Below are 57,267 nucleotides of genomic sequence, written 5' to 3'. Positions count from 1 at the left end.
CCGAGGAGGAAAAGGCGGGCAATCCGAATTTCACCCACTTCCATGCCGAGGCCAATGAACTGGCTATCCTCGAAGAGGTATTCGAGGAATATGGCCGCCGCGGAACCGGAAAGACCCGCACCTACATCCATGACGAGGACGAGGAGAAGCAGTACGGCACGCCGCCGGGACATTTCACCGAATGGCGCGAATTTCCGCCGAGCGACCTGCTCTTCTACGAGGGCCTGCATGGCTGCGTCGTCACCGACAAGATCAACCTGGCCAGGCACGCGGACCTCAAGATCGGCGTGGTGCCGGTCATAAATCTCGAATGGATCCAGAAGATCCATCGCGACCGCGCAACGCGCGGCTATTCCACCGAGGCGGTGATGGACGTGATCCTGCGCCGCATGCCGGACTATGTCCGCTACATCGTCCCGCAGTTTTCGCAGACCGCCATCAACTTCCAGCGTGTGCCGATCGTCGACACGTCCAATCCATTCATCGCGCGCTGGATTCCGACGCCCGACGAATCGATGCTGGTTATCCGCTTCGCCAATCCCCGCGGCATCGATTTCCCCTACCTGCTTTCGATGATCCACGACTCGTTCATGTCGCGGCCGAATTCCATAGTGGTGCCCGGCAACAAGCTCGATCTTGCCATGCAGCTGATCCTGACGCCGCTCATCCTGCAATTGATCGAACGCAAGAACCGTGTGTCGTGAGGAGGACGCCATGAACAGCCAAGCCGCAGCCCTGAAGCCCGTCACCGCCGTCTCGGAGCGCGACATGGCCAACGCCATTCGCGCACTGGCGATGGACAGCGTCCAAAAGGCCAATTCCGGTCACCCGGGCATGCCGATGGGCATGGCCGATGTCGCGACGGTGCTGTTCAGCCGCTTCATCAATATCGATCCGTCGATGCCGGACTGGCCCGATCGCGACCGCTTCGTGCTTTCGGCCGGGCACGGCTCGATGCTGCAATATGCGCTGCATTACCTGCTCGGCTACGAGGACATGCCGATCGAGGAGTTGCAGCGGTTTCGCCAGCTAGGCAGCCGCACCGCCGGACATCCGGAATATGGCCATGCGCTTGGCATCGAGACGACGACCGGTCCGCTTGGGCAAGGCATTTCGACCGCGGTCGGGATGGCACTGGCGGAGCGCATGCTTGCTGCCCGCCACGGCGCCGATCTCGTAGACCATTTCACCTACGCGATCGCCGGCGACGGCTGCCTGCAGGAAGGTATCAGCCACGAGGCGATCGATCTTGCCGGTCACCTGAAGCTCTCCCGGCTGATCGTCTTTTGGGACGACAATGCGATCTCGATCGACGGACCGACGTCGCTGTCGACTTCGATGGACCAGCCGGCACGGTTCAAAGCCGCTGGATGGCATGTCCAGTCGGTGAACGGCCACGACACCGAAACCGTTGCGGCGGCAATCGAAGCGGCGCAGCAATCGGACCAGCCGTCCCTGATCGCCTGCCGCACGGTGATCGGCAAGGGAGCGCCTAATCTGGGCGGTTCGGAAAAGACGCACGGCGCGCCGCTGGGCGATGCGGAGATCGCCGCGACGCGCGAGAACATCGGCTGGGCCTACGCGCCGTTCGAGGTGCCGGACGACATCCTGTTCGCCTGGCGCGAGATTGCCGACCGCGGGCAAGCGGCACGCCGCGCCTGGGAGCAGCGGCTTGCCGCCTCGCCGCGTCGGCAGGCCTTCGAGAGCGCGGTCGCCGGCGCCCTGCCCGACGCGGTCTTCGAAGCACTCGGCGCTTTCCGCAAGGAGCATGTCGGGAAGGCGACCAAGGTTGCAACGCGAAAAGCCTCGGAAATGGCACTCGCTGCGATCAATGGCGCAACCGAGGTGACCGTCGGCGGCTCCGCTGATCTGACGCATTCGAACCTGACGATCACCAAGGGCATGGATCGCATAGCGCCTGATGACTATGCCGGCCGCTACATCCATTATGGAATCCGCGAGCACGGCATGGCCGCAGCCATGAACGGGATCGCGCTGCATGGCGGCTTCGTGCCTTATGGCGGCACGTTCCTGTGCTTCGCCGACTATGCGCGCGGCGCGATGCGGCTCTCGGCGCTCATGGGCCAGCGCGTCATCTATGTGATGACGCATGATTCCATTGGTCTCGGCGAGGACGGCCCGACCCACCAGCCGGTCGAGCACCTGGCGATGCTGCGGGCGACGCCAAACCTCAACGTCTTCCGTCCCGCCGACATCATCGAAACGGCGGAGTGCTGGGAACTGGCGCTGAGAAGCGAGGACCGGCCGAGCGTGCTGGTGCTCTCGCGCCAGAACCTGCCGATGCTGCGCCAAGCGCACGGCGACGAGAACCGGTCGAGCCGGGGCGCCTACATCCTGCGCGAGCCAGCCGGGCACCGCGCGGTGACGCTGATCGCCACCGGCTCGGAGGTCGAAATCGCGGTTGCCGCCGCCGAACGGCTGGAGACCGAGCACGGCATCGCCGCCGCGGTCGTCTCGATGCCGTGCTGGGAGCTTTTCGAGGAACAGGACGCCGGCACCCGTAAGGCTGTCCTCGGCTCGGCGCCACGCATTGCCATCGAAGCCGCAGCACGGCTCGGCTGGGACCGCTGGATCGGCGACAGCGGCACTTTCATCGGCATGGCCGGTTTCGGCGCCAGCGCCCCTGCCCCGGATCTCTATCGGCATTTCGACATCACGCCCGAAGCCGTCGCGGCAGCGGCGCTGAAGCTCATCATCTAGGAGGACGACCATGGCCCGCATCACCCTTCGCCAGCTTCTCGACCATGCCGCCGAGCACGGCTACGGGGTGCCGGCATTCAACATCAACAACATGGAACAGGGCCTCGCCATCATGGAGGCCGCCAGGGCCTGCGATGCGCCGGTCATCATCCAGGCTTCGCGCGGCGCCCGTTCCTATGCCAACGACATCATGCTGGCCAAGATGATGGAGGCGTTGACCGAAATCCATCCGGCCATTCCGCTATGCATCCATCAGGATCACGGCAACAACGAAGCCACCTGCCTGTCGGCGATCCGCCACGGCTTCACCTCGGTGATGATGGACGGGTCGCTGATGGCGGATGCCAAGACGCCGGCGAGCTACGATTACAACGTCGCCATCACCGAACGTGTCGCACGCCTGGCGCATTGGGTCGGCGCTTCGGTCGAAGGCGAGCTCGGCGTGCTCGGCTCGCTGGAAACCGGCCAGGGCGAGGCAGAGGACGGGCACGGCGCCGAAGGTGCGCTTTCCCATGATCAGCTTTTGACCGATCCCGATCAAGCGGTCGACTTCGTGACCGCTACCCGGGTCGACGCGCTGGCGATCGCCTGCGGTACCTCGCACGGCGCCTATAAATTCAGCCGCAAGCCCGACGGCGGCATCCTGGCCATGCAGGTGATCGAGGCAATCCACGAAAAGCTCCCCGACACACATCTGGTCATGCATGGGTCTTCCTCGGTGCCGCAGGAACTGCAGGACATCATCAACAACTATGGCGGCGAGATGCCCCAGACCTTTGGCGTCCCGGTCGAGGAGATCGAGCGCGGCATCCGCTACGGCGTGCGCAAGGTCAACATCGACACCGATTGCCGAATGGCCATGGCCGGGCAGTTCCGCCGCGTCGCGACGCAGGACCCGCGCGAATTCGATCCGCGTAAATTCCTGAAACCCGCCATGGACGCGCTGCGCGACCTTTGCCGCGATCGCTTCGAACGCTTCGGCACCGCAGGCCACGCGTCGAAGATCAGGGTGATCGCCATGGATGAGATGGCGAAACGTTACGCCGCGGGAAAGCTCGACCCCCAAATCGCAACCGCGAAAGCCGCCTGAGCGGCAAACAGGAGACCTGCCATGAACAAGATCGACATGCCCTCAGCAGGCACGCTCAAGGAAGGCAACGAACGCTACAGGTCGGGCGTCATCCCCTACAAGAAGATGGGCTACTGGGAGCCGGACTACCGGCCCAAGGAGACCGACCTGATCGCGATGTTTCGGATCACGCCGCAGCCCGGCGTCGACCACGAGGAGGCGGCCGCCGCCATCGCCGGTGAATCCTCTACCGCGACATGGACCGTGGTGTGGACCGACAGGCTGACCGCCTGCGAGCTCTACCGCGCTAAGGCATTCAAATCCGAGCCGGTGCCGAACACAGGTCCAGGCACCAGGGTCGAGCAACAGTACTTCGCCTATATCGCCTACGACCTCGACCTGTTCGAGCCCGGCTCCATCGCCAACCTGACTGCATCGATCATCGGCAACGTGTTCGGCTTCAAGGCCGTCAAGGCCTTGCGGCTCGAGGACATGCGCATCCCGGTGGCTTACCTCAAAACCTTCCAGGGTCCGGCGACCGGGATCGTGGTGGAACGCGAGCGGCTCGACAAGTTCGGCCGGCCGCTGCTCGGCGCCACGACCAAGCCGAAGCTTGGCCTGTCAGGCCGCAACTACGGCCGCGTCGTCTACGAGGCGCTGAAGGGTGGCCTCGACTTCGTCAAGGACGACGAGAACATCAACTCGCAGCCCTTCATGCACTGGCGCGACCGCTTTCTCTATTGCATGGAGGCTGTGAACAAGGCGTCGGCCGCCACCGGCGAAGTCAAGGGCCATTATCTCAACGTCACCGCCGGCACGATGGAGGACATGTACGAGCGCGCCGAATTTGCAAAACAGCTTGGCTCCTGCATCGTCATGATCGACCTCGTCATTGGCTACACGGCGATCCAGTCGATGGCCAAGTGGGCACGCCGCAATGACATGATCCTGCACCTGCACCGGGCCGGCAATTCGACCTATTCGCGCCAGAAGAACCACGGCATGAATTTTCGGGTCATCTGCAAATGGATGCGGATGGCCGGCGTCGATCACATCCATGCCGGCACGGTGGTCGGCAAGCTGGAAGGCGACCCGCTGATGATCAAGGGGTTTTATGACACGCTGCGCGAGGAGCGCACGCCGCAGAACCTCGAAACCGGGCTGTTCTTCGATCAGGACTGGGCTTCGCTCAACAAGGTGATGCCCGTCGCCTCCGGCGGCATCCATGCCGGCCAGATGCACCAGTTGATCCATTATCTCGGCGAGGACGTCGTCCTGCAGTTCGGCGGCGGCACGATCGGCCATCCGGACGGCATCCAGGCCGGCGCGACGGCCAATCGGGTCGCGTTGGAGGCGATGATCCTCGCCCGCAACGAGGGCCGCGACTATCTGCGCGAAGGGACCAAAATCCTCGAACAGGCGGCCAGATGGTGCACGCCGCTCAAGGCGGCCCTGGAGACGTGGAAAGACGTCACCTTCAACTACGAATCGACCGACACGGCCGACTTTGTGCCAACCGCAACGCCGAGCTTCTAGACGAAAGGAACCGTCGCTATGATGACCAATCCCGGAAACAAGGTCACGCAGGGACAGTTTTCGTTCCTGCCCGAGCTGACCGACGAGCAGATTTCGGCGCAGATCAAATACGCGCTGAAAAACCACTGGGCGGTCAGCGTCGAATACACCGACGATCCGCATCCGCGAAACACCTATTGGGAAATGTACGGCAACCCGATGTTCGACCTGAGGGACCCGGCGGGCATCCTGCTTGAAGTCAACAATTGCCGGAAAGCCATGCCCAACATGTATGTCCGGGTCACCGCCTTCGATTCGAGCAAGGGCTGGGAAGCGCCGCGCATGTCATTCATCGTCAACCGGCCACCCAATGAACCCGGGTTCCGGCTGCTGCGCCAGGAGCGCGATGGCCGCAGTCAGGGCTATTCGATCGTGCCTTATGCGACCGACAGGCCCGAAGGCGAGCGGAGCTAGGCGAAACCATGCTGGACGCGATAGCAAAGCGCACTGCCGCGCAGGGCGAATCGGTTGATCTGCAGGCCGAGTTCGAGGCGTCCAACATCGACGAGGTGATGGACAAGCTCGACCGCGAACTGGTTGGACTGAAGCCGGTCAAGAATCGCATCCGCGAGATCGCCGCGCTGCTCCTGGTCGACCGGCTTCGCCGCAAGTTCGGCCTGACCTCGGGCGCGCCGACGCTGCACATGAACTTTACGGGAAATCCCGGTACGGGAAAGACCACCGTGGCGCTCAGAATGGCAGAGATACTGCATCGTCTCGGCTATGTCCGCGAAGGGCACATGGTCGCGGTGACACGCGACGATCTCGTCGGCCAGTATGTGGGCCACACCGCGCCTAAAACCCGGGAAGTGATCAAGCGCGCCATGGGCGGGGTGCTTTTCATCGACGAGGCCTACTATCTCTACAAGCCCGAGAACGAACGCGACTACGGCCAGGAATCGATCGAAATCCTGCTGCAGTGCATGGAAAACAACCGTGACGATCTGGTTGTGATTCTTGCCGGCTACAAGGACAAGATGGACCGCTTCTTCGACAGCAATCCCGGCATGCGCTCGCGCATCGCCCATCACCTCGATTTTCCCGACTACGGCGTCAGCGAACTCAAATCGATCGCCGAGATCATGCTGGCGGAACAGAATTACCGTCTCAGCGAAGCGGCGGCCAAGGCGCTCGAAGAGTATCTCCCGATCCGTATGCGGCTGCCGCATTTCTCCAACGCCCGCTCGGTCCGCAATGGCCTCGACCGGGCGCGGCTTCGCCAGGCCAGTCGGCTTTTCGCATCGCGCGACCGGGCGTTGACGAAAATCGATCTTATCACCATCGAGGAATCCGACATTCGCGGCAGCCGCGTGTTCGCCGAAGGTAAGCTCGAAGGCGACCCGGAGACGAAGGCGCGCTGACAAGATGACGCCGGTTGGTGTGCAGTGACCGGAAACGGACGACAGAATGGGAGCCGACGACCATGGATACCAAGACAATCATCGCGCCCTCGGTGCTTTCCGCGGACTTCTCACGGCTCGGCGACGAGGTCGAAGCGGTCGTGCGGGCTGGTGCCGATTGGATCCATCTTGATGTGATGGATGGCCACTTCGTGCCCAACATCACCTTCGGTCCGCCAGTGGTCAAGGCGATCCGTAATCGAACGGACAAGGTCTTCGACTGCCACCTGATGATCGCGCCGGCCGACGCCTATCTCGGCGCCTTCGCCGATGCCGGCTGCGACATCATCACGGTGCATGCCGAGGCCGGGCCGCATCTCGACCGTTCGCTGCAGGCAATCAGGAATCTCGGCAAGAAGGCGGGCGTGTCGCTGAACCCGTCGACACCGGAAAGCGTCATCGAATATGTGCTCGACCGGCTCGACCTGGTGCTTCTGATGACGGTCAATCCGGGCTTCGGCGGCCAGGCGTTCATTTCGGCGGTCGTCGACAAGGTCAGGCGGGTCAAGGCGTTGATCGGCAAGCGCCCGATTGACATCGAGATCGACGGCGGTGTCACGCCCGAGACCGCCCCACTGGTCACCGCGGCCGGCGCCAATGTGCTGGTCGCCGGATCGGCCATCTTCAAGGGTGGAACCGAGGCTGCCTATCGTGCCAATATCGCCGCCATCAGGCAGGCGGCCGACGGGGCGGTCCGGAAAGCTGCATAAACCGTCTCATCGGAGGGCAAATATGGCGGCAATTCCACCTGTCTGCGATTTCGGCTGGCGAGCCATCGATGCCGTTTTGCCAGGCGTCGACGGGACATCGCATTCGATCTTAAGCCAAGCCGGCCCGAACGGGTTGGTGGTGGCCTTCATCTGCAATCACTGCCCCTATGTGAAGGCGGTGATTTCACGCATGGTGCGCGACGCCAACGATCTCAAGGCCGAAGGCATCGGCTTTGTCGCGATCAACTCAAACGATGCCGGGGCTTATCCAGATGATTCCTTCGACAATATGAAGCTCTTCGCCAGGACAAACGGCTTCACTTTCCCCTATCTCCACGACGAGCGCCAGAGGGTGGCGCGTGTCTATGGAGCCGTTTGCACCCCGGATTTTTTCGGGTTGAACAGCGAGTTGACGCTGCAATATCGCGGCCGGCTTGACGCGTCGCGACGCGACTCCGAACCGTCCGGGCTGAGGCGCGACCTGTTCGAGGCGATGAAGCAGGTTGCCCGAACCGGCGACGGACCGCTTGACCAGATCGCTTCGATCGGTTGCTCCATCAAGTGGAAGGATGCTGCATGAACGTCGGCGCAGGCAGGCCGTTTGGGTCGCCGAAAGCGATCCTGTTCGATCTCGACGGCACACTGGTCGATTCGGCGCCTGATATAACGGCCGCCGTCAACGAATTGCTGGCCGGCCGCGATCTGCCGCCGCTGCGCCTGGATCAGGTCAAGGCCATGATCGGCGGCGGCATCAGGAAACTGGTCGAACGAGCCTTCGCGGCTTCCGGCACGCCGCTCCTCGGCAGCGCGCTCGACGAGGCCAACCGCGTCATGGCGCCGATCTATCGCAGGCATCTGACCGGCCGCACGAGGCTGATGCCAGACGTCAAGGAGGTTCTCACGCACTTGCATTTGAGCGGAATAGCCATGGGCGTGGTCACCAACAAGCCGCAGTTGGCAGCTCGCGAAATCCTGCTGCATTTTGGGTTGACGGAATATCTCGGCGCGATCGTCGGCGGAGATGCGGTGACATACTTGAAACCGGCGCCGGACGCGCTGTTGCTAGCGCTCGACCAGCTTCAGGTCGAAGCTCGTGACACGCTGATGGTCGGAGACAGCGGCGCCGACGTGACCGCCGCCCGCGCCGCCGGCATGCCAGTCATTCTGCTGCGTGGTGGATACAGCCAAATTCCCGTTGAAGAGCTTGGCGCCGACCTCGTTTGCGACGGCCTGTTCGATCTGCCATCCGCGATGCAGAGACTGCAAGACGCTGCGTGATTAGCAGTGCTAATCACAAGGCGGACGCCGGCCGCAGTGAACGGCAGCGGGAGCGAAGCTGCGCTACTTGGAGAATTGCTTCAGATAGGCGATGACGTTGGCAATGTCCTCGTCCTTTTTGAGGCCGGGAAACGCCATCTTCGTTCCTTTGACCATCGCCTTGGGATCGTGAAGATAGGTCGTCAGCGTGGCCTCATCCCATTTGACGCCGGATTTACCCGCCTCGACCATGGCTTTCGAATAGCTGAACCCCGGATGCGTGCCGGCGGTCCGGCCGATGACGCCGTTCAACGACGGACCGACCTTGTTCTGATCCTTGTCCGCGACGTGGCAGACCTTGCATTTGGCGAATACCTTCTCACCCGCGGCGGCATCCTGTGCCTGGGACTGATTGGTAATGAACGTCGCGACGGACACGACGGCGAAAAATGCGATTGCACGCATGGCGTTTCCTCATTGATCGTCAAGGTGCCCTGGACAATTTACGCGTATCAATGCCTTGATCGCCGGCATACGCTTTACGCGGGAGAGCGAACTATTCGTCCTTCCTCCCCGGACTGGCAGCACCTGCACGCCTCGAAAAGCTAGACTGCCGATGAAGGAAGTCAATCGTACAAAGGTCCTGTTTCGTTTCCAGACTGCGCGAAGGCGAAGTGCGCAGCGACACGCGGGTTCACATCATTGACGCCTATTGGCCGAACGCGTAGCCTCACTCCAACCGGTTTGCTGTTTGGGCACCTTTCGCAAATTGACCGGCCCTCGGCCGCCGCGGTACGGTCGCTTCGACGCGCCTTCCGTTGCAATCTACCTGTGCCCGCCGGGCGAGACAGCCTAGGGTTCGCTCGCCGTGTCCGTTCTGCGACTAGAAGGCAAACAGGTCGCGCGGGCGGTCGACTTCGCGGGGCCGATGAATTTTCTGCTCCCGCGCGATTTCAACAAGGACGAGGTCGAACATAGGGAGGTCGGATGAAGATCGCGACTGAGCAGGAGTGGCAGGCTGCCCGTAAGGAGCTTCTGGCGGCCGAGCAGGAGCTGGCGGCGCACGAAAAGCGCGTCACCGAGCAACGGCGGGAGTTGCCTTGGGTGCCGGTCGAGAAGCACTACACCTTCGCCACCGACGAAGGGCCGAAGTCCTTGCCGCAGCTGTTCGATGGCCGGTCGCAGCTCCTTATGTACCACCTGATGTACGGAGAGGACTGGAAGGCGGCGTGCCCGGGGTGCGCCTCGGTCGGCGATGGGCTGAGCGGCATGATCACGCACGTGAAAGACCGCGACGTGACGCTCATCGCGATGTCGCTGGCGCCGTTGGAGAAGCTGATGGCAACCAAGGCACAGCGCGGGTGGACGATGCCCTGCGTGTCGGGCTACGGCGACGACTTCCTGTTCGATTACGGCTTCGCATTCCGCCGGGAGGAGATGTCCGGAATCACTCGCGACGAGTTCGACATGGGACAGCTGCTCCGCGAGGCCCCGCAATGGCTGCAGGATTACCGGGACGAAGTGGGTGCGCCGGACCTCCAGTCGGCCGTGTCGGTGAGCGCAGGGTGGAGCGTCTTCGCGATAGAGGACGGAGCGGTCTACAACACCTACCGCCGCTATCCGCCGCTGGTGGGACCGCTGTACGCGCCGTTGCTCGAGTTCGTGCCAAAGCGGTGATATCCGCAACTTGCGTGCATTTGATCTGTTCTAGCTCGCGCCATGAAGCACCGCATCCTCGTCCGTGCGGTCGGCGCGGCGGCGCTGGCCCTCCGACTGAGAGAATTCCGACGCCTCATTCCGGCCCACAATCTCCAAAAACTTCATCATTCGCACACCCTGACGGGCTTCCAACTGGCGCATTCCAAACCTCGAAAGGCTCGGCATTTACCGGACAGATCGTGCGCTATCCAACCCGGACTTATGATCTGCTACCGACAATTGCGTTGCACGTGATTTGCCAGTGCATCGTCAAAGGCCTATCCCCAACGATGGCCTGGGCACCACCTCTCTGACATTGGTGGAGGGCTTCGAAATGCAAAACCACGTTTACCGAAGCCGGCAACTCGCTTGCCGCGCGCAGCCATCTTCGCCGCGATCACCCTGGCTGTCGGCACGCTCGTTGGCTCTCCGGAGCCGCCCACGCCCAGTAGACAGTCGCTTCTTCGATGGAAACGGCGGGACAGTGAGGCGCACGGCCACGCGTGCCCATTCCGCCTGACTAAAAGCAACGTACGTCAGCTTCAGCCTGCGCGCGTTTCAGTTCAGTGCGCGCCGCCTTGGCTGGCGCGCTTTCGCGAAACAACCCTGCCGCCTCCCCTGTCGTCAACGACATGCTTTTGAAGGTCTCCGCCCTCTCATAGTGATCGTAAGGAACGATCGAGGCGATAACATCGATCGAGCAGGAACAGCTTTCAAGCGCCTGACGTGTCTGGCCATTTGTTTGCATGCAGCCGAGCACGTAGTCGGCAATCGTTGCCGTCGGATAGTCTCCCGCGGCGTTGACCGAGTTCGCAAAGGCCAGCGCCGCCGCAAAGGCCATCGGCAAGGTGAGAGATCCAACAGACCTTATCATGAGGAACCTCCAGTTGGCCTGGACACCATGCATCCAGACGGGATCATCGCTCCAATTGGCGACGTGCCGCAAAGCCAGTCAAGCTCCCATGGCCTGGGTATAGGACCAAAGGAGGAATGCCCTATCGGCCGACAAGAACCAGCTTCATGACCCGCCGCGCATCTCCCTTCGCGCGTTCATTTCATGCTTCGCCTACTATCGGCAGCCCGAGAGATGCACGCATACCTACCGTTAGGTGCTTCCTAGAAAATGCCTAAATAAAATCAAATGTGTATCGCCTCAAGAATACATAACAATATGCCTTCTATATATGTCTGGGTTGTTGGCCATCCTCTTAATAGTTTATCGTATGACGCTTATTTTAATTTTCTCTATGTGTTGCATCGCACCATAATCGATATTGCAGTGCAACGATCATTGTAGGTTTTTGCTTGCCTGGCCTTTTGCGATGACATAGCTTTTTCCTGTTTCCGGCTTCAAGAGCGCCACCGTCATCAGGGAGCGGCGGCAGTCTTTCGAAGACCAAGGGGGGCGGGCGGTAACGGTGCCCTCTGCTTCTGGGTAGGTCGTGACAGCTGCCGGAAAATAACTTCCCAACATGAATTGCTTGGGCAAGCCCTTGTGTGGCTTGACGGTCGATTCTTCACTGTGAACCCGGGAGGATTTTGGATGCGTGTACTTGCGAAAACTACCTACATTCTGACGACCGCGGCCTTTTTATCGCTCGGCGCCGCCTATACGGCTTCGGCCAATGAAGACCTTGCAAAGCTCGCATCGGATGCGAAGAACTGGGCGATGCAGACGGGTGACTACGCCAACACCCGCTATTCCAAACTCAACCAGATCACTGCCGACAATGTGAAGAACCTGCAGGTCAAATGGAGCTTTTCCACCGGCGTGCTGCGCGGTCACGAAGGCGGGCCGCTGATCATCGGCGACGTGATGTATGTCCACACGCCTTTCCCAAACAACGTCTTTGCTCTCGACCTCAAGAACGACGGCAAGATTCTGTGGAAATACGAGCCCAAGCAGGACACGAACGTCATTCCGATCATGTGCTGCGACACGGTAAATCGCGGTGTTGCCTATGGTGACGGCAAGATCATTCTCAACCAGGCCGACACCACCGTCGTCGCGCTCGATGCCAAGACCGGCAAGGTCGTGTGGTCCGTCAAAAACGGCGACCAGACCGACGGCGGAAAGGGCGAATCCGGCACGTCAGCACCCGTAGTCATTAAGGACAAGGTGCTCGTGGGCGTCTCCGGTGCTGAATTCGGTGTTCGCGGCTGGTTGGCCGCCTACAATCTGAAAGACGGCAAGCTCGCCTGGAAAGCCTATTCGGAAGGTCCTGATGCAGACACCCTTCTCGATCCCGAGAAGACGACCCATCTGGGCAAGCCTGTCGGAAAGGATTCCGGCACCAACACCTGGGAGGGCGAACAGTGGAAGACAGGCGGCGGCACGACATGGGGATGGTATTCATATGATCCCAAGCTGAACCTCGTCTACTACGGCACCGGCAATCCCTCGACGTGGAACCCGGTCCAGCGGCCCGGCGACAATCGCTGGTCCATGACAATCATGGCTCGCGACGCGGATACCGGTGTTGCCAAATGGCTCTACCAGATGACCCCGCATGACGAGTGGGACTATGACGGCATCAACGAGATGATTCTGGTCGATGGCATGGAGGTCAATGGCGCCAAGCACGACGTGCTGGTGCATTTCGATCGCAACGGCTTTGCCTACACCATGGATCGCGCCACCGGCGAGCTTCTCGTCGCCAAGAAATACGATCCGGCAGTGAACTGGGCGACGGAAGTCAACATGGATCCCAAGAGCGACCAGTATGGCCGCCCGCAGGTCGTCGCCAAGTATTCGACCCAGCAGAACGGCGAAGACACCAACTCGACCGGTATCTGCCCGGCCGCGCTTGGAACCAAGGACCAGCAGCCGGCCGCCTACTCGCCGAAGACCGGGTTGTTCTACGTGCCGACCAACCATGTCTGCATGGACTACGAACCTTACAAAGTCAGCTACACCGCCGGTCAGCCTTATGTTGGCGCAACCGTGTCGATGTATGCGGCCCCTGGCGGTGACGGCAACATGGGCAACTTCATTGCCTGGGATGCAGCCAAGGGTGAGATCGTCTGGTCGAAGCCCGAGCAGTTCTCGGTATGGTCGGGGGCATTGGCGACCGATGGAGACGTCGTCTTCTACGGTACCCTCGAAGGCTACATCAAGGCGGTCGATAAGGACGGCAAGGAACTGTACAAGTTCAAGACCCCGTCCGGCATCATCGGCAACATCACGACCTACGAGCATGACGGCAAGCAGTACATCGCCGTTCTGTCCGGCGTCGGTGGATGGGCCGGTATCGGTCTGGCAGGTGGGCTGCTTTCGCCCGATAACGCCGCTGCCTGGCATGGCGCCGTTGATCAGGGCCGTGCGCAGGGCGACCAGACCGCAGTGGTTGGAACCGCTGGTCTGGGTGCCGTCGGCGGTTACGCGGCGCTTGCCGACTATACGACGCTGGGCGGGCAGCTCACCGTCTTCGGCCTCCCGGACTGAAGAACGTTACGACCAGCATGGAAAACGAGAGCCCGGGTCACCCGAAGCCGGAAACCGGGCTCTCGATTGCGCCGCTCGCGCAACTCCGAACAATGCCGCTGCACGACGGCGGCCAGGGTTTCTGGCAAACGAAGGAAGTGTCTGAATGATTGTTCGCATTGCAGTTTCCGCTCTCGCCCTGGTCCTGCTGCCTCTGGCCAGCTCAAGTCTGGCACGGGCCGAAGACAGCATGGAAAAAGCCAAGGCGGTGAAGCAAGAAGGAGGCAAATATTTGGATGCGGACGGAAATCCTACCTACAAGATCGAAAACGGAACCGTCGATTGGTACACCTTCAGTGGGTACCGCCGGTATCACTCGGATTGCCATGTCTGTCACGGACAGGACGCCACGGGTTCGAGCTATGCGCCTGCCCTGGCTAATAGCCTGAAGAATATGGATTACGCCACGTTCCTGTCGATCGTCGCCGAGGGCCGCAAGAATGTCGGCGGAGGCAAGGAAAACGTCATGCCTGCCTTTGGCGACAACAAGAACGTCTATTGCTACCTGGACGATCTCTACGTCTATCTGCGCGCGCGCGCCGATGGCGCGGCACCCCGCGGCAGGCCGCCCAAGCACGAAAACAAGGCCCAGGCAGCCAAGGATGCCGAAGCATCCTGCATGGGTGGATGATATGAGCGGCTACACTGCATCGAAGCTGCGCGTCCTTCTGCCGATCCTCGGCGCGCTCGCCTTGCTGTCGTCGAACGTTCTGGCGCAAAATGCCGGGCTTGGCGCTGCGGGCGAACTGGTCGATCCCGACATTCTGCGCGTCTGTGCCGATCCCTCGAACATGCCCTTTACCGACAAGGACGGCCAAGGTTTCGAAAACAAGCTGGCTGAACTTGTTGCCAAGAAGACGGGGCGGAAATCAGTCGCTTACACGTGGTTTCCCACTGTCACCGGCTTTGTGCGCAACACGCTGGGGGCCAACCGATGCGACATCATCATGGGCTACGCCCAAGGTGATGAGCTGGTGCAGAACACCAATGCCTACTATCGCTCCGCCTATGTGCTCGTCCACCCGAAAGGCAACGGCATGGAAGGCGTCGAGACGATCGAAGATCCGAAACTTTCCGGCAAGAAAATCGGCGTCGTCGAAAGCACGCCGCCAACCGCCAACATGGCCGCCAACAAGCTTCTGCGGACCGCCAAGATCTACCCGCTGGCGGTGGATACGCGCGTCACTCCTTCCATGGGGGAGGTCATGATCAAGGACATGCTCGCCGGCAAGATCGACGCGGCGGTCCTGTGGGGTCCGATGGCGGGCTACTATGCCCGGGAACTCGGAGCCGACGTCACGATCGTTCCGCTGCTGAAGGAAAAAACCGGCTCGCGCATGTCTTACCGCATCACCATGGGCGTACGTCCGTCCGACCAGGAATGGAAGCGGACGCTCAACCGGGTGATCAGGGAAAACCAGGCGGAGATCACCAAGATCTTGCTAGCTTACAACGTGCCGCTGATCGACGAGCACGACAATCCGATCACGCAATAGTTGGGATGGACCCAGCGGAGGCCGGAATGTGGCAGGCGATGAAAGAAAAGGAAGCGGTTTTGCTGCTCATGGTGGGTCTCCTGGGCGTTGCGGAGCCGGCATGGGCCGGCGGGGTTGACGAGCCCGCCGGCTACCGGCTGGACGAACACCGGGCACTCGTGCCGGACACGCTGCAGGCTGCGACAGTGGCGAGCACGGAGGAGGCGCAAGCCTGTGGCGAGGGAAAAAGGCAGTCTTCTTCGACGTGATGAACACGCCGAAGCCGACCAATCTGCCGGCAGGAACGATATGGAGAGACAAGGTCAGAAAGGACATTCCAGGCAGCATATGGCTGGCCAATATAGGATACGGCGCTATTTCGGAGGAGACCGCCAACTACCTTCGCCACGGCTTGGCAGCCGCGGCCGGCACCGACAAATCGCGCGCGATTCTGTTCTATTGCATGACGAATTGTTGGATGTCGTGGAATGCCGTGAAACGGGCAGTCGAGTGGGGCTACAGTTCGGTGATCTGGTACCCGCTCGGCGCGGATGGCTGGGAAGGTGCAAGTCTTCCGCTAGAGGAGAAGAAGCCCTACGCAATGAACAATTGAAGGAAGACCACAGCTACTTTCGATCTTTTTTTCGACTTTCAAGACCTACTGATTCATTTGTCCATTTTGAAACGTGATGGACGACCCATTGCTTCGGTGCCCTGCAATGGTTGACTACGACAGCATCGGCCCCTTCGGGCTGGTAGAAGAGGAGAAATGTTATGAAGAAGAGCTGGACAAAACCGACCATGTGTCAGGTTGCTGCGGGCTTTGAAATTTCGCGGTATCTGCCTGCTGAAATTACTCCCAAGAAGTAGGCCGCAGAGGTGCGTGTCCCTGGCAACAGGGGCACGCATCCCCTGCCGCAAGGGATTTTCGTGAAAGAATTTGAGGCAGGCGAAGCGGGCGGGACGTTTTTTGCGGCTGCAGATTGCCTGCGGGTCAGAGAAGCCGCGGGGCGGGCGTTTTCATGCGCTTGAGAATCATCGGATCGGCGGCCGGCGGTGGCTTTCCGCAATGGAACTGCAATTATCGTCTGAGCCGTGCGGCTCGCATCGGGGTAGCTGGCGTGCACTCACGAACCCAATCGAGTATCGCCGCGTCGGCGGATGGACTCGGCTGGGTTCTGTTCAACGCGTCGCCCGACATTCGCCAGCAGATCGCGGCAACGCCAGAATTGCAACCCGCGCACGATGCGCCGCTGCGCTCGACACCTATTCGCGCGGTGGTGCTGACCAATGCCGATGTCGACCATGTCGCCGGCCTGCTCAGCCTGCGTGAGCGGCAGCCTTTCGCGATCTATGCAACGACCCAGGTTCTGGCGACGCTGGAGGCGAATTCTATTTTCAATGTCCTCGATCCTGCGCTCGTGCCGCGACGCATCTTGCCGCCGGCGCAGGAACTGGCGATCGGCGATGCCGACGGCAATGATACCGGCGTGGCTGTCGAGAGTTTTCCCGTGCCGGGGAAGGTAGCGCTCTATCTTGAGGAAAGAGACCAGCCGGATCGCAATTTCAGCTCCGAGACCGGCGACACGATCGGCGTCCGTATCGCCGGTGCCGGCAGTCGCGGCTCCGTCTTCTACATCCCCGGCTGTGCACGCATCGATACGACTCTGCGCACGCGTCTAGCCGATGCCGCATGCCTTCTGTTCGACGGCACGGTCTTCACCGACGACGAGATGATTGCTGCCGGCGTCGGCCAAAAGACTGGTGCGCGCATGGGGCATCTGGCAATGTCGGGAGACGCGGGGTCGATCGCAGGCTTGGCCGATGTGAGGATCGGCCGCCGTGTCTTCGTCCATATCAACAACACCAATCCTGTTCTGGACGAGAATTCTGCCGAGCATGCAGCAGTCAAAGCGGCTGGCTGGGAAGTGGGTCGCGACGGGATGGAGATGGAACTTTGAGTGATTTCCACGGCGCAGCCAGCAACGGCCTGTCCTCCAGAGAGCTCGAAGGCGTGCTGCGGCAGGTCGGTGCCGAGCGCTATCACAACCGCCATCCTTTCCATCACAGGATGACCAGCGGTGCGCTGTCGAGGACCGAGATGCAGGCCTGGGCGCTGAACCGCTATTGCTATCAGGCTGTCATTCCGCGCAAGGACGCCATGATCCTCGCGCATGCCGAGGATCCGGCGTTTCGCGCCGCCTGGCGCAAACGCATCGAGGATCATGACGGCGAGGACGGCTGGAGCGGCGGTATCGCGCGCTGGCTGCACCTGGCGACCTCGCTCGGTCTCGACGCCGACGCGGTGAAGAGCGAGAGGCTGGCCCTGCCGGCGACGCGTTTTGCAGTTGGCGCTTACCTCTCCTTTTGCATGAACCGGACCCTGCTGGAGGCGGTCGCGTCCTCGCTGACCGAGATGTTCTCGCCGCTCATCATCGGCGAGCGGGTATCCGCGATGCTGGCCAGGTACGATTATATCACCGAGGACACGCTGGCCTATTTCAGCCGACGGCCCGACCAGGCCTCGCGCGACGCCGATTTCGCCCTCGCCTATGTGCTAGAACATGCCGACACGGCGGAACGCCAGCAGCAGGCGATCGATGCACTGGTGTTCAAATGCGATATACTCTGGGCCATGCTCGACGCGCTTCAACACGCCTATGGCGAGCCGGGCAATGTCCCGCCCGGCGCCTTCCGTCCGGACACAGCCCAATGATGGCACTGCGCGAAAGAGCCATTGTGTCGGCGCAGTCGGTTCCATCGCTGCCGAAGCACGTGCGCATACAGTATGACCCCGTGCGCCAGGCGTTCGCCGTGCTTTCGCCCGAAAAGGTGTTCTGGCCAAACGACATCAGCCTCGACATATTGCGCCGCTGCGATGGGCGGTCCACGGTCGGCCACATCATTGCCGGCCTTGCCGCAGATTATGATGCCGAACAGGAGGCTGTGGCGGCCGATGTCATCGCCTTCCTGCAGGAATGGTCGGACAAGCTGCTGGTGAAGCTATGAGCGAGCCCCCTCTCCCCCCGATCGGCATGCTGGCGGAACTGACGCATCGCTGCCCGCTGCAATGCCCTTATTGCTCCAATCCGCTTGAATTGCTGAAGGCCAATCGCGAACTGGACACGCAGAGCTGGCTCGACCTGTTTTCGCAGGCGGCCGATCTCGGCGTTCTCCAGGTGCATCTGTCCGGCGGTGAACCGACGCTGCGTCGCGATCTCGAGCAATTGATCGCCGGGCTTTCGGTGCGCGGCGTCTACACCAACCTGATCACCGCCGGCGTCGGCATTGCGGACGGCCGCATCGAGGCATTTGCCGAAGCCGGGCTCGACCATCTGCAACTGAGCTTTCAAGGCGCACGACCGGCGACCACCGAGCGCATCGGCAATCACAGGGGCAGCCACGAAAAGAAGCTGGAAACGGCACGCCGCGCCCGCGCGGCCGGCTTGCCGCTTACCATCAACGCGCCAATCCATCGCCACAATATCGAGGAGGTACCGGAATTCATCGATCTGGCCCTTTCGCTGGGTGCGGAGCGTCTCGAGATCGCCAACGTGCAGTACGCCGGCTGGGCGCTGACCAATCGCGATCAACTGATGCCCGAGCGTGCTGCCGTCGACCGGCAGGCGGAGATCGTCGCGGCGGCGCGCGAACGGCTCACTGGCATCATGAACATCGATTTCGTCACGCCGGATTATTTCGCCATCTATCCCAAGCCGTGCATGGGCGGCTGGGCGCGCGACGCCTTCATGGTGACGCCGGACGGCACGGTACTGCCATGCCATGCGGCCCAGACCATCCCGTCGCTCAGCTTCGAGCGTTTTGGACCCCGCAGCCTGGCCGCGATCTGGACCGATTCGCCGGCCTTTAACGCCTTTCGAGGCACGGACTGGATGCAGGAGCCCTGCCGCAACTGTGAGCGGCGCGAGATCGACTGGGGCGGCTGCCGCTGCCAGGCTATGGCAATCGCCGGCGATGCCGCCGCGACGGACCCGGCTTGCGCGAAATCGCCGATCCATGCGCGCATGGCAATGCTGATCGACGAAGCCCAACGCGCTGCGACGGTTCCTTCGAAAGACGAACCATTTGTCTACCGGCGTATCGGCGTCGTCACCGAGCCCGCCTGACTGCCGACCCATTCCTACGGCCTTAGCCTCGTGAAAGGCGTTCGGCATGCCACGTCATATGATCATGCATGAATGTCGAAATGAAAAAATAGGAGTGATCGTATTCGTCTTGCATCCGCAATTTCAACGGAATGCCTGCCTTGGAGCAGGCGTCTTCGAGCAGCCAGGGCCTGAGACCCTCCTGGAGGAAACCGTCTGACGTTCCCTGATCGATCAGGAATTCCGGGAAACGGTGTCCATCCTCGATGAGCGAAGTGGCATCGTAGGGCCGCCACGAGGCCTCATCCCGACCGAGATATTTTTCGAAAGCCGGCTTCGACCAGCCGGCTGTGCTTGGCTGCACGATCGGTGCAAATGCCGAGCAACTCCTGAAACGCGCGGGATTTTTCAGTGCGATCGTCAGCGCGCCATGCCCGCCCATCGAATGGCCGAAGATCGACTGGCGCGCCATATCGGCGGGAAATTCGCGCCCGATCACGGTTGGCAGTTCCTCGACGATATAGGAATACATGCGATAGTTCCTGGCATACGGCCCTTGCGTCGCGTCGAGGTAGAAACCGGCGCCGCTGCCGAACTGCCAATTATCCTTTTCATCCGGAATGTCGGCACCACGCGGGCTGGTGTCGGGACAGACAACGATCAAGCCAAGTTCGGCGGCAATACGTCTGTATTCGCCTTTTTCCATTACATTCGCATGGGTGCAGCTGAGTCCGGACAGGTACCACACCACGGGGCAACGCCTTTCCCGTGCCTGCGGAGGCACGAAAATGGCAAACGTCATTTCGCACGAGCAGCTCGTCGAGAGATGAGAGTAAACATGCTGCGCGCCGTCATGCGACTTGGCAGTCGAGACGAGTTTCAGGTGCTCTGGCATATATTCTTCTCCGCCAATTTTTTGGCCGCCGACCATAGGCTCTACGACATCGGAGGCGACCACGGCAACCTTGGTGGACCGGCTGGCGCGCAGGGCCTCTTGATCGGAGTCGGGGATGGTCTGCCTTCGCCGACCGTTTTTAGCAGCAAGGCAGCGAAACGCCGTTCGCTAGGGCAGAGTTGCCCAACGCGCTCAGTGCGCACGGCATCAGCGATGCTTCCGGGACGCCGAGCGCTGCGCAAATGCACTTGCCACGGCTTTCGGCGGCGACAGCAGCTTCGACGCGGCTATATGGCGGACGAACACGCACGCTTCATCGCGTCGAGTCGCAGCAAGCGCCAGGGCACCGACCAAGAAATCTTGCGGGCGATCGTTATCTTATAACCGCAAGGCCCTACGCATGACACCAATGTTCCGGTTTTAGTCACGCTTGTGAGCCGACGGCTGTTCCCGACTGTCGAAAGCCACTGACAGGCCCAGGGCAGTTGCTGCCTCGACAATCGCCTCGGTTAGCTCTTCGTCGGATGCGACCAGAAAAGGGGCCGCTTGCCGCGCTGCGTTTAATGTTGCTGTGATCGAGATGGTGTCACCACGATCCTCCCTATTGAGGACTGCGGCGATTGCTTGCTCTACTACCGGAGTGACCCTTTGCACCTTACTCATCCAACCCTCCCCAAGACCCAGGGTGATAGTAACCTATCCACGGTTCTATTCAAATCCATGTATGAAGCGTACAGAATTGATCGGCTGGACCGGCACAGTCCGGATTTTCTGAGCGGGGATAGAACAACTGGATCGCGCGAGTGGGTTATCGATTTGAAGTGGCTGGCAGCATGTCAGATGGGGACATCAAGAATGGGAACCCACCAGTTCAGTGCTGAGTGAGCTCCCAATGATCCATGTAGAATGTCGGCTGCACGAAGGCAACAACGCGATCGAGTAGATGGTCGGGGGCACTCGGCGCCGAACTTGGCAAGGGCACGAATCCCCAAACTGCGCTGCAACTCAGGCCGCCATTGTCAACATCTCGATGCCGTGGTGCTGCATTGCCGCGCCGATCCGGGCGAAGTCCGGCTGCGCCCGCGGCTCGGCCGTGCCGATGTCGCGGAAGAAGGCGACCATGGAAGATTCGATGAGCACGAGCATCCGCACCGGGTGGCCGCTGTCGTTCGAGTAGTTGTGCGGCGCTCTCGGGCCGAGACATACCGAGGTGCCCGGGCCCGCGATCGTCACCTCGGGCTGGCCGCCCGCGGCAAAGTGGCGGACGGTGAGCTCACCGTCGATCACATAGAACAGTTCGGGCGACGCGTGGCTGTGCGGCGGGGTGCCGGATCCCGGCGGGACTTCCACCTCGATCAGTTCGAGGGTCGAGCCCGCAAGACCGCCCAGGAAGCGGATGCGATCAGCGACGACCCAGAGGGTCTGGCCGTCATTGGGGGTGGTGACGTCAATCTTCATTGCTTATCTCTTTCGTTTGCGATGCCATGCCCGCAGGAGAGTGACCCGAGGTGACCGCGGACAGGATCACCTCAAGTGCCCAGGATGCGGTCTCGCCGGCTTGGGTGCCGGTAAGACCGCCGTAGTCCTTCAGCACCTCCCAGGCAGAGGCCGAAAAAAGCAAATGGGCCAGAGCCTCGACCTTCCCAGCCTCAGTGGCTGTAAGCGAAGCGATGGCGGGAGCGAGTGCGCGAGCGAAATTGGCGCGCCGCTGCCCCACGGTACTCATCCGCATCTCGCGGCCGGTCCGGGAATGCAGGGAGGCGCGGATCGCCGCCTCGTGCGTGTCGAACCGTGAGAAGACTTGTCGCGGGCCACAAACGATCTCCTTCAAGTTCGCAGGCGTCGCTGAAACGCCTATGCGGGCGTTCAGCCACGGCCAGAAAGCTGCCAGCAGTTCATCCTTTGTCGGGAAGTGCCGAAACACGGTCCGCCGCTGCACTCCGGCCTTTTGCGCGATAGCTTCCGTGCTGATCTCGTCGGCAGCGCTCGCCGTACCCATCAATTCAAACAGCGCGGCAAGGATCGCCTCGCGCGTTTCTAGCGCTTTTTCTTCGCGCAGGGGGCTGTTGTAGGCACGGACATCAGACATGCGGCTCGTCCCAAATTTGGAGACACTCCCTGTGCCACTAAATTCAGCTGCTGTCAATTGGTGTCACTATAGGTGTCGCGAATTATCTACAACAATGCGGTCGAAGGCGCGGGCACACCCACGACGCGATGCCGCTCAGGATCAGATCACGTCAAGAGCGACAGGAGGGGACTCCAAGGCAGAAAGCGACGCTAGGCAATTCGACAACAAGATGCGAGACGGTCTGGAATTCGGAAAAGCCGCTGGAGGTGCCGACAAGTACCACGGCGGCATCCGGGATAATCACACCTTCTGAGACCAGTTTTCGCAGCCCAGTCGAAGCCGCCGCACTCGACAGTTCGAAATAAAACCCGCAGCCCGCCAGGGATTTTAGCAAGAAAATCTTCAGCGTGCTCCCAAGCGACACCTGTCGTGGCGTGAGGCCGTCGCCAATGTAGGGCGCGAGCTGCCGAATTTTACTCCTTCTCCTACGACATCCGGGTGCTGAGTTATACGTGGCGACAAAGCCTGTATGCGGCGGTCAAGGCACCCCGGGATTCGCAATTGTTTGCCGCTGTCTCGCCTTTGTCTTGAGCGGCTTGTCTGCTCCTCAAATGCGGGCCCTTTGCATCGCTGCCCACCTGGCCCGGCGGTCAACATGAGCGAACGCATCAACGGGCCGGACAGAAGACTGCACCAGACCCAATCGTGACAATGTCAAACAGCCCCGTAATGGCCGGAGCCATCGACAAAAGACATTGCAGGCGACCACGCTGGGCATCGCAATTGGCCATTCTCCGAGCTTCGGAAGTCCCAGAAGGGTCGTTCGCCAAAAGCGAGTTCCCTCCAGTCAATTTGATTGATCCGCCGCTCACCGAAACGAGGCTGCAGGTCAGGCGAGGCCATTTCCACGCCCTGCGTTGGAGCTTTCCACGCTGACGCACACGCCTGCTTCCATACCGCTGGCCGATGACCGCTTCGAAGAGGTCTTCGAGGCAGGAACATGTCGAATAATCAAATATCATCAGCGGCAGGCAGGAAGGTTCGAGACAGCGCAATACGGCTGCGCGGCCTGTTGGCTGCTGCCGGCGCCACGATCGCCATGGCTTTCGGATTTGGCAGCCTGGCGCTCACATCCGTTTTCATCAGGCCGCTCGAGGCGGAATTTGGCTGGTCGCGAGCCGACATCAGCCTTGCCTACACGCTATCGAGCATCGGTATGGCCTTGGGCGGGCTGTTCTGGGGCCGGCTTGCGGACCGTTTGAATATCAGAACCCTGCTATTGATCGGCTCGGCCGGCATGGTGATCGCGCTCGCCGCGCTTTCCTTCGCCACTTCGCTCTGGCAGATCTATGCGGCCAACTTCGCTTTAGGCGGGCTAGGCTTTGCCTGTCTCTATGCGCCGGTCCTTGCCGTGACCGGGCTCTGGTTCGACCGCCGCCGCGGCCTGGCGGTTGGGATCGTCACGGCAGGCGGAGCCCTGGGCCAGGGCATACTGCCCTACGCCGCAAATGCATTGATCGACGGCGTCGGCTGGCGCCTCGCATACGCGATCATGGCTGTGGCGACGACGGCTGCGCTGGCGATCTTCATGCCGGCGGTTCAGGCGCCTCCGATAAATCGGATCCTTGCCGCACCGGCGCATTTTTCAGCGAAGCCAGGCTTCCAAGGCGGCCATCTTTCCCCGGTGACGCTGCTATCTGCCGCAGCCTTCCTCTGCTGCGCCTGCATGGGCGTCCCGCTGATGCATCTCACGAGCTTCGTCACGGCCGTGTGCGGATCTTCGGATGTCGGATCGCTCAGCCTGCTGATCGCCATGCTGTTCGGCGCCATCGGGCGGATCGCATTCGGGCTTCTTGCCGACCGGGCAGGCAACATTTCTGCCTATGCCCTGGCGTCGTTTATTCAGACTGCATGCGTTGCGATTTTTCCCGCGCTGGACCAGCAGCTGAGCCTGCTGGCGCTGTCGGCGGTTTTTGGCTTCGGCTTTGCCGGAAACATGACGTGTCTGATCCTTTGCGTGCGCCAATTTGCACCAGCCGAACGCTTTGGCCATTCACTCGGCACCGTCATGCTGATTGCCTGGGTAGGCATGGGGGTGGCCGGTTATTTTGGCGGCTTTGTCTATGACACTTTCGGCAGCTATGGGCCCGCTTTCCTGGTGGCATTTGTCGCAGGTGCGGCCAATCTCGTGGTTCTGGGCGTACTGGCGGCATCATACGGCGCGAGAGCGCAGGTTCCATGCGGCCGCCTTCCGGACCCAGCGATGAGCCGCTGATTCAAACGTCGAAGTCCATCAATTCCACGTTGGTTCGAACGTTGCAAACCACGGCCTCCTGCCAACCTCAGAAATCGATAAAAACGGGCGGAGCACCGTCCTCACCAAGCAGGGATCAGCTGAGATGAGCAGTATCCACGACAGCATTCTCGACACCATCGGTGATACGCCGGTCGTTCGCCTTTCCCGTATCAACAACGGCGCCGCTTCGCTCTATGCCAAGCTCGAGGCGTTCAATCCTGGCGGCTCGGTCAAGGACCGTCTTGCCGCCGCCATCATCGAAGAAGCCGAGAGTTCCGGTGCACTTCGGCCTGGCCAGACGGTGATCGAGGCAACCAGCGGCAACACGGGCATAGGACTTGCCATGGTTTGCGCCAGGAAAGGCTACCCTCTCGTCATCGTCATGCCGGAAAACGCCAGCCTCGAACGCCGCAAGCTGATGCGCTTTTTCGGTGCCAAGGTCGTATTGACCCCTGCGGTAGAGCGCGGCAGCGGCATGCTCGCCAAGGCGGTCGAGCTGGCCGGAGCGCATGGCTGGTTCCTCTGCCGGCAATTCGAGACGCCCGTCAACGCCGATATTCACGCCCGCACGACAGCGCTCGAAATCCTTGCGGCGTTCCAGGACCGTCCACTCGACTACTGGGTCACCGGCACCGGGACCGGCGGAACGCTTGCCGGTGTGGCGCGAGTGCTCAAGCGCGAGCGGCCCGAAACGCGGATCATAGTGTGCGAGCCCGACAATTCGGCGCTGCTGTCGAGTGGCATTCCCCAAGCTTTCGACGAACACGGACTGCCGACTCGGGCGCATACTCGCTTCCGGCCACACCCGATGCAGGGTTGGAGCCCTGATTTCATTCCGCAGATCGTCGGCAACGCGATGGCTGACGATCTTGTGGACGAGATCTTACCCGTTTCAGGCGCCAGCGCTCTGGAAGCCGCGCGCCGGCTTGCGACGGAAGAAGGAATACTGGCGGGCATCTCCGGCGGGGCAACCTTGAGCGGGGCACTGGAAATTGCTCGACGCGTCGGCCCGGACCGAAACGTGCTCTGTATGTTGCCTGATACGGGTGAGCGGTACCTCAGCACAATCCTGTTCGATCACATTGGCGAGGAAATGTCGCCCGCCGAAGAGGCGCTCTCTCATTCCACACCCGGCTACCGCTTCGACCGGCCGCCGTCCTTCGCCCTTTCATCGGCACCTGTAAACGAAATCCAAATCGATCAGTCGGCGCATGCGATGGTCGATAAGGCGATCCATGATCCGGAGCATCCGGTGGTCATGTTCGCTCTGACATGGTGCGAATTCTGCTGGACGGTAAGAAAGCTTTTCGACCGTGCCGGAATCGCCTACAGGTCCATCGAAATCGATACTCCGGAACTCCAGAAAAACGGCCTGGACGGGGAAATCCGGAAAGCCCTGAGGGCCCGGGTCGATTCGCCTACAATTCCGCAGGTCTTTGTCGGCGGCGAGCATATCGGTGGCTGCATGGATACGCTTGCGGCATGGCGGGACGGCACGCTCGCCGCCCGGCTGGAGTTCGTCGGCGCAAACTACACCCCCGGCGCATGCGCAAATCCCGAGAGCCTGCTGCCCCGATGGGTGCGCGCGGCAGCGTGATATCCGCCTCCGGGGCTTTTCGGAGTGCCGTCGCCACCGTCAAGCGAGCGGAACGGGCGTGATCCCGTTCCGGCTCGGCTTTCACCTGTACCTGTTCCATGTCGGCCTTCCCACCAAGAGAAGAGCAAATCAGCGCAGGCGGAAACCTCGCGCTCCGGAAACGAACGCTTTCGGCAGCGGCACGGACTTGATACAATCCACCGCTAAATTAGCAGCGCACTAGGATCAACAAAGTGTCGCTCGAAATTCGCGTTCTCGGAGATCTGACCGTCCTTCGCCATGGCGAGGTCGTTTCTTTGCCGCCTTCGAAAAAGACGCGGGCGCTGCTGGCCTATCTTGCGCTCGTAGAGCGCCCGCAGCGGCGCGAGCGCCTTTGCGAAATGTTTTGGGAGGTACCGGACGATCCTCGCGGCGCCCTGCGCTGGAGTCTCTCCAAGATCCGACAGGTCGTCGACCTCGGGGACGGCGAGGTCCTGCAAGCCGACCGCAACGCAGTTCGCCTGAACACCAGCGAAATCGTAATGGACATCGCGCCGCTCCGCGGCCTTGGCACCCGCGACATAGAGGCTCTCGAAGGGGAAAAGCTGGAGGCACTCGCCGGAGCGTTCCGCGGACGTTTCCTGGATGACCTCTCACTGCCGCGCTGTCCGGAATTCGAGGCCTGGCGCAATGCGACCGCCGACGAACTGCACGTGACGCAGCTGCGCATCCTTCGGGTACTCGTCGACCGGCTGGCGCATGAGCCGGCCCGGGCGCTACCGTACGCGCATGTCCTGCACGGGTTGGAGCCCGAAGACGAGGCTCTTCGAGCGGACATCCGCCGGCTGAGCGAGGCAGCGCGGCAATCCGCCATGGTCCAGAGCCGCGCTTCGACAACCGACACCGAGGCCGCTACCACCGGTGAGAGCGTCACGCCTCAGGTTTGGCCGGCGGCAAAGATACAGCTCCGCCCTGTGCCGGAGCGGGTCCTTGCGCAAGAGATCCGCCGGTGCACGACGCCTGATGGCGCGCGCCTCGCCTATTCCCTGAGTGGTCAAGGTCCCCCTTTGGTAAGGGCCGCCCACTGGATGTCCCATCTCGAGCTTGAATGGGACAGTCCGGTGTGGAAGCATTGGATCGAGGGTCTCTCCGCGCATTACCAGCTGATACGCTACGACCAGCGCGGCAACGGCCTGTCGGACCGGCATCCCGCCGACCTATCCTTCGAGGCCATGGTCGCCGACCTGGAGAGCATCATCGATGCGGCCGGTCTGCGCCGCGTTTCCCTGCTTGGCATTTCCCAGGGATGCGCCGTTTCGATCGCCTATGCCGTCCGGCATCCCGAGCGCGTGGCCGGGATGGTGCTGTATGGCGGATTTGCGAAAGGCTGGCGCAAACGGGGCAATCAGCGCGAAATAGCGCGACGCGAGGCAATGGGAGCGCTGATACAGGAAGGCTGGGGCCAAGACGACCCGGTGTTTCGGCAGATGTTCACTTCCCTCTTCATTCCGCAAGCAACGCCGGAACAGAGGAATTGGTACAACGAGCTGCAACGCAATACCGTCTCGCCCGAGATTGCCCATCGCATCTTCGAGGAAGGCGCCGTCATCGACGTGGACGAGCTGTTACCTCGGGTCCGCGTTCCGACCCTGGTGATGCATGCCACGGGGGACGCGGTCATTCCGTTCGATCATGGCCAGGCGATGGCTGGCAAAATCCCCGGCGCCCGTTTCGTTGCGCTCGACAGCGTCAACCACGTGCTGCTTGGCCATGAACCGGCATTTGCGACTTTCGTGGACGAAACGCGTCGTTTCCTTGCCGACCCTGAACAGACGCAGCAATTGGCCGGCCCTCCGGCGTCCTTGGGAATCAACCGCTCTCGGCAGTACATAACGGTACTGGCCGCGGAAGTGATCAGTCCCGTGCATCTCCTCGAAACGGCGGATCCGGAAGTGGCAATCCGCGAATTCCAGCCCGTCGAGGATCGGGTGATAGAAGTCGTGGAAAGTCACGGCGGGGTCGTCACGTCGGCTGCTGACGGGACAATCACCGCAGCATTCGGCCTCGCTCGCGCCACCGAGGATCACGCTTATCTTGCGTGCCGCGCCGCGCTTGCGGCCAAGCTGGCGGTAGAGGAGCTTTCCCAGGGCGGGATCCAGTTGAGGGCCGCAATAGACACCGGCGAGGTGATCGTACGGCAGCAATGGACGACCGAAGCCAGCAAGGTTGAACTGGCTGGAGCGGCGCCGCGTGCGGCCAACCGGCTGATGCGTGCCTTGCACCGTGCGACGATCGCCGCGACAGGCCGGGCGCGCGCAGCCGCCGGGGGCTATGTGCAGATGCACCGCTTGGCCCATTCGGAGCATCCGCAACTTGGCCGCGACGAACGCATTTACGAGCTGTTGGGCGAAAATCACGCTCTGTCGCGCTGGCACCTGAGGGCCAACCGCGGCCTCACCGGACTGGTCGCGCGCGAGCTCGAGCTCAAAATCCTTCTTGCAACCTGGCGCAGAGTCAGGGAGGGCCACGGCCAGGTCGTCGGGATCGTCGCCGACCCCGGCATGGGCAAGTCGAGGCTTGCCCATGAATTTCTCTCCCTCGATGAGGTGGCCGGTTTTACTGTGCTTGAATGCGGCGGTCTGGAATTTGATTCGTCAGTTGCTCTCGGGGCTGTAAAGAAGCTGCTGCTCTCGGCCTGCGGCATTCGCGGCGAAGACGGCTTGGCGGAAGCCGAGCGCCTGTTTGCCTTCAAACAGGCGGAGTTGAACCTGGATCCACGTCACACGGCGCCGCTCTCCTTCCTCGCGGACCTGCCGGTCAACGATTCTTCCTGGCGGCATCTCGATGCGCGGGAGCGGACCTCACGTGTATCCGAAGCGATGAGCGCTTTTCTCGTTGCGTTGAGCCGTGCCGCACCCGTCGCCGTGCTTATCGAGGATTTGCACTGGATCGATGCCGAGAGCGAGGCCGTTATGAATAGGCTGGTCGAGGTCATGGGGGCCAACCGTATCATGCTGCTCGCCACCTACAGGCCACAGTACCGGCACGAATGGAACCGCCGCGGCTATTTCCAGCAGATAAGGCTGGAGCGGTTCGCGCGGGATGAAATGGAGCAGTTCCTCACAGAATTGCTGGGATCCGATCCCGGCCTGGGGGAACTGCGGCAATCGCTTACCGAGCGGGCCGAGGGTACGCCGCTATTTTTGGAAGAAATGGTACGCGGACTGATTGCGGACGGTGCCCTTGCCGGCCAGTCCGGCCGCTACGAGCTCAAGAGGCCGGTGGAGTCCATCACCATCCCGTCGACGGTTCAATCGCTCATCGCCGCACGCATTCAGCAGCTGGGTGACTCGGAAAGGCAGGCACTCCAACTGGCTTCGGTTATCGGCAAGAATGTCCCGTATCCGCTGCTGAGGGCATTATCGCCGCTGCCGGAGACGGAGCTGGAGGTATGCCTGGCCAAACTGCAGAGTCTGGAATTCCTGTTCGAGGTCCAGAGCTATCCTCATGTGGAGTATACGTTCAAGCACGCGTTGACGCTGAAGGTGACCTACGAATCGCTCCTGGCGGACGATCGAAAAAGGCTGCATCGGGCTGCATTGGTTGCGATGGACAGACTCTATGCCGGATCTCTGAACCACCACATCGAGGAACTGGCCGAACATGCGCTTCGTGCCGAGGCATGGGAACCGGCCGCTGACTATCTGCTGCAAGCGGCGGGTCGGGCCGAGGAACGCTCGGCCTATTCGGCCGCGGTTCAGTTCCTCGAAAGCGCCCGCAAAGCGGTCGCCGGGTTGCCCCGAAATCCGAAAACACTCGCCCAGGCGATCAACCTGCGGGTGCGGATGCGGCCCGCCTACGGCGCCCTCGGGGCCTACCGGAAAGCGCTGCCGCAGTTGCTGGAAGCGCGCGAACTGGCCATGGAACTGGGCGATCCGCAACTCATCTCCGACGTGTTGCTCCACTTGAGCTATCTCAACAGCTCCCATGGCCGCTACGAGGAGGCGCTGGAACCGGCCGATACACTCAAGCGCGGCGCCACGGCAAACGGCGTGCAGCGCTGCATAAGCGAGTCGGATCTGGCCGCTTCACAGGCGCTTCTGATCCGCAGCGAGGCGCGGCAGGTGCTGGAGCGGCTTGTTCCGCATGAGGAGAGATTCACCAAAGCTTGGCGTCTTGAGCGTTTCGGACAGCTCGGTGCTCGCGCGGTTTGGTACCTGGGGCACCGCGCGCAGGCGGAAGCGCGCCTTGGCCGGTTTGACGATGCGGAGCGTTCGCTTGCCGAACTGCAGAAGGTCGCTGCCGAAGTGGCGCGCCCGATCGACAGCTGCGCGGCCGCCTATTTCGCCGGTGTGGTGGGCGTCCTGCGCGGGCCCGAGCCGGCGCTTATAGAGACGCTGCAGTTGTGGTCCTCCGAAGCCGCGACCAGCGGATCTGTCCTACTCCGGCCATGGCTGTTGACGGTGCTCGGGCATGCGGAATTCCTGCTCGGCCGCAGCCACGACGCGGGCGCCACCTTGGAAATGGCGGTGACCGAGTCTGAGCGGCTCGATCTTGCCCAGTTCGAATGTCATGCGCGCGCAGTGCTCGCATGCGTGCGTGCGCGCCTGCATGAGCCGGAAGCCGCGGCCAATCTCGGTCATGCGCTCGAGCTTGCACGGGGGCGCGGCGATCCATGGAGCGAGATCATCGTACTGCGCGGCCTTGCCGAGCTGAAACCTTCCAGATCGGCCATTAGCTTGCTCGAACAGGCCTGCAATCTTGCCAGGCGGGTTGAATTGCGGCCGGAGCTTGCCCGCTCCTTGCTAGCTCTCGGGTTTGCGAAGCGGCGCGGCAAGATCGCTGGCGCGGAAGCCGCTCTCGCGGAAGCCGACAGGCTTTATACAGAAATGCAGATGCGGGAGGATTTCTCCGACACGGAGGACCCGGCCGCAGGTATCGTGCGCGATCGCATAGAAGCTACAGTGTGATCCCTCCGCATCCACGGATCTGCTTCGAAGGGTTTGTGCTGCGTGTAGGACAGGCAAGTTGCGTTCATGCAGCTCGCGATCCCGCGGTGTCATGGTACAAAATCTGCCGGACCAAACGATCCGCCACCAGATCTGCGTGGGTCAGCGGCCCCATGTGTCCGGCGCCAGGAACAATCGTCCCGATCGCGGCCGGAACGCGGGAAACCAGTTCGCGAGCGATGAGCCGCGTCGGAACCGGTGCAAATTCGCCGCGTAATACCAGGACCGGAAAGCCAAATCGGGCATATTCGCTTGCCGGCATCGACTCATGGATCAATGCGTGGAAGTCGAGGCTGGCCTTCGGCAGAAACCGCACGAGTGCGGCCTGAAGGTCCGGCTTCATCGCTTTGAAGGTGCCGGCTCCGCTCCAGTAATCGATGAAACGAGCTGTCGCGGAGAGATAGCTACCGTCGATCAAGCCGTCGTGGATCGCGCCTGCGATCGCCGAGATGTCGCCGAGCGCCTCGTGACCCTCAGAGTCCAGCTCGTGCAGCAGGTGAAAGGCCGACGGCTCATAAAGGGAGAGGCTGGCCAGCCGGTCTGGACGCGTCGCTGCTATATGCAGGGCCAACCCACCACCATAGGAATGGCCTACAAGATGCACCGGCCCGTCATGGTGGTCGATCATCTCCAGGATCGCGACGGCTTCGTCGGCCAGATGGAAAGCGCCGGCACCGATCCAGGTGCCGCCGCCCGGCGCACCAATCAGGTCGGGTGCGATGAACCGGTAGCTGTCATCGAGCCGCTCCGCCAGCTTGCGCCATTGACGTGCGCTGCCACCGGAGCAGTGCAGGGCGATGACAAGCGGTGCGTAGCACGCCTTATGCGAGACGTGGAACGTCGATGAGGCAGTCATTCCTTCCCTCCCGTGTCATAAACGAGAGCGGCGGCTGGCATCACGCCCGGCAAACGAGGTGATCCAGTTGATCTCGAAGCGGGTGATGCCGACGTCGCGCAGGAGGTAATCCGGCAGCTCATGAAGCTGTCGACGGTCCCGCTGGATGCGAATGAAACGCCAGACTGCGGCCAGCATTGTTCCGCCGGCCCAGCGCAAACCTCGCGTTGTGGTGAGGGACAGGGATGGGTTTACCATTGCACTCATTTTGATTTTCTCCAGGTTGCGGGCGCTGACTACGGCGCCAGTGGAGTCCTTGTCGTGGTCGGGCGTGAGCGTCAGCGTTTATGGCAACGTCGATTTTTGCCGCGCCAGCGTTGTATTCGGCGCTTACGCCGCGGCTCGGCGGGAGGCATCGAGAAACATTGCCATGTGAGCCGCCAAAGCCTCGGCATCGCGTCCGACACCGTCGAGGAAGCTGGAGCTTCGCTGGCGCATGAAATTGAGGCCTAGCACGTAAAGTCCCGGATGCGAGCAGACGCCGCCATCGTTCAGGATTTCGCCCCGGGCGTCGAACACATCCAGCTTCAGCCATGGGTATTCCCGGCGATAGCCGGTGGCCCATATGATGGTCTCGATACCCTGGTCGATGAGGTCGATTTCGGTCGGTTCGGCGCTAAGGATCAGGCTCGGAATGGAACCGGGATCGATTGAGTAGCGGCCCTCGCCAGCGGCGCGGTCTATATTGGCCAGCACGCGCCTCAGCGTGCGTTCCGCCGCCGCGGTCGTGTCGGCGAGATCGCCATCGAACCGAATGCGCGTATCGCAAGCGGCCATGGCTCGACCGACAACACGAACGCCTTGCTCCTGAAGACCGGCGAGATCGAGCGACCTGCGCTCGGGTGTCCCTATGAGCTGCAGAGACGGCTGCCGCCGTGCCGCGGCGAGATCCGAAACTTCGGCCACGGGCTTGGCAAGCGTTCCGAGCCGATCGAGCCACCACAGGATGTCATGCCCGCGGTAAAGCCTCGGCAGGCGTGTATGACTGCCCACCGACAAGGTTACGGGGCGACCGGAGCGATGGATCTCCTCCGCAAGTTGTATGCCGGTAGCCGAGGCTCCGGCCACGAGAACGCCGCCCCGAGCCAGCTGCCGAGGATTGCGATAGTCCCGCGGCACGATCTGCGTGGTACGGGAGGAGATGTGCCTTGCGATTGATGGAATTCGGGGCCGGTCGCTGTATCCGGTCGCGACCACGACCGCACGCACGCTCCATTGACCGCGATCGGTCAGCAGCCGGAAGCCTCCGTCGATCCTTTCGACCGAAAGCACCTCCACACCGTCCTCTACCGGCGCGGTGATCGAGAACGCGTAATCCTCCAGGAACCCGACGGTCTCGCTCATTGTCATGAAGCCGTCGGGATCGGCCCCGCGATAGCCGCCGCCGGGCAGGCGCGTCATCCAGTTGGGCGTCAGCAGGCGGAGGGAATCCCACCGTTCGCTGCGCCAGCGCTCCGCGATGCGGCCGCGCTCCAGAATGACGTGGTAGATCCCGCGCTCGGACAGGCACCGGCTCATGGCGAGACCCGCCTGTCCGGCGCCGATAATGGCTACGTCTGTACGCTGCATGGGATTCGCGCCTCGTAAGCAGGGGCAACAGATCGCCGGCGCCATCCTTTCCAGGACGAGGCCGGCGATATTGCTCTTGCGGACCGAACTCAGCCTTTCACGGCAACCGAGACCGCCACGCCGTTGGTCAGCACGTCGAACACGGCGGAACGCGCGCGCGACTGCATCACGATTTCCTCGAGCTTCTCAATGGGAGCATCGCCCTTGATCTTGAAGGAGATACGGATTCCTTGGTAGCCGTTGCGTACCTCGTTCGAGATGCCGAGGATGCCGCGAAGGTCGATGTCGCCTTCGACGGTCGATTCCACCTCATGCAGCGTCACCCCGCGCACTGCCGCGATGTTCGCGATGCCGGCCGTGAGGCATGAAGCAAGCGCGTGGAGAAGATATTCGACCGGCGTCGGGCCGTTGTCTGTGCCGCATAGGACCGCTGGATGGTCGCTGTCAGCCTGGTAGGCCATCTTGTGAGACTGCTCGGTGCCGGCGCCGAAGAAGTTGGCCATGGTGCTGCTGCTGTGCGTGCCGGCAATCCAGCGGCTCTTGGCACGGAACCGGAACTTGGCAAGCTCGGGCTGCCCCGCGACGGCGTTGATGGTGGCCAGAAGGGTGGGCGTATCGACGCCGTTCCTTGGCTCCCGCGGCGCCTTCTTAGCGGCAGACTTTTCCATGACCATTGTATCGTCCTGCATGTCATTCACTCCTGGGTTCTGATGTTGCGACCGGGATCGCCCGGACGGCTAACCCTCGGCCGGCAGCGTTTGACGTGCAGTGGGAACGACAGTGGGAAATCGAGAGGTTTTTTGCGCCAGCCGGTGTCAACAGCGTCAGATCTGCAATCGGCGAAACGACGGGCCTTCAAACGTTTGCTTCCCGCGACGATTACTCTGGTCAGGCAAGTATGTATCGGCCCGCACCTGCGGGCCGCTATCAGCGTATCAGCGGCTGTGAGCGCAGCTAACACTGCGGTTGTTGTCCGCCATCATGCCGCTGGGGTTTGAGCGCCAGTGCCAGACGTGGAGCTCATAGTACGGGTCCACCGGGTGAACACCGACCTTGGACTTGAGCTTCAGCTCCTGACCCAGGAAACTCGGTGCCTCCGACCCCTGCCACTGTGCCTTGAACACGATGTACTCGAGCGCTACCAGATGCATCGATCCGTCGGCCTGTGGCTCGTACATAATGACATCCGGCTGATCCAGAAGCAGCTTTCCGTCCATGGCGTAGCTCTTATTGATGTAGTGCTGGCCCATAGCGCCGTCGGCGCCCGCGTCGGTGCAGTCGAAGAGCGGCTGGTAGCCCGCTGCAGTGGCATCGGCGAGGTCATAGTAGGCTTCTGCCGCGGCACGCGACTGGGCAATGGCGGCAGGATCGACCTGTGATTGGCCCAGTTCGTGAGCCTTCACAGGCTGACAAACCGCACCAGCCGCCAGGCTGGCGACCAGCATGGCCGTCTGTAGGAAACGCATTATTTTTTCTCCATCTGAGGGTTGAGGGGCACCCGCGGAGCTATGGCCCCGCGGGGCTAACGGGTCAGGCCGCCGCGGCTTCTTCAGCCGGATCAGCCCGCACGATCACGGTGGTGACAACAGGATAGAATTCCTCCCCGGGCATCCCCACGCGACGGGCATGTTCGCGGATGGCCGCACCGTCCTGTGCCTGGTAGATGCAGAAGGTGCCGATGCGACCGTCGGGCTCATGCACAACGTAGCTGCGGATCCAGCGGACCTTGTCCGACATCTCTTCGTTTCCAATCCGCGCGGATTTGGCGCCGGCGATTTCCAGTTCGGCGAGCGACGCCCAGGCGCTCGGCCGACGAATGACGTAGAGTTGCATTTTTATTTCTCCGGTTTGCGGGCGCCAATTCCGACGCCACGGCTGCGATGGCCATGCGGGTTGCATGACTGGGCCAGAAATAGCTCCGGTTGCCGCAAACCGTCCTTACCGTCGACTTATCGTTGGCTTATCTTTGAGCGATCAGGCAAAGCTGACAGGCGAAGGCATCAAGTGCCGATTGATGCGATTACCGGGTGATCGCTGTCGCCGCGCTCCTTGCGCTGAGCCGGGGTCGGTGCTGGAGCCAGACTTGCAGCCATGCTCCTAAGTCGAGGCGATCCGATCCGCGCGGCGGTGCGCTCGGCAGCTGCCAGTTCCGAAGTGCCGCCGCTAACATCCCCCATCTCGAAGGAGCGACGGGCCAGATCGATCCGGACACGCGCCGCGTGATAATCAACACCGGCACTTGTCCATAGCTGGCGGGCGAGGAGGCGAAGCTGCGTCGCCTGGGGATCATCGGCGGGGAGGAGAGCGGCGCGCGTTTCGGCGATCATCGCGCGCACCGCAGGCTGAGGCCAGCGCTCCGGCGAGGCCTCGATTTCCGACAGGAAGCCGGCGGCCGTTTCCGGCCGGCCGCCCAGGGCGGCTACACGGGCGGCGTTGACCAAGAGTAGGCCCCGACGCTGCAGGTGAAACCAGGAGAGCCCCTGTAACGCCCGGTTAAGCGCGGCGAGCGCCGCGTCCACGTCGCCCGCTTCGAAGAGCAGAACAGCATTACCCGGTTCCGCATCCCACCCAATCGAATACGCCATCGCATAGTCGGACTTCGCCTGACAGAGATCGCCAATCATTGCGTGGATGTCCCCTCGGACCCGGTAGCCCTCGCCCAGAGACCAAGCCTCTTCGTCCGCCAGCTTCGGAATCGCGGCCTCGATGTTGGCCAGGGCCTCGGCGAGCGTTGCCTGCGCTCCAACTATTTCCGCGCGATGCAATCCGCAGGCGCCTGGGCTTTCGGCGAAACTGGCTTCGCACCAGCTCTCGAAACCCTCACTCCACTGCCTTGCACGCGGCCAGTCGGCAAAAGTGCGGCAGCTCCAAAGGATATTGCAGTAGACGAGGCTACCGGTGATCGGGTCGACCTGACTGGACAGTGCGATGGCGGCGGCGTGGTTCTGCTGCTCGCTTCCCTCGTTCACCCGGCCAAGAGAGAGATTATAAAATCCCTTGTAGACCAACGTCAGCGCCCGAAGTCCCTGATCGTTGGTCTGCTCGGCCAGCTCGAATGCCTTCGATGCGAGCTCAAGTGCTTCCTTAGGTCGACCGCCGAACGTGGCGAGGCGTGACTTCATCCACAACATATAGGCCATCATGCCGCTGTCGCTCGAGTCGGTCAGCAGGTGGCCGCCGCGTTCCAGCCAACCGATTGCGGCGTCCGCCGCCCCGCGTTCGAGATGGATTTTTGCCAATGTGATGGCCGCCCGTGCGGCTCGCACCGACTGACCTATTCGCATATGAGCCGCGACCGCGCGAGAAAGTATTGGGATTGCCGCGACTGGACGGCCATGACACTCGACTGCCAAGGCCCAGAGATCAAGATCGCCAGGGTCCACGTCCCGCTTCCGGGAGATGAGATCGAACCGCTCGGCCGCGCCCGCCCAGTCCCGCCGCAGGACGAGGTCTCGTGCGGCAGAAATCTCCAGGTCGTCGGTCGCCCCGATCGGCGCAATTTGGCCGAGACCGGGATCATCGACCCCAAAGCGATAGCCGTGCCTGACAAAGCTGCGGATGCAGGTCGCCAAACCCCCGGCGGCAAGTGCGCGACGGGCCAAGCTCACGGCGCGCTGCAGGGAGGCTTCGGTGACGGTCAGGTCCGGCCAAAGAGCATCCATGAGCTCGTCTTTCGGCACCACCCGACCCGCATTCCTCACCAAGTAAGCCAAAAGGTCAAAGACGCGCGGCTGGATCTTCTGTGCCGCTCCCCGCAGCCTCAGCGAGCGTGCCTCCTCATCGAGTTCGAATGGTCCGAAGTTTTGCAGCATTGCGGCTCGGGAAGAAAACGAAACGACCACCGATGATAAGCGAAAGATTAGCAGATGGTAAGGACCGGCCTGATCCTAAAGCCGTATCGCGGACCGCTCCCGTCTACAGCCCCGGGAAAGCTCCCAACCTAGAGCGAACCCGCGCCCTCTATACAGGGACGGGCCTTCGCTTGATGCAATCCTCGCTCAGCTGGACGCGGATCGACTGTGATCCCTGGAGAGTTTACCGCGCATCGACCTTATCAGCGACGAGGCCTTGAAGACATCCGCGATTGAAAGGGAATACCTCAACCGCGAGAGTCTGCGATCATTCTTACGCCAGTAACTTGGCCCGAGAAGCGAAACCAGGCACATTCCGCCGGCCGAGCGCGGCATCGCCGTAATGGTGGCCGATGTTTACTTGCATCTTGCCGATGCACTCTCGCATCCCACCCCTCTACGCCTGGTACAAGATGGTGATGTCGGGTGAGCGGCGTATCGGGAGCAGAAATCGGTGATTTGTTCGTCTATGTGACGTACATTGTTTGCGAAACGTAGACCACGATAGGAGTGATCCCAATGCCGCGCAAACAGCCCCAGATCGAACGAGAGACGCCCAACCGCGTCGAACGCCTCGGATTCCGGCTGGATGAAGAGACTAAGGATCTTATTGAGCGGGCAGCGCATCTGTCACGACGCAAAGTCAGCGACTTCTGCGTTACTGCGCTCACTGATACCGCGCGCCGGACGATCGCCGAGCATGAGACGTTGGTGCTGTCTGATCGCGACCGCGCGGCATTCTTCGACGCGCTGGTCAATCCGCCAGAGCCGAGTGAGCGGCTGGTCCGCGCCTTGGCCGAGCACAAGCGCCGGGTCGCTCCCTGAGCATGGCGGCGTCTCGGCCAGATTTGAAGATCGAGGCGCTCGCGTCGCATCACAACCGGGACGGCTTTGCCTGCGGCGTCGACGGCCTCCACCGTTATCTCCGGACACAGGCAAGCCAAGATGTGCGGCGCAAGGCGAATGGGGTCTTCATTCTAGTGGAGCCCGACAACCCGAATGTCGTGATGGGCTATTATACGCTTTGCGCAACCGGCGTTGCACAGGGCGACGTGCCGGCCGCCGCGCGCAAGCACATCCCGCGTTATCCGCTGGTCAGCGCCACGTTGGTCGGCCGGCTGGCGGTCTCGGAAGCCCGGCAGGGCGAACACATGGGTGCGATGCTTCTCGCCGACGCCGTGCGGCGCGCGTATGCGAGCGCGGCCACAATCGGTTCCTCGATGCTGGTGGTGGATGCCATCAGCGAGCGCGCCGCTGCCTTCTATGAGGGAAACGGCTTCGTGCGGCTGCCGGACTCCCTCCGGCTGGTCCTACCGATGCACGCAATCGAGCAACTGGTGGAGCCATGATCGAAGCAGCACCTACATCGCCTAACGCGGAGCCTCCGCCGTCGGACCGCGACGGGTTCGGCCACCCTGCCCTATGCCCAGCCCTCTGAAGCACATCGCATACCCAGTAAGAGACCCTCTTTCATCGTGCTTCGGCACCCTGTCAGGTGCTCTGTCGCTCGGGCGACCAAAGCCGGGCGACAATGTCTCAAACATCGCGTAACCGCATCTCCTGTTGCGCCGCTTCGCAAAACAGAACCGAACAACGGGAGAATTTTGTGTGCACCGAGCGTGCACGTCGCCCCTCTAAACACTGGCGTCCTATCCTGTTGCCAGCCCATCACTGGATGCCTCAGAGCACCCTGATGCAAACGCTAATTCGGCAGCGGCATGGTTGGTCTTCAAAGCCCCTTGGCCGGGAAGTTGGTACGAACAGTCGGACTCAAGCAACACCCGTTTCCGAACTGGATTTTGAAGCCGTGAATGAGCGGCTATGATGAGCGTGCCGAATGGAAGTAAGATCGCGGAGACCTCGAACAATCGGCATTAGAGGAGATTAAGTCGATGACGAACGTTCGCGCCCTTGTCCTTGAACGCCAGCACGAACTCACGCTGCGTGAGATCGATCTGCCACAGACCGTAGGCCCGGGCGAAGTTCGCATCAAGATCCATACGGTGGGCATCTGCGGCTCCGACGTGCATTACTACACGCATGGCCGCATCGGCCCGTTCGTGGTCGAAGCGCCGATGGTCTTGGGCCACGAAGCCGCCGGCACCGTCGTCGAAACGGGCGAAGGCGTCGAGCATCTGAAGGTCGGCGACCGCGTCTGCATGGAGCCGGGTATCCCCGATCCCAATTCGCGGGCGAGCCGGCTCGGCCTCTACAACATCGACCCGGCGGTCAGGTTCTGGGCAACGCCGCCTAACCACGGCGTGCTGACACCCTATGTCGTCCACACCGCCAACTACACTTTCAAACTGCCCGACAATGTCAGCTTCGCCGAAGGCGCCATGGTGGAGCCCTTCGCTGTCGGAATGCAGGCGGCTGCCAAGGCAAAGATCGCGCCGGGCGACACGGCGGTGGTGATTGGCGCAGGGCCGATCGGCACGATGGTGGCGATCGCGGCACTCGCCGGCGGCTGCGCCCGCGCCATTGTTGCAGATCTCGCCCAACCCAAGCTCGACATCGCCGGCGGCTATCAAGGCGTGATCCCGGTCAACATCCGCGACAAGAACCTGGCGGCGGAGGTAAAACGCCTGACCGATGGCTGGGGCGCCGACGTCGTGTTTGAATGCTCGGGCTCGTCCAAGGCATGGGAGACCCTGCTCGATCTGCCGCGGCCCGGTGGGGCGGTGGCGGTGGTCGGCCTGCCGGTGGCGCCTATCGCATTCGATGTCGCCACCGCCTCGACCAAGGAAGTCCGCATCGAGACGGTGTTCCGATATGCCCACCAATATGAGCGGGCAATCGCGCTGATGGGGTCGGGCCGGGTCGACCTAAAGCCACTCATTTCGGCGACCTTCCCCTTCGAAGATTCCATCACCGCCTTCGACCGCGCGGTCGAAGCCAGGCCGGCGGACGTAAAGCTTCAGATCCGATTGCCAGACTAAGGAAAGTCCCAAAAGCCCCCGCGCTGTCCTTCCGATCGTAGCGTTCCTTGGGCTGCCAAAGTTAGCGGCGGCCCTAAGTGTTTTGATGCTGGTGCGCCGCATTTACCGGCGGCGTTTCCTTCAAAACAACTCCATACCCGGCGATGACGGCGTCCTCTGGGACCAAAAGCAAATCCCTTGAGCCTGACGGACCCGACACTTGACAAATCGGCAGCCGTCCGACACGTTCTTAACAAAAGGCACAACAAACTTACAAAAGTTCAAGTTGGCACAATCTGGCCGATAGGGAGAAGGCCGATGCATCTCTGTCACCGAACGGAGATTTGCACGTGAGCACAGCAATCCTCACGCGGCCTACCTCCAGGTGGGCCCTGCCCCGGTTCATGACGGCCGAGCATCCTTTCCCCTGGCTCGCGCCGATCACGGTCATGCTTCTCGTTTTCGGCATCTATCCCCTCGCCTATTCAGTCTGGCTGTCGTTTCACAAACGCAATGTGGTTTCCCGGCAGCTTGACTTCGCCGGGGTCCACCAATGGACGCGCGCCTTCTCGGATGCGCGTATGTGGCATTCGCTGGAAACCACGCTGATCTACACCTTCGTCGCGCTTGCGGTTCAGCTTGCACTCGGCATCTTCATCGCGCTTCTGCTTGACACCGATCGCAAAGGTTACGGAGTGCTGCGGGCGCTGATGACACTGCCGCTGGTGGTGCCGCCTGCGGTGACTGGAATGATGTTCCTGCTGATGCAGGACGGCTCTTTCGGCGTCCTGTCGTTCTACCTCTATGCCCTCGACCTGATCTCGCCGGCACAGCCAATCCTGACGCAGCCGGGAACCGCGTTGGCGGCGATCCTGCTTGCGGACATATGGCAATGGACACCGTTTATGGTACTCATCATCCTGGCAGGGCTCAGGGCGCTGCCGAAGGAACCTTTTGAGGCAGCCGCGATCGACGGCGCTAACGGCATCCAGACATTCTGGCGGCTTACATTGCCGATGCTGCGCAAGGTAATAGCGGTCGCGGTGCTGATCCGCGGCGTCGATCTCTTTCGCATCTACGACTACGTCTACATCATCACCGCCGGCGGGCCAGGCACGGCCACCGAGACGCTTTCATTCTACGCTGGCCGTATCTACTTCACCGGAGACTTTCCCTATGCCGCGACCCTGTCGCTGATCGTGCTCGTCGTCTTGATCGTCGTGTCGAACCTGTTCGTCAGGCTGTTCAAGGTGAGGTTCTGATGGAGTCGTCGCGCGTCCAAACGATCACCCGTGACGTGCTCGCCGTCCTGGTGGTGGCGATCTTCATGTTCCCGATCGCGTGGTGGGCTCTGTCGTCCATCAAACCCTATTCGGCGATTTTCGACCGCAGCGGACCGGTTTACACCGGTTTCATGCCGACGCCGGACAATTACCGTGTGACCTTGCTTGGCGTTTCGCGCGTCGACATCGGCATGGAACAGGGCGGCGAGGCGGCCGGGGTCATCAAGGGTGGCGCGAGCTCCTATGATTCCCGCCAGTCGTTGCTCGACAGCGCCATCATAGCCGTCGGATCGACGGCGCTGACGCTGCTGCTGGCCACGCTGGCCGCCTACTGCCTGTCGCGAATGCAGTTCACCGGCCAACAGTCCTTCCTGTTCTGGATTCTCTCGCAGCGCTTCATGCCGCCAATCGCGATCGTCATTCCGATCGTTTTCATGTTCCGGGATCTCGGCTTGCGCGATACCTATGCGGGGCTCATCCTCGTTCACAGTTTGATCAACCTGCCGCTGGCAGTTTTGCTCTTGAAGTCGTTCTTCGACGATGTTCCGCGCGAGGTTGACGAGGCGGCGCTGATTGACGGCGCGACGCGCTGGCAGACGTTCCGACGCGTCGTCCTTCCCATGGTCAAGGGCGGCATCGCTGCGACGGCCGTGCTGTGTTTCATCTTTTCGTGGACCGAGTTCCTGCTCTCACTGTTCCTGACAACGTCGATCCGCACCGTGCCGGTGAAGATCTCGACCTTTGTCACCTCGACCGCGACCGAGTGGGGCTACATCACAGCACTCGGCACGTCCGCGATCATACCCAGCTTCATCTTCATCCTGCTGGTTCAAAGGCATCTGGTCCGCGGCCTCACCCTCGGATCCTTGAAGGAGTGAGGCGCAGACGAGAAGAACGACGACAAAAACGCAATGGAGGAACGATCATGAGCTTCAGTGAACACGACAAGAAGACATTCGTCACCGATACCTGCAACGACTTTACGGCCCGCCGAATAACCAAACGCGACTTCATGAGGAAGATGGCGCTTGCTGGTGTCGGCTTTTCCGCCTTCGGATCGGCCATGCTGGGTGGCGGCCGCACCAATCGGGGGATGCTGGGGCTCGGGGTTGAGGAAGCCCGCGCCCAGGACGCCGACATGCTGAAGTGGCTGGCCGATGTCGGCAAGCCATATGCCGGCACCAAAATCCGCTACACCTCGGAAGCGACGCCGCCAACGATCGTTGCCAACCAGCTTGTCGCGGGTGAATTCACCAAGGCTACCGGCATCGAGGTGGAAGTCGAGATCGTACCGCTGGAGCAGGTTCTCGCCAAGGCGACGCAAGACGTGCAGGGCCAGCTTGGCACCTACGACGTCTACTATCTCGACCAGTCCTGGATGGCGACGTTCGCACAGGATGTCGTCGATCCGCGCGAGTACTATGACCAGAACAAAGAGCTGGCGATGCCCAACTTCGACTGGGACGATTTCTCCAAGCCGCTGGTCGACGGCATTGCCATGTACAACGGCAAACAGTGCGGAATTCCATTCGACATTCCGATCTTCATCCTGATGTACCGCAAGGATCTTTTCGACAAACACAACATTGCGCTCCCGACAGACCTCGACGCCTACCTCAAGGCAGTGCAGGCGCTCACAGAGGGAGAAAAAAGCAACGGTATCTTCGGCACCGCGTGCCAGGCGAAGTCCGGCCATTATTCGCTGGAATGCGACTGGACCTTCGCATTGTGGGGCCATGGCGGTTCGATCTTCAACAAGGACAAGAAGTTTGTCGGCAATGACGAGCGCGGCGTGGCCGGGCTCAAATTCTATCAGGAGCTGGTGAAGAACTCGCCGCCGTCGGCGACGACTTGGACCTGGGACGGCCAGGGGCAGGCACTGACACAGGGTCAGGCCGCCATGGCAATCACCTGGGGCGAGGATTTCCCCGGCTTCGACGCCAATGACTCCAAGGTCAAAGGCCTGTTCGAGGCCCTGCCCGCGCCCAAGGAGGTTCCTGGCCGCCGCGCCGCCGCCGATTGCGGCTTCAGCGAAATCCCGGCCGTCGGCCACCAGGGCGGCTCGACGATTTCGCTGTCGCAATATTCCAAGAACAAGGAAGCGGCATGGCTGTTCATGCAGTGGGTCTGCTCGAAGGATGTGATGGCGCGGGTGTCGACGCTCGGCGGCGGCGCCTCGCCGATGCGCAATTCGTCTTTTACAGATCCTCGGGTCAAGGCAAAGGCCGTTGTCGGGCCGGGAACGACACGCCATTTCGACGCGATCAAATACACGATCGACAACCAGATGGGATCGGAGCCGGACATGCCGATCTGGGCGGATTTGTCGAATAACGACATTCCGGTTGAGCTCGGCAAGTTGCTTACGGGCCAAGATTATGGCGACGATGCCAAGGCATGCCTGGATGCCATTGCCGGCATTGTCGACGGCAAAGTCAAGGACGCCGGTCTTTAGCGGCTAGTCGGTGATTTGCGCGAAGGCGGCCTCGGCCGCCCTCGCCCCTTGGCAATGTGGCGGTAATGGTTCCGGATCTCGTCATCGGCATTGATTCCTCGACCTCGGCAACCAAGGCGATCGCCTGGGACCGCAAGGGTCTGGCCGTGGCTGAAGGTCGTGCGCCGCTTGCAATGTCCAACCCACGTTCGGGCTATTTCGAGCAGGATCCGGCCGAGTGGTGGACCTCGACGGTCGCAGCGCTGCGCGCCGTGGCGTCAACGGTTTCGCCGGCACGCATTGCCGCCCTTGCCATTGCCAACCAGCGCGAAACCTTCGGACTTTTCGACGAGCAGGGCGAAGCGGTCGGGCCCGCTACGCTCTGGCTAGACGAGCGCGCCCGGCGGAAGGCACGCCGCTTCGGCGAGAGTTTCGGCGCGGCACGCGTCCACGCAATATCCGGCAAGCCGCTTGACGTCATTCCTTGCCTTTACCGCATGATGTGGTTTCGCGAGGAAGAGCCCGAGATTTTTGCCCGCGTGGAGCGAATGGCCGAAGTCCATGGCTATCTGGTCTTTCGCTTGAGCGGCCGGTGGGTGACGTCCACCGCATCCGCCGACCCGATGGGCATACTCGATATGCGAGCAATGGACTGGTCGAACGATATACTGGACGCAGCGGGCATCGCCCGGCGCATGATGCTGGACCTGGCGCGGCCCGGCACCGTTCTGGGCCAGCTAACTTCGGAAGCGGCCATCTCGACGGGCCTGCGGGAAGGCACGCCGATCGTCGCCGGCGGCGGCGACGGTCAATGCGCCGGCACGGGCGCGGGTGTGTTGCAGCCGCGATGCGCTTACATCAACCTCGGCACGGCGGTCGTCTCCGGAAGCTTCGGCATCGACTACGTCCATAATTTGGCCTTCCGCACAGAGACGGCGGTCGCCGATGTCGGCTATATCTACGAGACGTGCCTTCGCGCCGGCACTTTTCTTGTCGACTGGATGGCGCGCGAAATGCTTGGCGTCGATCTGCATGGCGCTAGCGACGCCTTGGAGGCGCTCGAGGCCGAAGCCGCTGCGAGCCCGATCGGCGCAGGCGGCATAATGCTCCTGCCCTACTGGCAGGGCGTCATGGACCCGCACTGGGATAGTGCGGCCCGTGGTGTGATTGCAGGGCTTTCCGGCTCGAGCCGTCGCGGCGACATCTATCGCGCCGTGCTGGAAGGCATAGCGCTGCATCAGGCCGCGACAAGTCAGCGGGCCGCTGCGGCCGCCGCCCAGACCATCGACCAGTTCATAGCCATTGGCGGAGGAGCGAAGTCCGACCTGTGGATGCAGATCCTGGCTGATGCACTCGATCGTCCGGTAAAGCGTTCGACGACCGTCGAAGCCTCCTCGCTTGGCGCGGCGATGGCGGCGGCAAGGGGGGTGGGCTGGTTTTCCACGATCGCCGAAGCGTCGCTCGCAATGGCCAGCGAGCCGGCCAAAACCTTCGAACCGGACGCGAAACGTGCCGAGCTCTACACCGAGCTCCTTGCGATTCATGCCGATCTTTGGCCAACGCTTTCAGCCTGGAACCAGCGCCTTTCAGCCTTCATGGAGGCCGATCATGGCTGAAGCGACCAACTGGAATGCCTTGATCGAGGACGTTGTCGCAGGACGCTGGAAAGATCCCAAGACAGGCGCGGCCGCGGTCCTGCCGTTCCAGACGATCGAATTGCTGGAGACGACGGAGGGCCGCGAGGCGGATCTCGTTGCACCCCTGGCGCTAGGCAGCCGCATCGCCGTGGTGTCCGATATCAACACCGTCGATGTGATGGGCAGGCGCGTCGCGAAGGCGCTGCGTGCCATCGCCGACATCGACGAAATCGTGCTGTCTGACGGCCTCGACTGCGATGAGGCAACGGTCCAGATGGTCAGGGAGAAGACGCGTCACGCCGATGGGGTCGTTGCCGTCGGATCGGGCGTCCTCAACGACAGTTGCAAGCACGCAACCTTCCTCGACGAGCGGCCCTATGCCGTCTTCGGCACGGCAGCCTCGATGAATGGCTACGGCGCCTCGACAGCATCGGTGACCTTGGCCTCCGGGCTCAAGATCTCGCTGCCCTCGCACGCGCCGCGGGGCATCTTCCTGGACCTTGGCGTTTCGGCCGCAGCACCCGCCTGGCTCAGCGCCGCCGGGCTTGGCGACAGCCTTTGCCGCTCCACCGCCCAGATCGACTGGTGGGCTTCGCATCGGCTGTTCGACACTTACTATTCCGAGGTGCCTTACCTGCTGCAGGCGGGCGATGAGGAACCGATGTTGGTCCATGCGCCTGGCCTTGCCAGGCACGACGTCACCGCTGTCGGGCATCTCCAGCGCATCCTGACGCTGTGCTCGATGGGCGTGTGCTTCGCCGGCGTTTCGCATCCCGGATCCATGGGAGAGCACCAGATTTCCCACTGGATCGACATGTTTGCAGGAGAGCGTCATCCCGGTACCACGCACGGTCAGCAGGTCGGGGTTGCCTCGCTGGTCATGACGCGTCTGCAAGCGCAGCTGCTGGACATGGAAGAGCCGCCGCGGGCAAGGCCGACCATCATGGACGAGACGGCGATGCTGGCCCGCTATGGGAAGCAACTTGGACCACTTTGCATAGCCGAGATGAGGAAGACTGCACTCGACGCCAGCCAGACGGAAATCTTCAACCGCAGGCTTGCGGAAATCTGGCCGGCCCTGCGCCAGGAGGCTCGGCCGATGGCAATGCCGGCCGCCCGCATGGAGACAGCGCTCAAGGCTGCGGGGGGGCCGGTCACCGGCGCGGAACTAGGCCTGCCGCGCGCGCTTTGGCACGATGCCATTCGCTATTCGCGGGAAATCCGCGGCCGATGGTCGTTCGTCAATCTGGCCGCCGATGCAGGGCTGCTGGAAGAGTTTCTGGAGGACGAATGGTGAGATCGCATCGGATCGTCGCCGATGGCTCACATGGGGACGTGGAACCCAAGCGGCAAGGGCAATCGAAGGGTAGCAATTAATGGCGTCTGTCACCATCAGCAACATAAAGAAGGACTATGGCGCCGTCTCGATTATCGATGGACTCGATCTCTCGATCGAGGATGGCCAGTTCGTCGTTCTGTTGGGGCCGTCCGGCTGCGGCAAGTCCACGCTTTTGCGCATGATAGCCGGTCTCGAGCCCATCACGTCCGGTGAGATCGCCATAGGCGACAGGGTCGTCAACACGCTCCATCCCAAAGACCGCAACATCGCGATGGTCTTCCAGAATTACGCGCTTTATGCGCACATGACCGTCTTTGACAACATGGCCTTTTCCATGCAGTTGAAGAAGCGCCCAACCGAAGAAATCAAACAGAAGGTCGGATGGGCGGCATCGATCCTCAATCTGACCCCCTATCTGGAGCGATACCCCCGCCAGCTTTCGGGCGGCCAGCGGCAGCGCGTCGCTATGGGCCGCGCCATCGTGCGGGACCCAACTGTGTTCCTGTTCGACGAGCCGCTGTCCAATCTCGATGCCAAGCTGCGGGTGCAAATGCGCACCGAAATCAAGGAGCTCCACCAGCGGCTGAAGACCACGACCGTCTATGTCACGCATGACCAGATCGAGGCCATGACCATGGCCGATGTCATCGTCATCATGCGCGACGGCCATATCGAGCAGATCGGGCGCCCGCTCGATGTCTACGACCGCCCGGCCAACCTCTTCGTCGCCTCTTTCATCGGCTCGCCCGCAATGAACATGTTCCATGGCGAGGTGGCTTCCGAGCGCGACGCCTGGGTGGTGCGGACCGACGAGCTATTCCTCCCAGTTCCAGCAGGGGCCGCGGTCCGGCCCGGCCAAAAGGTGATCTACGGCATTCGCCCCGAACATCTTCGACCAGTCGCCGACGGGCGCGGCATCCCGGCGAGGATCACGGTTGTCGAGCCGACCGGCCCCGAAATCCACATCTTTGCCAATATGGGCAATATCGCAACCTGCTCGGTGCTGCATGATCGCATGGAGCTCTCTCCAGGAGCTGTGATCCATCTGGAGCCGACGCCTGGGCGAATCCACCTGTTCGACCAAGGCAACGGCCAGCGGCTGGACAAGGGAACAAGTTGAATGGCGCGGATCGTCATCCTCGGTGCCGGCGTTATGGGCTCTGCCATGACGCTTCCGGCCGCTCACGCTGGTAACCGCATCACTCTTGTCGGCACTCATCTCGACCAGGAGATCGTTGACTCGGTGGCCAGCACAGGCCGTCATGCACGCCTCAACATCACTCTGCCTGGCGCAGTAACCGCCTGTTCCTGGACCGAATTCGGGGCGGCGATGAACGATGGACCCGATCTGCTTGTACTCGGCGTCTCGTCGGCCGGCATCCCCTGGGCGATCCAGCGCATTGCAGAAAGCATCAAGTCGCCCGTGCCTATTCTGATGATTACGAAAGGACTTGCAGCAAGCGACGAAGGCATCGAAATCCTGCCACATCTTCTTGCCCGCGAGATGGAGCAGCGAACTGGCTTTTCTGTCCCGGTGATGGCAGTCGGCGGACCGTGCATTGCCGGCGAACTGGCCGCACAGCGCGATACCTCTGTGATCGTGGCCGGGCACGATCCCGACCAGGTTGCCGCGGCGTCCCGCATTTTGCGCGCACCTTTCTATCATGCGCGATCGTCATCCGATCTCGTCGGCGTCGAGATCTGCGCCGCTTTCAAGAATTTCTACACACTCGCCGTTGGGGCTCCCGTTGGGCTGCTCGAGCGCGACGGCAAGGCGCCCAATGGCGCGCTCATGCACAATCTTGCCTCGTCGCTTTTCTCGCAGTCCCTCGCCGAGATGGCGATTCTGGTCGAAGCTCTGGGTGGAAAACCCGAAACAGTGCTGGGGCTGGCCGGCTCCGGCGATCTTTATGTGACCTGCCAGGCGGGCCGTAACGGTCGCATGGGGCGCCTGCTCGGCCGCGGCCTGCCTTATTCCGTGGCCAAGCGCGAACATATGAGTTCGGACACGGTCGAGGGGGCGCAGCTGGCGCTGGACCTTGGCCCGACTTTGAAGAATATGATGGGCCGGGGTGTACTTCCCCACGATCACCTGCCGCTGACGAGGGCCATCATCGACGCGATTTGCCATGATGCTCCGCTGGTTTTGGCCTTCGACCGCTATCATCGAGGCTAGCGGAGCCGGGGAAACTCGATTGATGCCTCGTGTCGATGAGCACATGGCTCCGCCGAGCCCGCTCTGGACCCGCTGCCGCGGAGTGGACAGGATGATCTGATGGATAAAGCAGCACGAAAGAAACGCGACGGCCGCCAAGCCGTCACGAGTTCCGTCACCGCCGATCGCGAGGAAGGGCTGCTCGTGCGCGCCGCCTGGCTTGCCTATGTCGGTGACCTCACTCAGGCGCAAATCGCCAAGTCTCTTGGCCTGACCCGGCTTCGCGTCAACCGGATGCTTGCGCACGCCCGCCAGCGGGGGATCGTTCAGATTCGTATCAATTCCAAGGTGGCGAACTGCATCGAGCTGGAGCACCGGCTGCGGGACGCCTATGGCGTCTCAGACCCAATCGTGGTTCCGACACCGCCCGATCCTGCCCTGGTGCCACAGGTCATCGCAGCCGCTGCCGGTGAAGCCCTGTCGCTTAGAATCCGTGACGGGATATCGGTGGGCGTGGGATGGGGACGCACGCTCCAGCTTAGTCTGCGGTCAGTGACCGTACGCCCGGTCAGAGGGATGTCGGTCGTTTCCCTGCTTGGCGGGCTCACGCGCGGATCGGCGATCAACATCTACGAGATCGCTTCGCGGCTCGCTGCGCTTTTCGATGCGGAATGCTTCTATATCGCAGCACCGGTGTTCACGGACACCGAGGCCACGCGCGATCTGCTTATGCGCCAGTCCATTCTTGAAGACGCCTTCACCCATGCCCGCGACGTTGACGCGGCTTTCGTTTCGGTCGGCGCGGTGCACAAGGACGCCACCATCTTTCGGATCGGACTGGTAGGCGACGATGATCTCAGATCGCTCCGCGAAGCCGGAGCGGTCGGCGATATTTGCGGCCACTGGATCGGGGCCGACGGACAACTCGTCGATCACCCGCTAAACAGTCGCGTCATCGGCCTCGCGCCCGAACATCTGCGCGATATTGATACTGTAATCCTGCCCTCCGGCGGTCTCGACAAGGTTCCGGTGCTGCGCGCGGTGTTGCGTCTGGGAGTCGTCGATGTGCTGATCACCGACGAGAAAACCGCTGAGGCAATCCTGGCGGAAAAGCCATAGCGTAGACGGGTCTCCATGGCGGTGGGAATGTCTCTCGCACCTGAATGGTGCCAGGATGGCCCCGCGCGATTTTTTCTGCAGTGCCTGCGCAGAAAGGATAAGCGCTCGCGCCCTTCTTGGTCGTGAACCCGTCACCGGCACCGAGCGCATGTGATGCTCATCGAAGCGAAGAAGTCGAGGCCAACCTGTTCGGCAGCATGTTCCGCTTGGAGCGCATCACGGATCGCCCGCGCGGTGGCACCATCGCCGCCGTCAGCGGTGCGTGGCGTGTTGCCGAACGAGTAGACGCCGAGTTCGAACTGCCTTCTTAGATCCCATGATGATCTTCCTGAAGGGATTCCAGATTGCGGCCTACTTGCGAAGGCGGCCGCGAGGGCGTCCGAGAGTGCTGCCGGCGCTCGGCCCGCAAGCTTCTCGACATCGCCAGCGACGATCTCGAAGGCACCGGCCGACGAAAGAGGTGGCAGAGCAACGGCAGCATGTCGCCCGTTGAAGTGGAACGTGCCGATCACTGACATTTCGATCGATGCACCCCATATAACCGGAAAGCGTGTTGTAAGGATTTGCCTATGCTAATTTCGCGTTGGGGACCGTTTGCAGTTTTGTTTGCGGGGTTGTTCCTGGCATTTTCCATGATCGCTGTGGATCACGCCGATGCGCGCCGTGGCGGCAGCTTCGGCAGTCGCGGCATGCGTACTTTCCAGCCGGTTTCACCGACCAGAGTTGCGCCGCGACCGGCCGCACCGGTCGAGCGCTCGATGACGCCGAATGCCGCAACGAACAATGCCGCCCGTCAGCCGCAGGCGTTTCAGCGCCCGGGCTTCTTCAACGGCCTCGGCGGATCGATGATGCGCGGCTTGCTTCTCGGCGGTCTGATCGGCGTTCTTCTGGGCCATGGGCTCGGCGGCTTGGCCGGTATGTTGGGTCTTTTGCTCCAAGTACTGCTGATCGGCGGCGCGATCATGCTGGCGATCCGCTTTCTCCGCTCGCAGGCGGCGCAAAGGCCAGCGTCCGCTATGGCCGGTGCCTCGCGAAATACGGGGACCTTTGGGCGAAGCGCAGCAGCCCGGCCCGAGCCGAGCAACGCCGCAGCGTTACCCATTCCAGGCATCGGGTCAGGATACAGCGGAACGAACCAACCCAATCTTTCCAAAGCCAATGCTTCCGATGAAGTCACACTCACCCAAACCGACCTCGACACGTTCCAGCAACGGCTGACGGAAGTTCAGGAAGCATTCGGGCGTGAGGACCATTCTGCATTGCGCCGGTTGGTGACGCCCGAGATGGTGTCCTATCTGTCCGAGGAACTTGCCGACAATGCCAAAAAGGGCGTCAGGAACGACGTATCGGACGTCAGCCTGCTGGAGGCCGATATTGCGGAAAGTTGGCGCGAGGGTGATTGCGACTACGCGACGGCTGCTTTGCGCTATGAGTCTCGCGACGTGACCCGCGCTCGCATCAGCGGCAAGATCGGTGAGGGCCAAACCGACCGGCCGACGGAGACAACCGAACTGTGGACGTTCATGCGCCGCCAGGACGGCGGCGAGTGGAAACTCGCCGCAATACAGCAGCCTGGTTGATGTGCTTGCCTTGTTTGAAGGGGTCTCGCTACCACTGGACAGCCAGCCCGTCTTTGCGGCGCGCTGGCTCTTGGATAGGTTACGGTCAAGCAACGTACTTGTAGGCAAGGTTGATCTTGTCTTCGCGTTCAATCCCTTACTGAGTGGTGCGGTAACTCGGTAGGGGGCGTCGGCGCCGTCTCGAGTTGATCAGTCAATCGATTCTTCAGCACGTCGATGAGGCTGACGGTGATAGTGATCACCACGGGTCCGAGGACAAGGCCGGATGCTCCAAACAAGGCAATGCCGCCGATCGAGCCGATAAAGGCCACCACCGTGTGGAGGCGCAACCTGTTCCCGACAAGCATCGGATAGAGCAGATTATCGATGCCGCCGACAATAACGCCGCCCCAGACGGTCAATATCGCCGCGCTGGCCCACGCCCCCTCCAGTGCCAGATAGACCGCCGCGGGCACCCAGATCACAAATGCCCCAAGCACAGGCACGATGGCAAGAAGTCCCATGACGAGGCCCCAAAAGACCGGGGTCGGTAGCCCGAGCCACCAGAACATCAGGCCACCTAATGTTCCCTGGACGGCGGCGACGAACACGGTGCCGAACAGCGTTGCATGAACGGTCTCCGCAAAGCGGGATAAGACGTGTGCTGTTTCGGGAGCGCGCAGTGGCGAAAGGCCCGCGACGGCTTGCAGGCCATGTTGGCGATCCCGCAGAAAATAGAACAGAAGATAAAATGTCAGGCCGAACATCGCGACCTGATAGATGGAGCCACGCAACAGCGATGTGCTTTGTCCCGTCAGCCACTGCACGAATGCCGCGACCGAACCGGCCGGATCGAATTGGTTCTCGATCCATTGGGCAATGGTCGAAAGCGTGGGATAGTTAGACATGAAGCCGTCTGCGTCCCAACCACGAACGACCTCCTCCAGATAATTGGCTCCGTTTACCGCCTCGCGAACGAGCTGTTGCGCGACGAGTATCAGCGGCAGGCCGACCGCAATCGCGGCGACGCTTACGGATATCAATGCGGCGAGGTTTCGATTTCCGACCCGTCTCTCAACCCATCGATGAGCCGGAGCCAGTATGATTGCCAGCACGAGCGCCCAGGTCAATGCCGGCAAAAAAGGCCACGCCAGCAGATAGCAGAGATATAGACCGATTGCCGCTGCTGCCAGGACGCCAAGCAATTTCAATTGTTTCACGTCGGGCATTTGTTTCAGATCGGGCACCTTTCGTTGTTTGGCAAGCCCAGCGAGCCTAATTGGTTTCTTGGGGAAAGGCAGGGTCGGCGGCGGTGCGCCAACAGTGCGGCCATGTCAGCTGCTTTGGCGACTTTTCAGCCGTCCGTAACTGGCAGATGGGCTTGAACGAACGCGACGACAAAAAACGTTTCAGAACTCCCACGGAGATGTCAGAACGAGTCCTGCTGTCTGGAAGTCAGTCAGATTGCCGGTGGCGAGGCGGCTACCGTTTACTCGAGCGATCGCCGCGATCATACCATCGGGCGCCGACATGCCACGTCCCTGGCGAGCAGCAGTACCCATAATTTCGCCGTAAGCCAGCGCAGGTCAAACCGAAGTCGCGGTCAAGGCAGCTTAGAAAGCATTGCAGCCAAGGGGTGATGTCAAGATTGCCCTTCTGCGTCCGCTCGAGGAGCGCGTATTAGGGATTTGCGCGGACATACTATAGAAACGCTGCGCGCTGGCCTCAGACCGCGCCAACATTATGTCGGCGATCGCCCGGGCGATACGGCCGTTGCCATCCTCGAAGAGATGAATGGTGACGAACCACAGATGGGCGACCCACCCTTCAGAACGGGATCAAGCGGTGCGTGACCGTTGAACCAGTCGATCCGTCGCCGATGACCAATGGCTTTCTCGACTAGTGCCTCTGCGAGTTGCTCCTGCAGGTCTGTCTTCTCACCGGGCGGCACGTCGCGCGCGACTTGACGTCCACGATAGCTGCGCATCCGCCCGAAACCTCCCAGTCAGATCACGCCTGAATAATGTCAGAGGACCGATTCGGCAGTCAGCTTTGCGTGGCTCCGTAACATGCGTCTGCCCCGGCAAGCGCTTCGGCACGGCGAGCTTTGTCCAACGCGCCGAGCCTTTGAACCGATGCATAGAACCGTGGATAGTCGCCCGAACACAGGTCGAACAAGCGGAGAAAGGCCGGCACCCGATCGCTGTAGACGGAAGTCGCGGCGAGCTTTGCGTTGTTGATCGGAGCATCGAACCAGACGTCATATCCGCGGTATTCACCCCATCGCCTGACGCGCATCTGTCGGTAGCGCGTCCTCAGCCGTTCGATCGCGGCCTTCTTCGCGGCCCGCTTCTGCTCAGAAGTGCCATTGCCGTCATAGACATGCCTTAGCTCGTCCCGGGTCTGCGACACCAGCGCGAGAAATTCAGATCTACGCCTCCGGTCGGCTTCGTAGCGGCGCAATCCGGCAGTATCGCCAGTCGCGCGCAGCCATTTTCTCACACCCGTTGTTTCGACAGCGACAGCGAACGCCTCGTTGAATGCCGAATCGTCATGCAGGTAGACACGCTGGTGGGCCAGTTCATGGAATACCAGCCCTGCGAGATACGTTCCATCTTGGGTGAGCATCGTGCTTAGCAGCGGGTCACTCGACCAGCCAAGCGTGGAATATGCAGTGATGCCCGTTAGATAGACGTCGAGGCCCTGTCTTTGAAATTCGGCGGCGGTTTCAGTGACAGACTTTTCGGAGAAATATCCCCGGTAGGGAACACAGCCGAAAACCGGAAAGCACCATGTTCGTAGTGTCAGCGAGAATTCCGGCGCGGCGAAGACGGCCCATGTCACGGAGTCGCGACCAACATCGACATAGCTGCGGTAGCTGTTGTTGTCGGGCAGCGCCAGTTCATCGGTAGCAAACTGTCGTATGGCGCTCGCCGACGCCATTCGAGCGCGCAGTATCTCAGGGGTTGAAGGATCGTCGATCAGTTTTCGGACGTCCTGGCGCGCCCCCATGATCTGCAGATGACCCTGCAAAGATTGCGCGTAGTAGGAGATGCTGGTGCAACTGGTCACCCCAGGCGTCAGGATAATCGTAGCGACCAATCGAACCAACGCGCGCATCATGGTTTGCCTACAGCATTGCTCTTATGTCGCCGATAGCGCAATTTCGCGGTTACCTCCGGCCACGAACAGTGGGACTTATTTGATGTGTAAGCTGGACCTTCGTCCTCGGCAAGATTGGCGAATGCGATGACTCGCTGCTGAATTGCCGGTCCGCGCGTGACGAGGGCGAAGGCGTCAGCTGCCCCCGCCGTCCCCGAGGGTCGCGGTCTACGGAACTAGCGTCAGTCGCCGAGCCGTGCCTTGCGTCCGGTCGCGGTTATCACCGGCGCCTCCGGTGGGATCGGGCGAGCCGCTGCAGGCCCATTCGCAGCAAGGGGTTGTGACGTGTTCTCGTGACCCGTGAGCCGGCGCGTGCCGAGTGGGCGGCATCCGATTGCTGGCAGCTCGGAGCGCGCGTCGGGCGCCCTAGCCTATTTGCAGCCACCTGCTCAAGACCGCGATATGAAGCCAATTGCCAGCCTGCTAGTTTCGACGGAAATCGTTCAGCTAGCTGCCGCCGACCGTTTGAAAACGATCGTCACCTTCGTCCCTTTGTTAGCGCTGGACTCGACAGTTAACTGCGCCTTCGCGTTCTCGGTCAGCGATCGCGCGATCAGCGCTCCGAGCTTGCCTGGCTTGGGCCACATCTCGCCTTCCGGCAGGCCGATTCCGTCGTCCGCCACTATAACCCGACAGCCGTCGCCATCGACGATGCTGTGCAGCGTTATCGTGCCGCCATCGCGGCCCCGGAACGCATGCTTAAGTGAATTGGTCAGCAATTCGTTCACGACCAGCCCCGCCGGCATGGCGACGTTTATTGACACTGGATATGTATCCACCTTCATATCCAGCCGGATCCCCTCGACTGCATGCGAGCTCATCACCGCGGACGCGATCTGGCTGAGATACACACCAAGGTCGACCTCCTCCTTCGGCTCGTCGGCCGTTAGCGTCTGGTAGAGGATCGCCAAAGCGTCGACGCGACCGGCGAGCCGCTCAAACCGTCTCCGGTCGGCCTCGGTAGCGTTGCGGCTTTCCAGCCGGATGAGTGCGGTTATCATCTGCAGGTTGTTCTTCACCCTGTGCTGCAGTTCGCGCAGCAGTGTGTCTTTCTCGCTGACCCGTTCCTCGGCCGAGCGCTGATCTCCCGCCTCGCCGTGAGCCGATACGTCGACCAGGGCCACCAGTCGGAAGCAAACCTTGCCGTTGTCGTCCTCTATCTCGTTGGAATAAACGTCGACGATCGCGGGTTTGTCCTCGCCGCGTTCCAGCCTGAAGGTGCCGACCAGATCGGTTCCCTCGACCACGGCCTCGGCTAGCGGCCTGTCCTTTTGCTGATGGAGGCCCGTGCCTAAAAGGGCCGCCCAGTTTTCTCGGGCGAGCCTGGCGGCTGTCAGGCCTGACAGCTTCTCGAATTCCGGATTGGCGTAGACCACGCGCTCCTTGCCGGCAAGGTCCGAAACGGCTATGGCGATCGGCACCTGGTCGAGGAATTTCTTGAACTGTTCGCTTTCGAGTGCTGTTGCAAGGTCAGGTGTGTCAAGCAACTGCTCGACCGCCGCAGCCTTCTCTGAATCCGATGTCATTTGCGCGCCTGTTCTGTACGGATAGTATCAAAAATGCGGCGTGCCGGCCACCGCCAAAGCCGGAGCTGCATTTCACGCGTCACGTCATGCGACAACAAGCCTTGCGTCACGTAACGGCGGCACCTCCTACATTGCGACCGGCCGAAGCAGAGCGGCAAGGGCCGGCTGCAATCCTCGTGCCCTGGAACGTTCAGGCGGGCACTGGCTGCGTTGCCCATTAAAGTTCTGGTAACTCTCCTAAGTCCGGAGCCAAATGTTACTGGCTCCTTTTGTCCTCCAAAGGTAGCCTGACGTCGAAGCGAGGCGCGAGACAAACGAGACAAAGGAGAAAGGACCACAATGGCCAGCGTACTGAACGCCAAGGGTGTTCCACTCGCCTACAGCGGATCCTCAGTGAAGTGGTATTCGGCGACGAATTCCGGCCCCACACTTTATGGCAGCATCTATAACGACTCGATGTACGCCGACGGCGGCGTCA

At 61.6% G+C, this 57,267-nt stretch carries 54 protein-coding genes and 2 pseudogenes (2 of these 56 running past the window's edge); 36 read left to right on the top strand and 20 right to left on the bottom strand.

Features of this window, described 5'->3' with window-relative positions; translation table 11 throughout:
• The 9 genes from AC0L2P_RS18235 to gph form a co-directional block, all read left to right on the top strand.
• Positions 1-704, top strand: partial view of a phosphoribulokinase gene (locus AC0L2P_RS18235; RefSeq protein ID WP_473502689.1) — the 3' portion only. Its footprint begins 169 nt before the window's first position; only the last 704 of its 873 coding nucleotides appear in the window; its start codon lies beyond the left edge, outside the window; the stop codon is at positions 702-704.
• Between the two features lie 10 nt (positions 705-714).
• Complete coding sequence (tkt, locus tag AC0L2P_RS18230) at positions 715-2,721, top strand: transketolase (protein ID WP_473502688.1); 2,007 nt, start codon at positions 715-717, stop codon at positions 2,719-2,721.
• A gap of 10 nt (positions 2,722-2,731) precedes the next feature.
• The gene (fba, locus tag AC0L2P_RS18225; protein WP_473502687.1) at positions 2,732-3,811 is read left to right on the top strand and encodes a class II fructose-bisphosphate aldolase; all 1,080 of its coding nucleotides are present in this window, start codon (positions 2,732-2,734) and stop codon (positions 3,809-3,811) included.
• A gap of 21 nt (positions 3,812-3,832) precedes the next feature.
• Positions 3,833-5,326, top strand: a complete 1,494-nt coding sequence (locus AC0L2P_RS18220; protein ID WP_473502686.1) for a ribulose-bisphosphate carboxylase large subunit — start codon at positions 3,833-3,835, stop codon at positions 5,324-5,326.
• Between the two features lie 18 nt (positions 5,327-5,344).
• A complete protein-coding gene (locus tag AC0L2P_RS18215) occupies positions 5,345-5,779 on the top strand; it encodes a ribulose bisphosphate carboxylase small subunit (protein WP_473502685.1) in 435 nt (144 codons plus the stop codon).
• 8 nt (positions 5,780-5,787) lie between these two features.
• Complete coding sequence (cbbX, locus tag AC0L2P_RS18210) at positions 5,788-6,726, top strand: CbbX protein (RefSeq protein ID WP_473502684.1); 939 nt, start codon at positions 5,788-5,790, stop codon at positions 6,724-6,726.
• A gap of 62 nt (positions 6,727-6,788) precedes the next feature.
• Entirely contained in the window at positions 6,789-7,475 is a 687-nt protein-coding gene (gene rpe / locus AC0L2P_RS18205) for a ribulose-phosphate 3-epimerase (protein ID WP_473502683.1), read from the top strand.
• Positions 7,476-7,497: 22 nt separating this feature from the next.
• Positions 7,498-8,055 (top strand): thioredoxin family protein, encoded by a 558-nt coding sequence (locus AC0L2P_RS18200; protein ID WP_473502682.1) that lies wholly within the window; start codon positions 7,498-7,500, stop codon positions 8,053-8,055.
• Positions 8,052-8,753, top strand: coding sequence for a phosphoglycolate phosphatase (gene gph, locus AC0L2P_RS18195; protein ID WP_473502681.1), 702 nt, complete (start codon positions 8,052-8,054; stop codon positions 8,751-8,753). The genes AC0L2P_RS18200 and gph overlap by 4 nt, the downstream gene beginning before the upstream one ends.
• Positions 8,754-8,816: 63 nt before the next feature.
• Here the strand turns inward: gph and AC0L2P_RS18190 are convergent, their stop codons facing one another.
• On the bottom strand, positions 8,817-9,197 hold the full coding sequence (locus tag AC0L2P_RS18190) for a c-type cytochrome (protein WP_473502680.1): 381 nt from the start codon (positions 9,195-9,197) through the stop codon (positions 8,817-8,819).
• Between the two features lie 522 nt (positions 9,198-9,719).
• Here AC0L2P_RS18190 and AC0L2P_RS18185 point away from each other — a divergent pair.
• Positions 9,720-10,409: a DUF899 family protein gene (locus AC0L2P_RS18185; protein WP_473502679.1), complete on the top strand. Its 690-nt coding sequence runs from the start codon at positions 9,720-9,722 to the stop codon at positions 10,407-10,409.
• Between the two features lie 30 nt (positions 10,410-10,439).
• On the opposite strand, the gene AC0L2P_RS18180 is transcribed toward AC0L2P_RS18185, so the two are convergent.
• Positions 10,440-10,592 carry a hypothetical protein gene (locus AC0L2P_RS18180; RefSeq protein ID WP_473502678.1) on the bottom strand — a complete coding sequence of 51 codons (153 nt, stop codon included), beginning with the start codon at positions 10,590-10,592 and terminating at the stop codon, positions 10,440-10,442.
• Positions 10,593-10,950: 358 nt separating this feature from the next.
• The gene (locus AC0L2P_RS18175) at positions 10,951-11,304 is read right to left on the bottom strand and encodes a hypothetical protein (protein ID WP_473502709.1); all 354 of its coding nucleotides are present in this window, start codon (positions 11,302-11,304) and stop codon (positions 10,951-10,953) included.
• Positions 11,305-11,973: 669 nt separating this feature from the next.
• On the opposite strand from AC0L2P_RS18175, the gene AC0L2P_RS18170 reads away from it, so the two are divergent.
• The 8 genes and pseudogenes from AC0L2P_RS18170 (at position 11,974) to pqqE (ending at position 19,516) form a co-directional block, all read left to right on the top strand.
• Entirely contained in the window at positions 11,974-13,875 is a 1,902-nt protein-coding gene (locus AC0L2P_RS18170) for a methanol/ethanol family PQQ-dependent dehydrogenase (protein ID WP_352978108.1), read from the top strand.
• A 145-nt stretch (positions 13,876-14,020) separates the two neighbouring features.
• Complete coding sequence (locus tag AC0L2P_RS18165; protein ID WP_352854905.1) at positions 14,021-14,545, top strand: c-type cytochrome, methanol metabolism-related; 525 nt, start codon at positions 14,021-14,023, stop codon at positions 14,543-14,545.
• Between the two features lies 1 nt (position 14,546).
• Positions 14,547-15,410: a substrate-binding domain-containing protein gene (locus AC0L2P_RS18160; RefSeq protein WP_473502677.1), complete on the top strand. Its 864-nt coding sequence runs from the start codon at positions 14,547-14,549 to the stop codon at positions 15,408-15,410.
• A gap of 38 nt (positions 15,411-15,448) precedes the next feature.
• Positions 15,449-16,002: pseudogene (locus tag AC0L2P_RS18155) on the top strand (PQQ-dependent catabolism-associated CXXCW motif protein).
• Between the two features lie 409 nt (positions 16,003-16,411).
• Entirely contained in the window at positions 16,412-17,350 is a 939-nt protein-coding gene (gene pqqB, locus AC0L2P_RS18150; protein ID WP_473502676.1) for a pyrroloquinoline quinone biosynthesis protein PqqB, read from the top strand.
• Positions 17,347-18,105, top strand: coding sequence for a pyrroloquinoline-quinone synthase PqqC (gene pqqC / locus AC0L2P_RS18145; RefSeq protein WP_473502675.1), 759 nt, complete (start codon positions 17,347-17,349; stop codon positions 18,103-18,105). Before pqqB ends, pqqC begins: the two co-directional genes overlap by 4 nt.
• Positions 18,102-18,398, top strand: coding sequence for a pyrroloquinoline quinone biosynthesis peptide chaperone PqqD (gene pqqD / locus AC0L2P_RS18140; protein ID WP_473502674.1), 297 nt, complete (start codon positions 18,102-18,104; stop codon positions 18,396-18,398). Before pqqC ends, pqqD begins: the two co-directional genes overlap by 4 nt.
• Complete coding sequence (gene pqqE, locus AC0L2P_RS18135) at positions 18,395-19,516, top strand: pyrroloquinoline quinone biosynthesis protein PqqE (protein WP_473502673.1); 1,122 nt, start codon at positions 18,395-18,397, stop codon at positions 19,514-19,516. The genes pqqD and pqqE overlap by 4 nt, the downstream gene beginning before the upstream one ends.
• A gap of 22 nt (positions 19,517-19,538) precedes the next feature.
• Here the strand turns inward: pqqE and fghA are convergent, their stop codons facing one another.
• Complete coding sequence (gene fghA, locus AC0L2P_RS18130; RefSeq protein WP_473502672.1) at positions 19,539-20,390, bottom strand: S-formylglutathione hydrolase; 852 nt, start codon at positions 20,388-20,390, stop codon at positions 19,539-19,541.
• Here fghA and AC0L2P_RS18125 point away from each other — a divergent pair.
• Positions 20,334-20,774, top strand: coding sequence for a hypothetical protein (locus AC0L2P_RS18125; RefSeq protein ID WP_473502712.1), 441 nt, complete (start codon positions 20,334-20,336; stop codon positions 20,772-20,774). The genes fghA and AC0L2P_RS18125 overlap by 57 nt on opposite strands.
• A 36-nt stretch (positions 20,775-20,810) precedes the next feature.
• Here AC0L2P_RS18125 and AC0L2P_RS18120 read toward each other — a convergent pair whose 3' ends face one another.
• The 3 genes from AC0L2P_RS18120 to AC0L2P_RS18110 all read right to left on the bottom strand — a co-directional run bounded on the left by AC0L2P_RS18120 (position 20,811) and on the right by AC0L2P_RS18110 (position 22,479).
• Positions 20,811-21,053, bottom strand: coding sequence for a hypothetical protein (locus tag AC0L2P_RS18120; RefSeq protein WP_473502671.1), 243 nt, complete (start codon positions 21,051-21,053; stop codon positions 20,811-20,813).
• 342 nt (positions 21,054-21,395) lie between these two features.
• A complete protein-coding gene (locus tag AC0L2P_RS18115; protein WP_473502670.1) occupies positions 21,396-21,848 on the bottom strand; it encodes a cupin domain-containing protein in 453 nt (150 codons plus the stop codon).
• A complete protein-coding gene (locus AC0L2P_RS18110) occupies positions 21,838-22,479 on the bottom strand; it encodes a TetR/AcrR family transcriptional regulator (protein WP_473502669.1) in 642 nt (213 codons plus the stop codon). The genes AC0L2P_RS18115 and AC0L2P_RS18110 overlap by 11 nt, the downstream gene beginning before the upstream one ends.
• Positions 22,480-23,461: 982 nt before the next feature.
• Between AC0L2P_RS18110 and AC0L2P_RS18105 the strand changes: the two genes are divergently transcribed.
• On the top strand, positions 23,462-24,736 hold the full coding sequence (locus AC0L2P_RS18105) for an MFS transporter (RefSeq protein WP_473502668.1): 1,275 nt from the start codon (positions 23,462-23,464) through the stop codon (positions 24,734-24,736).
• Between the two features lie 124 nt (positions 24,737-24,860).
• Complete coding sequence (gene cysK, locus AC0L2P_RS18100; protein ID WP_473502667.1) at positions 24,861-26,354, top strand: cysteine synthase A; 1,494 nt, start codon at positions 24,861-24,863, stop codon at positions 26,352-26,354.
• A gap of 203 nt (positions 26,355-26,557) precedes the next feature.
• Here the strand turns inward: cysK and AC0L2P_RS18095 are convergent, their stop codons facing one another.
• Positions 26,558-26,833 (bottom strand): hypothetical protein, encoded by a 276-nt coding sequence (locus AC0L2P_RS18095; protein WP_473502711.1) that lies wholly within the window; start codon positions 26,831-26,833, stop codon positions 26,558-26,560.
• On the opposite strand from AC0L2P_RS18095, the gene AC0L2P_RS18090 reads away from it, so the two are divergent.
• The gene (locus AC0L2P_RS18090) at positions 26,735-31,303 is read left to right on the top strand and encodes an alpha/beta fold hydrolase (RefSeq protein ID WP_473502708.1); all 4,569 of its coding nucleotides are present in this window, start codon (positions 26,735-26,737) and stop codon (positions 31,301-31,303) included. The two genes, AC0L2P_RS18095 and AC0L2P_RS18090, sit on opposite strands and share 99 nt — an antisense overlap.
• 64 nt (positions 31,304-31,367) lie before the next feature.
• Here the strand turns inward: AC0L2P_RS18090 and AC0L2P_RS18085 are convergent, their stop codons facing one another.
• From AC0L2P_RS18085 to AC0L2P_RS18055, 7 genes are all read right to left on the bottom strand, one after another.
• Positions 31,368-32,198, bottom strand: coding sequence for an alpha/beta fold hydrolase (locus AC0L2P_RS18085; protein WP_473502666.1), 831 nt, complete (start codon positions 32,196-32,198; stop codon positions 31,368-31,370).
• 15 nt (positions 32,199-32,213) lie between these two features.
• A complete protein-coding gene (locus AC0L2P_RS18080) occupies positions 32,214-32,375 on the bottom strand; it encodes a YjiS-like domain-containing protein (RefSeq protein ID WP_473502665.1) in 162 nt (53 codons plus the stop codon).
• A 192-nt stretch (positions 32,376-32,567) separates the two neighbouring features.
• The gene (locus AC0L2P_RS18075; protein WP_473502664.1) at positions 32,568-33,851 is read right to left on the bottom strand and encodes an NAD(P)-binding domain-containing protein; all 1,284 of its coding nucleotides are present in this window, start codon (positions 33,849-33,851) and stop codon (positions 32,568-32,570) included.
• Between the two features lie 44 nt (positions 33,852-33,895).
• Complete coding sequence (locus AC0L2P_RS18070; protein ID WP_473502663.1) at positions 33,896-34,480, bottom strand: OsmC family protein; 585 nt, start codon at positions 34,478-34,480, stop codon at positions 33,896-33,898.
• A gap of 261 nt (positions 34,481-34,741) precedes the next feature.
• On the bottom strand, positions 34,742-35,272 hold the full coding sequence (locus tag AC0L2P_RS18065; protein WP_473502662.1) for a hypothetical protein: 531 nt from the start codon (positions 35,270-35,272) through the stop codon (positions 34,742-34,744).
• Between the two features lie 64 nt (positions 35,273-35,336).
• Entirely contained in the window at positions 35,337-35,639 is a 303-nt protein-coding gene (locus AC0L2P_RS18060; protein ID WP_473502661.1) for a nickel-binding protein, read from the bottom strand.
• Positions 35,640-35,806: 167 nt separating this feature from the next.
• A complete protein-coding gene (locus AC0L2P_RS18055; protein ID WP_473502660.1) occupies positions 35,807-37,618 on the bottom strand; it encodes a winged helix-turn-helix domain-containing protein in 1,812 nt (603 codons plus the stop codon).
• A gap of 256 nt (positions 37,619-37,874) precedes the next feature.
• On the opposite strand from AC0L2P_RS18055, the gene AC0L2P_RS18050 reads away from it, so the two are divergent.
• From AC0L2P_RS18050 to AC0L2P_RS17990, 13 genes are all read left to right on the top strand, one after another.
• Entirely contained in the window at positions 37,875-37,943 is a 69-nt protein-coding gene (locus AC0L2P_RS18050; RefSeq protein WP_473502707.1) for a hypothetical protein, read from the top strand.
• A 233-nt stretch (positions 37,944-38,176) separates the two neighbouring features.
• On the top strand, positions 38,177-38,482 hold the full coding sequence (locus AC0L2P_RS18045) for a type II toxin-antitoxin system TacA family antitoxin (protein ID WP_473502659.1): 306 nt from the start codon (positions 38,177-38,179) through the stop codon (positions 38,480-38,482).
• A gap of 23 nt (positions 38,483-38,505) precedes the next feature.
• Positions 38,506-39,006, top strand: a complete 501-nt coding sequence (locus AC0L2P_RS18040; protein ID WP_473502658.1) for a GNAT family N-acetyltransferase — start codon at positions 38,506-38,508, stop codon at positions 39,004-39,006.
• 543 nt (positions 39,007-39,549) lie between these two features.
• Entirely contained in the window at positions 39,550-40,596 is a 1,047-nt protein-coding gene (locus AC0L2P_RS18035) for an NAD(P)-dependent alcohol dehydrogenase (protein WP_473502657.1), read from the top strand.
• 329 nt (positions 40,597-40,925) lie between these two features.
• Positions 40,926-41,837 carry a carbohydrate ABC transporter permease gene (locus tag AC0L2P_RS18030; RefSeq protein WP_473502656.1) on the top strand — a complete coding sequence of 304 codons (912 nt, stop codon included), beginning with the start codon at positions 40,926-40,928 and terminating at the stop codon, positions 41,835-41,837.
• The gene (locus tag AC0L2P_RS18025; protein ID WP_473502655.1) at positions 41,837-42,736 is read left to right on the top strand and encodes a carbohydrate ABC transporter permease; all 900 of its coding nucleotides are present in this window, start codon (positions 41,837-41,839) and stop codon (positions 42,734-42,736) included. The genes AC0L2P_RS18030 and AC0L2P_RS18025 overlap by 1 nt, the downstream gene beginning before the upstream one ends.
• 47 nt (positions 42,737-42,783) lie before the next feature.
• Positions 42,784-44,313 carry an ABC transporter substrate-binding protein gene (locus AC0L2P_RS18020; RefSeq protein WP_473502654.1) on the top strand — a complete coding sequence of 510 codons (1,530 nt, stop codon included), beginning with the start codon at positions 42,784-42,786 and terminating at the stop codon, positions 44,311-44,313.
• A 65-nt stretch (positions 44,314-44,378) separates the two neighbouring features.
• Positions 44,379-45,908, top strand: a complete 1,530-nt coding sequence (locus tag AC0L2P_RS18015) for a xylulokinase (protein ID WP_473502653.1) — start codon at positions 44,379-44,381, stop codon at positions 45,906-45,908.
• Positions 45,901-47,226, top strand: a complete 1,326-nt coding sequence (locus AC0L2P_RS18010) for an iron-containing alcohol dehydrogenase (protein ID WP_473502652.1) — start codon at positions 45,901-45,903, stop codon at positions 47,224-47,226. The genes AC0L2P_RS18015 and AC0L2P_RS18010 overlap by 8 nt, the downstream gene beginning before the upstream one ends.
• 79 nt (positions 47,227-47,305) lie before the next feature.
• Complete coding sequence (locus AC0L2P_RS18005; protein ID WP_473502651.1) at positions 47,306-48,388, top strand: ABC transporter ATP-binding protein; 1,083 nt, start codon at positions 47,306-47,308, stop codon at positions 48,386-48,388.
• Entirely contained in the window at positions 48,389-49,444 is a 1,056-nt protein-coding gene (locus AC0L2P_RS18000; protein ID WP_473502650.1) for an NAD(P)H-dependent glycerol-3-phosphate dehydrogenase, read from the top strand.
• A gap of 183 nt (positions 49,445-49,627) precedes the next feature.
• The gene (locus tag AC0L2P_RS17995) at positions 49,628-50,542 is read left to right on the top strand and encodes a sugar-binding transcriptional regulator (protein WP_473502649.1); all 915 of its coding nucleotides are present in this window, start codon (positions 49,628-49,630) and stop codon (positions 50,540-50,542) included.
• A 569-nt stretch (positions 50,543-51,111) separates the two neighbouring features.
• Positions 51,112-52,122, top strand: a complete 1,011-nt coding sequence (locus AC0L2P_RS17990; protein WP_473502648.1) for a Tim44 domain-containing protein — start codon at positions 51,112-51,114, stop codon at positions 52,120-52,122.
• A 128-nt stretch (positions 52,123-52,250) separates the two neighbouring features.
• On the opposite strand, the gene AC0L2P_RS17985 is transcribed toward AC0L2P_RS17990, so the two are convergent.
• The 5 genes and pseudogenes from AC0L2P_RS17985 to AC0L2P_RS17965 all read right to left on the bottom strand — a co-directional run bounded on the left by AC0L2P_RS17985 (position 52,251) and on the right by AC0L2P_RS17965 (position 56,789).
• A complete protein-coding gene (locus AC0L2P_RS17985; protein ID WP_473502647.1) occupies positions 52,251-53,330 on the bottom strand; it encodes an AI-2E family transporter in 1,080 nt (359 codons plus the stop codon).
• Between the two features lie 180 nt (positions 53,331-53,510).
• Positions 53,511-53,684, bottom strand: a pseudogene (locus tag AC0L2P_RS17980) (PIN domain-containing protein); the annotation flags it as partial.
• A gap of 30 nt (positions 53,685-53,714) precedes the next feature.
• Complete coding sequence (locus tag AC0L2P_RS17975) at positions 53,715-53,897, bottom strand: hypothetical protein (protein ID WP_473502706.1); 183 nt, start codon at positions 53,895-53,897, stop codon at positions 53,715-53,717.
• 250 nt (positions 53,898-54,147) lie between these two features.
• Entirely contained in the window at positions 54,148-55,221 is a 1,074-nt protein-coding gene (locus AC0L2P_RS17970; protein ID WP_473502646.1) for an aminopeptidase, read from the bottom strand.
• Between the two features lie 485 nt (positions 55,222-55,706).
• Positions 55,707-56,789: a sensor histidine kinase gene (locus AC0L2P_RS17965; RefSeq protein ID WP_473502645.1), complete on the bottom strand. Its 1,083-nt coding sequence runs from the start codon at positions 56,787-56,789 to the stop codon at positions 55,707-55,709.
• 339 nt (positions 56,790-57,128) lie between these two features.
• Here AC0L2P_RS17965 and eglC point away from each other — a divergent pair, with 339 nt between their 5' ends.
• Positions 57,129-57,267, top strand: partial view of an endo-1,3-1,4-beta-glycanase EglC gene (eglC, locus tag AC0L2P_RS17960; RefSeq protein ID WP_473502644.1) — the beginning only. The gene runs 1,253 nt beyond the window's last position; only the first 139 of its 1,392 coding nucleotides appear in the window; it begins with the start codon at positions 57,129-57,131; its stop codon lies off the right edge, out of view.

The sequence above is a fragment of the Mesorhizobium sp. WSM4836 genome (assembly GCF_055811815.1).
Note: the sequence above shows the minus strand (reverse complement) of the source record. Positions and strands in the feature narration are given on the sequence as shown.

Bases quoted from the DNA above. Each gene is read 5' to 3' on its own strand.
- tkt (WP_473502688.1), top strand. From the start codon at position 715: ATGAACAGCCAAGCCGCAGCCCTGAAGCCCGTCACCGCCGTCTCGGAG.
- fba (WP_473502687.1), top strand. From the start codon at position 2,732: ATGGCCCGCATCACCCTTCGCCAGCTTCTCGACCATGCCGCCGAGCAC.
- AC0L2P_RS18220 (WP_473502686.1), top strand. From the start codon at position 3,833: ATGAACAAGATCGACATGCCCTCAGCAGGCACGCTCAAGGAAGGCAAC.
- AC0L2P_RS18215 (WP_473502685.1), top strand. From the start codon at position 5,345: ATGATGACCAATCCCGGAAACAAGGTCACGCAGGGACAGTTTTCGTTC.
- cbbX (WP_473502684.1), top strand. From the start codon at position 5,788: ATGCTGGACGCGATAGCAAAGCGCACTGCCGCGCAGGGCGAATCGGTT.
- rpe (WP_473502683.1), top strand. From the start codon at position 6,789: ATGGATACCAAGACAATCATCGCGCCCTCGGTGCTTTCCGCGGACTTC.
- AC0L2P_RS18200 (WP_473502682.1), top strand. From the start codon at position 7,498: ATGGCGGCAATTCCACCTGTCTGCGATTTCGGCTGGCGAGCCATCGAT.
- gph (WP_473502681.1), top strand. From the start codon at position 8,052: ATGAACGTCGGCGCAGGCAGGCCGTTTGGGTCGCCGAAAGCGATCCTG.
- AC0L2P_RS18190 (WP_473502680.1), bottom strand. From the start codon at position 9,197: ATGCGTGCAATCGCATTTTTCGCCGTCGTGTCCGTCGCGACGTTCATT.
- AC0L2P_RS18185 (WP_473502679.1), top strand. From the start codon at position 9,720: ATGAAGATCGCGACTGAGCAGGAGTGGCAGGCTGCCCGTAAGGAGCTT.
- AC0L2P_RS18180 (WP_473502678.1), bottom strand. From the start codon at position 10,592: ATGCGCCAGTTGGAAGCCCGTCAGGGTGTGCGAATGATGAAGTTTTTG.
- AC0L2P_RS18175 (WP_473502709.1), bottom strand. From the start codon at position 11,304: ATGATAAGGTCTGTTGGATCTCTCACCTTGCCGATGGCCTTTGCGGCG.
- AC0L2P_RS18170 (WP_352978108.1), top strand. From the start codon at position 11,974: ATGCGTGTACTTGCGAAAACTACCTACATTCTGACGACCGCGGCCTTT.
- AC0L2P_RS18165 (WP_352854905.1), top strand. From the start codon at position 14,021: ATGATTGTTCGCATTGCAGTTTCCGCTCTCGCCCTGGTCCTGCTGCCT.
- AC0L2P_RS18160 (WP_473502677.1), top strand. From the start codon at position 14,547: ATGAGCGGCTACACTGCATCGAAGCTGCGCGTCCTTCTGCCGATCCTC.
- pqqB (WP_473502676.1), top strand. From the start codon at position 16,412: ATGCGCTTGAGAATCATCGGATCGGCGGCCGGCGGTGGCTTTCCGCAA.
- pqqD (WP_473502674.1), top strand. From the start codon at position 18,102: ATGATGGCACTGCGCGAAAGAGCCATTGTGTCGGCGCAGTCGGTTCCA.
- pqqE (WP_473502673.1), top strand. From the start codon at position 18,395: ATGAGCGAGCCCCCTCTCCCCCCGATCGGCATGCTGGCGGAACTGACG.
- AC0L2P_RS18125 (WP_473502712.1), top strand. From the start codon at position 20,334: ATGCTGCGCGCCGTCATGCGACTTGGCAGTCGAGACGAGTTTCAGGTG.
- fghA (WP_473502672.1), bottom strand. From the start codon at position 20,390: ATGCCAGAGCACCTGAAACTCGTCTCGACTGCCAAGTCGCATGACGGC.
- AC0L2P_RS18120 (WP_473502671.1), bottom strand. From the start codon at position 21,053: ATGAGTAAGGTGCAAAGGGTCACTCCGGTAGTAGAGCAAGCAATCGCC.
- AC0L2P_RS18115 (WP_473502670.1), bottom strand. From the start codon at position 21,848: ATGAAGATTGACGTCACCACCCCCAATGACGGCCAGACCCTCTGGGTC.
- AC0L2P_RS18110 (WP_473502669.1), bottom strand. From the start codon at position 22,479: ATGTCTGATGTCCGTGCCTACAACAGCCCCCTGCGCGAAGAAAAAGCG.
- AC0L2P_RS18105 (WP_473502668.1), top strand. From the start codon at position 23,462: ATGTCGAATAATCAAATATCATCAGCGGCAGGCAGGAAGGTTCGAGAC.
- cysK (WP_473502667.1), top strand. From the start codon at position 24,861: ATGAGCAGTATCCACGACAGCATTCTCGACACCATCGGTGATACGCCG.
- AC0L2P_RS18090 (WP_473502708.1), top strand. From the start codon at position 26,735: ATGTTTTGGGAGGTACCGGACGATCCTCGCGGCGCCCTGCGCTGGAGT.
- AC0L2P_RS18085 (WP_473502666.1), bottom strand. From the start codon at position 32,198: ATGACTGCCTCATCGACGTTCCACGTCTCGCATAAGGCGTGCTACGCA.
- AC0L2P_RS18080 (WP_473502665.1), bottom strand. From the start codon at position 32,375: ATGCTGGCCGCAGTCTGGCGTTTCATTCGCATCCAGCGGGACCGTCGA.
- AC0L2P_RS18075 (WP_473502664.1), bottom strand. From the start codon at position 33,851: ATGGCGCCGGCGATCTGTTGCCCCTGCTTACGAGGCGCGAATCCCATG.
- AC0L2P_RS18070 (WP_473502663.1), bottom strand. From the start codon at position 34,480: ATGGTCATGGAAAAGTCTGCCGCTAAGAAGGCGCCGCGGGAGCCAAGG.
- AC0L2P_RS18065 (WP_473502662.1), bottom strand. From the start codon at position 35,272: ATGCGTTTCCTACAGACGGCCATGCTGGTCGCCAGCCTGGCGGCTGGT.
- AC0L2P_RS18060 (WP_473502661.1), bottom strand. From the start codon at position 35,639: ATGCAACTCTACGTCATTCGTCGGCCGAGCGCCTGGGCGTCGCTCGCC.
- AC0L2P_RS18055 (WP_473502660.1), bottom strand. From the start codon at position 37,618: ATGCTGCAAAACTTCGGACCATTCGAACTCGATGAGGAGGCACGCTCG.
- AC0L2P_RS18045 (WP_473502659.1), top strand. From the start codon at position 38,177: ATGCCGCGCAAACAGCCCCAGATCGAACGAGAGACGCCCAACCGCGTC.
- AC0L2P_RS18035 (WP_473502657.1), top strand. From the start codon at position 39,550: ATGACGAACGTTCGCGCCCTTGTCCTTGAACGCCAGCACGAACTCACG.
- AC0L2P_RS18025 (WP_473502655.1), top strand. From the start codon at position 41,837: ATGGAGTCGTCGCGCGTCCAAACGATCACCCGTGACGTGCTCGCCGTC.
- AC0L2P_RS18020 (WP_473502654.1), top strand. From the start codon at position 42,784: ATGAGCTTCAGTGAACACGACAAGAAGACATTCGTCACCGATACCTGC.
- AC0L2P_RS18015 (WP_473502653.1), top strand. From the start codon at position 44,379: ATGGTTCCGGATCTCGTCATCGGCATTGATTCCTCGACCTCGGCAACC.
- AC0L2P_RS18010 (WP_473502652.1), top strand. From the start codon at position 45,901: ATGGCTGAAGCGACCAACTGGAATGCCTTGATCGAGGACGTTGTCGCA.
- AC0L2P_RS18005 (WP_473502651.1), top strand. From the start codon at position 47,306: ATGGCGTCTGTCACCATCAGCAACATAAAGAAGGACTATGGCGCCGTC.
- AC0L2P_RS18000 (WP_473502650.1), top strand. From the start codon at position 48,389: ATGGCGCGGATCGTCATCCTCGGTGCCGGCGTTATGGGCTCTGCCATG.
- AC0L2P_RS17990 (WP_473502648.1), top strand. From the start codon at position 51,112: ATGCTAATTTCGCGTTGGGGACCGTTTGCAGTTTTGTTTGCGGGGTTG.
- AC0L2P_RS17985 (WP_473502647.1), bottom strand. From the start codon at position 53,330: ATGCCCGACGTGAAACAATTGAAATTGCTTGGCGTCCTGGCAGCAGCG.
- AC0L2P_RS17970 (WP_473502646.1), bottom strand. From the start codon at position 55,221: ATGCGCGCGTTGGTTCGATTGGTCGCTACGATTATCCTGACGCCTGGG.
- AC0L2P_RS17965 (WP_473502645.1), bottom strand. From the start codon at position 56,789: ATGACATCGGATTCAGAGAAGGCTGCGGCGGTCGAGCAGTTGCTTGAC.